At 63.0% G+C, this 57,671-nt stretch carries 47 protein-coding genes (2 of these 47 only partly in view); 16 read left to right on the plus strand and 31 right to left on the minus strand.

Features of this window, described 5'->3' with window-relative positions; all coding sequences use genetic code 11:
- On the plus strand, nt 1–1,499 hold the end of the coding sequence (locus OUZ49_RS05675) for an eCIS core domain-containing protein (protein WP_266149030.1). Its footprint begins 3,421 nt before the window's first position; 1,499 of the gene's 4,920 nt are visible here — the last part of the coding sequence; its start codon lies beyond the left edge, outside the window; its stop codon occupies nt 1,497–1,499.
- A gap of 152 nt (nt 1,500–1,651) precedes the next feature.
- Nucleotides 1,652–2,104, plus strand: a complete 453-nt coding sequence (locus OUZ49_RS05680) for an immunity protein Imm33 domain-containing protein (RefSeq protein WP_266149031.1) — start codon at nt 1,652–1,654, stop codon at nt 2,102–2,104.
- Here the strand turns inward: OUZ49_RS05680 and OUZ49_RS05685 are convergent.
- Entirely contained in the window at nt 2,101–3,486 is a 1,386-nt protein-coding gene (locus tag OUZ49_RS05685; RefSeq protein ID WP_266149032.1) for a sigma-54 interaction domain-containing protein, read from the minus strand. The genes OUZ49_RS05680 and OUZ49_RS05685 overlap by 4 nt on opposite strands.
- Before the next feature lie 417 nt (nt 3,487–3,903).
- A complete protein-coding gene (locus OUZ49_RS05690; protein ID WP_266149033.1) occupies nt 3,904–4,794 on the minus strand; it encodes a LysR family transcriptional regulator in 891 nt (296 codons plus the stop codon).
- Between the two features lie 87 nt (nt 4,795–4,881).
- Between OUZ49_RS05690 and OUZ49_RS05695 the strand changes: the two genes are divergently transcribed.
- A complete protein-coding gene (locus OUZ49_RS05695) occupies nt 4,882–5,877 on the plus strand; it encodes an aldo/keto reductase (RefSeq protein ID WP_266149034.1) in 996 nt (331 codons plus the stop codon).
- On the opposite strand, the gene OUZ49_RS05700 is transcribed toward OUZ49_RS05695, so the two are convergent.
- Nucleotides 5,854–6,171 carry a hypothetical protein gene (locus tag OUZ49_RS05700; RefSeq protein WP_266149035.1) on the minus strand — a complete coding sequence of 106 codons (318 nt, stop codon included), beginning with the start codon at nt 6,169–6,171 and terminating at the stop codon, nt 5,854–5,856. The two genes, OUZ49_RS05695 and OUZ49_RS05700, sit on opposite strands and share 24 nt — an antisense overlap.
- Nucleotides 6,172–6,385: 214 nt before the next feature.
- Here OUZ49_RS05700 and OUZ49_RS05705 point away from each other — a divergent pair, with 214 nt between their 5' ends.
- The 3 genes from OUZ49_RS05705 (at nt 6,386) to OUZ49_RS05715 (ending at nt 7,837) form a co-directional block, all read left to right on the plus strand.
- On the plus strand, nt 6,386–7,009 hold the full coding sequence (locus OUZ49_RS05705) for a cysteine hydrolase family protein (protein WP_266149036.1): 624 nt from the start codon (nt 6,386–6,388) through the stop codon (nt 7,007–7,009).
- A 114-nt stretch (nt 7,010–7,123) separates the two neighbouring features.
- On the plus strand, nt 7,124–7,408 hold the full coding sequence (locus OUZ49_RS05710; RefSeq protein WP_266149037.1) for a hypothetical protein: 285 nt from the start codon (nt 7,124–7,126) through the stop codon (nt 7,406–7,408).
- Nucleotides 7,409–7,435: 27 nt separating this feature from the next.
- Nucleotides 7,436–7,837, plus strand: a complete 402-nt coding sequence (locus tag OUZ49_RS05715) for a hypothetical protein (protein ID WP_266149038.1) — start codon at nt 7,436–7,438, stop codon at nt 7,835–7,837.
- A gap of 323 nt (nt 7,838–8,160) precedes the next feature.
- On the opposite strand, the gene OUZ49_RS05720 is transcribed toward OUZ49_RS05715, so the two are convergent.
- The 3 genes from OUZ49_RS05720 to OUZ49_RS05730 all read right to left on the minus strand — a co-directional run bounded on the left by OUZ49_RS05720 (nt 8,161) and on the right by OUZ49_RS05730 (nt 11,076).
- The gene (locus OUZ49_RS05720; protein ID WP_266149039.1) at nt 8,161–9,231 is read right to left on the minus strand and encodes a HoxN/HupN/NixA family nickel/cobalt transporter; all 1,071 of its coding nucleotides are present in this window, start codon (nt 9,229–9,231) and stop codon (nt 8,161–8,163) included.
- 65 nt (nt 9,232–9,296) lie between these two features.
- Entirely contained in the window at nt 9,297–10,403 is a 1,107-nt protein-coding gene (locus tag OUZ49_RS05725; RefSeq protein ID WP_266149040.1) for a mandelate racemase/muconate lactonizing enzyme family protein, read from the minus strand.
- A 205-nt stretch (nt 10,404–10,608) separates the two neighbouring features.
- Complete coding sequence (locus OUZ49_RS05730; RefSeq protein WP_266149041.1) at nt 10,609–11,076, minus strand: cupin domain-containing protein; 468 nt, start codon at nt 11,074–11,076, stop codon at nt 10,609–10,611.
- A 354-nt stretch (nt 11,077–11,430) separates the two neighbouring features.
- Here OUZ49_RS05730 and OUZ49_RS05735 point away from each other — a divergent pair, with 354 nt between their 5' ends.
- The 4 genes from OUZ49_RS05735 to OUZ49_RS05750 all read left to right on the plus strand — a co-directional run bounded on the left by OUZ49_RS05735 (nt 11,431) and on the right by OUZ49_RS05750 (nt 15,214).
- Nucleotides 11,431–12,909: an MmgE/PrpD family protein gene (locus OUZ49_RS05735; protein ID WP_266149042.1), complete on the plus strand. Its 1,479-nt coding sequence runs from the start codon at nt 11,431–11,433 to the stop codon at nt 12,907–12,909.
- 87 nt (nt 12,910–12,996) lie between these two features.
- A complete protein-coding gene (locus OUZ49_RS05740; protein ID WP_266149043.1) occupies nt 12,997–13,971 on the plus strand; it encodes a DUF4331 family protein in 975 nt (324 codons plus the stop codon).
- A 391-nt stretch (nt 13,972–14,362) separates the two neighbouring features.
- Entirely contained in the window at nt 14,363–14,581 is a 219-nt protein-coding gene (locus OUZ49_RS05745; RefSeq protein ID WP_266149044.1) for a hypothetical protein, read from the plus strand.
- Nucleotides 14,582–14,866: 285 nt separating this feature from the next.
- The gene (locus OUZ49_RS05750) at nt 14,867–15,214 is read left to right on the plus strand and encodes a hypothetical protein (protein WP_266149045.1); all 348 of its coding nucleotides are present in this window, start codon (nt 14,867–14,869) and stop codon (nt 15,212–15,214) included.
- Nucleotides 15,215–15,268: 54 nt separating this feature from the next.
- Here OUZ49_RS05750 and OUZ49_RS05755 read toward each other — a convergent pair whose 3' ends face one another.
- From OUZ49_RS05755 to OUZ49_RS05800, 10 genes are all read right to left on the minus strand, one after another.
- Nucleotides 15,269–16,609, minus strand: a complete 1,341-nt coding sequence (locus OUZ49_RS05755) for a dipeptidase (protein ID WP_266149047.1) — start codon at nt 16,607–16,609, stop codon at nt 15,269–15,271.
- 44 nt (nt 16,610–16,653) lie between these two features.
- Complete coding sequence (locus tag OUZ49_RS05760) at nt 16,654–17,709, minus strand: N-acetyltransferase DgcN family protein (protein WP_266149049.1); 1,056 nt, start codon at nt 17,707–17,709, stop codon at nt 16,654–16,656.
- A 74-nt stretch (nt 17,710–17,783) separates the two neighbouring features.
- Nucleotides 17,784–19,412, minus strand: a complete 1,629-nt coding sequence (locus tag OUZ49_RS05765; RefSeq protein ID WP_266149050.1) for a serine hydrolase — start codon at nt 19,410–19,412, stop codon at nt 17,784–17,786.
- 63 nt (nt 19,413–19,475) lie between these two features.
- Nucleotides 19,476–20,396 carry a MurR/RpiR family transcriptional regulator gene (locus OUZ49_RS05770; RefSeq protein WP_266149052.1) on the minus strand — a complete coding sequence of 307 codons (921 nt, stop codon included), beginning with the start codon at nt 20,394–20,396 and terminating at the stop codon, nt 19,476–19,478.
- Between the two features lie 10 nt (nt 20,397–20,406).
- Complete coding sequence (locus OUZ49_RS05775) at nt 20,407–21,732, minus strand: peptide MFS transporter (RefSeq protein ID WP_266149053.1); 1,326 nt, start codon at nt 21,730–21,732, stop codon at nt 20,407–20,409.
- A gap of 31 nt (nt 21,733–21,763) precedes the next feature.
- Nucleotides 21,764–22,792: a dipeptide epimerase gene (locus OUZ49_RS05780; RefSeq protein WP_266149054.1), complete on the minus strand. Its 1,029-nt coding sequence runs from the start codon at nt 22,790–22,792 to the stop codon at nt 21,764–21,766.
- Nucleotides 22,793–22,850: 58 nt separating this feature from the next.
- On the minus strand, nt 22,851–24,878 hold the full coding sequence (locus OUZ49_RS05785) for a serine hydrolase domain-containing protein (protein ID WP_266149055.1): 2,028 nt from the start codon (nt 24,876–24,878) through the stop codon (nt 22,851–22,853).
- Nucleotides 24,879–24,913: 35 nt separating this feature from the next.
- The gene (locus tag OUZ49_RS05790; protein ID WP_266149056.1) at nt 24,914–27,259 is read right to left on the minus strand and encodes a TonB-dependent receptor; all 2,346 of its coding nucleotides are present in this window, start codon (nt 27,257–27,259) and stop codon (nt 24,914–24,916) included.
- Nucleotides 27,260–27,473: 214 nt separating this feature from the next.
- Entirely contained in the window at nt 27,474–31,628 is a 4,155-nt protein-coding gene (locus OUZ49_RS05795; protein ID WP_266149057.1) for a response regulator, read from the minus strand.
- Between the two features lie 36 nt (nt 31,629–31,664).
- Nucleotides 31,665–32,810 carry a response regulator gene (locus OUZ49_RS05800; RefSeq protein ID WP_266149059.1) on the minus strand — a complete coding sequence of 382 codons (1,146 nt, stop codon included), beginning with the start codon at nt 32,808–32,810 and terminating at the stop codon, nt 31,665–31,667.
- Nucleotides 32,811–33,118: 308 nt separating this feature from the next.
- Between OUZ49_RS05800 and OUZ49_RS05805 the strand changes: the two genes are divergently transcribed.
- Nucleotides 33,119–33,934 carry a bestrophin-like domain gene (locus tag OUZ49_RS05805; RefSeq protein ID WP_266149060.1) on the plus strand — a complete coding sequence of 272 codons (816 nt, stop codon included), beginning with the start codon at nt 33,119–33,121 and terminating at the stop codon, nt 33,932–33,934.
- An 88-nt stretch (nt 33,935–34,022) separates the two neighbouring features.
- Here OUZ49_RS05805 and OUZ49_RS05810 read toward each other — a convergent pair whose 3' ends face one another.
- The 9 genes from OUZ49_RS05810 to OUZ49_RS05850 form a co-directional block, all read right to left on the minus strand.
- Nucleotides 34,023–35,279, minus strand: a complete 1,257-nt coding sequence (locus OUZ49_RS05810) for an MFS transporter (protein WP_266149061.1) — start codon at nt 35,277–35,279, stop codon at nt 34,023–34,025.
- Between the two features lie 60 nt (nt 35,280–35,339).
- Nucleotides 35,340–37,061, minus strand: coding sequence for a ubiquinone-dependent pyruvate dehydrogenase (gene poxB / locus OUZ49_RS05815; RefSeq protein WP_266149063.1), 1,722 nt, complete (start codon nt 37,059–37,061; stop codon nt 35,340–35,342).
- A 493-nt stretch (nt 37,062–37,554) separates the two neighbouring features.
- Nucleotides 37,555–38,205: a hypothetical protein gene (locus OUZ49_RS05820; protein ID WP_266149065.1), complete on the minus strand. Its 651-nt coding sequence runs from the start codon at nt 38,203–38,205 to the stop codon at nt 37,555–37,557.
- A gap of 10 nt (nt 38,206–38,215) precedes the next feature.
- Complete coding sequence (locus tag OUZ49_RS05825) at nt 38,216–38,722, minus strand: nitrous oxide reductase accessory protein NosL (RefSeq protein ID WP_266149067.1); 507 nt, start codon at nt 38,720–38,722, stop codon at nt 38,216–38,218.
- Nucleotides 38,719–39,555, minus strand: a complete 837-nt coding sequence (locus OUZ49_RS05830; RefSeq protein WP_266149069.1) for an ABC transporter permease — start codon at nt 39,553–39,555, stop codon at nt 38,719–38,721. The genes OUZ49_RS05825 and OUZ49_RS05830 overlap by 4 nt, the downstream gene beginning before the upstream one ends.
- Nucleotides 39,552–40,490, minus strand: coding sequence for an ABC transporter ATP-binding protein (locus OUZ49_RS05835; protein ID WP_266149071.1), 939 nt, complete (start codon nt 40,488–40,490; stop codon nt 39,552–39,554). Before OUZ49_RS05835 ends, OUZ49_RS05830 begins: the two co-directional genes overlap by 4 nt.
- Nucleotides 40,471–41,727 carry a nitrous oxide reductase family maturation protein NosD gene (locus tag OUZ49_RS05840; protein WP_266149072.1) on the minus strand — a complete coding sequence of 419 codons (1,257 nt, stop codon included), beginning with the start codon at nt 41,725–41,727 and terminating at the stop codon, nt 40,471–40,473. Before OUZ49_RS05840 ends, OUZ49_RS05835 begins: the two co-directional genes overlap by 20 nt.
- Nucleotides 41,724–43,850, minus strand: a complete 2,127-nt coding sequence (locus tag OUZ49_RS05845) for a 4Fe-4S binding protein (protein ID WP_266149073.1) — start codon at nt 43,848–43,850, stop codon at nt 41,724–41,726. Before OUZ49_RS05845 ends, OUZ49_RS05840 begins: the two co-directional genes overlap by 4 nt.
- A 78-nt stretch (nt 43,851–43,928) precedes the next feature.
- Nucleotides 43,929–44,348, minus strand: coding sequence for a c-type cytochrome (locus OUZ49_RS05850; protein ID WP_266149074.1), 420 nt, complete (start codon nt 44,346–44,348; stop codon nt 43,929–43,931).
- 243 nt (nt 44,349–44,591) lie between these two features.
- On the opposite strand from OUZ49_RS05850, the gene nosZ reads away from it, so the two are divergent.
- On the plus strand, nt 44,592–46,529 hold the full coding sequence (gene nosZ, locus OUZ49_RS05855; protein ID WP_266149075.1) for a TAT-dependent nitrous-oxide reductase: 1,938 nt from the start codon (nt 44,592–44,594) through the stop codon (nt 46,527–46,529).
- A gap of 90 nt (nt 46,530–46,619) precedes the next feature.
- Complete coding sequence (locus OUZ49_RS05860; protein ID WP_266149076.1) at nt 46,620–47,747, plus strand: FAD:protein FMN transferase; 1,128 nt, start codon at nt 46,620–46,622, stop codon at nt 47,745–47,747.
- Between the two features lie 52 nt (nt 47,748–47,799).
- Here the strand turns inward: OUZ49_RS05860 and OUZ49_RS05865 are convergent, their stop codons facing one another.
- Complete coding sequence (locus tag OUZ49_RS05865) at nt 47,800–48,561, minus strand: helix-turn-helix domain-containing protein (protein ID WP_266149388.1); 762 nt, start codon at nt 48,559–48,561, stop codon at nt 47,800–47,802.
- Between the two features lie 307 nt (nt 48,562–48,868).
- On the opposite strand from OUZ49_RS05865, the gene OUZ49_RS05870 reads away from it, so the two are divergent.
- The 3 genes from OUZ49_RS05870 (at nt 48,869) to OUZ49_RS05880 (ending at nt 53,073) form a co-directional block, all read left to right on the plus strand.
- Entirely contained in the window at nt 48,869–50,869 is a 2,001-nt protein-coding gene (locus OUZ49_RS05870) for a pyridoxal phosphate-dependent decarboxylase family protein (protein WP_266149077.1), read from the plus strand.
- Between the two features lie 308 nt (nt 50,870–51,177).
- A complete protein-coding gene (ubiU, locus tag OUZ49_RS05875; protein WP_266149078.1) occupies nt 51,178–52,176 on the plus strand; it encodes a ubiquinone anaerobic biosynthesis protein UbiU in 999 nt (332 codons plus the stop codon).
- Between the two features lie 3 nt (nt 52,177–52,179).
- The gene (locus tag OUZ49_RS05880; RefSeq protein ID WP_266149079.1) at nt 52,180–53,073 is read left to right on the plus strand and encodes a U32 family peptidase; all 894 of its coding nucleotides are present in this window, start codon (nt 52,180–52,182) and stop codon (nt 53,071–53,073) included.
- A gap of 74 nt (nt 53,074–53,147) precedes the next feature.
- Here OUZ49_RS05880 and nadB read toward each other — a convergent pair whose 3' ends face one another.
- From nadB to OUZ49_RS05905, 5 genes are all read right to left on the minus strand, one after another.
- Nucleotides 53,148–54,587, minus strand: coding sequence for an L-aspartate oxidase (nadB, locus tag OUZ49_RS05885; RefSeq protein ID WP_266149080.1), 1,440 nt, complete (start codon nt 54,585–54,587; stop codon nt 53,148–53,150).
- The gene (gene nadA, locus OUZ49_RS05890) at nt 54,587–55,612 is read right to left on the minus strand and encodes a quinolinate synthase NadA (protein WP_266149081.1); all 1,026 of its coding nucleotides are present in this window, start codon (nt 55,610–55,612) and stop codon (nt 54,587–54,589) included. The genes nadB and nadA overlap by 1 nt, the downstream gene beginning before the upstream one ends.
- 50 nt (nt 55,613–55,662) lie before the next feature.
- A complete protein-coding gene (ubiT, locus tag OUZ49_RS05895; RefSeq protein ID WP_266149083.1) occupies nt 55,663–56,541 on the minus strand; it encodes a ubiquinone anaerobic biosynthesis accessory factor UbiT in 879 nt (292 codons plus the stop codon).
- A complete protein-coding gene (locus OUZ49_RS05900; RefSeq protein ID WP_323134913.1) occupies nt 56,531–56,971 on the minus strand; it encodes a putative zinc-binding protein in 441 nt (146 codons plus the stop codon). The genes ubiT and OUZ49_RS05900 overlap by 11 nt, the downstream gene beginning before the upstream one ends.
- Nucleotides 56,972–57,294: 323 nt before the next feature.
- Nucleotides 57,295–57,671, minus strand: partial view of a helix-turn-helix domain-containing protein gene (locus OUZ49_RS05905; RefSeq protein WP_266149085.1) — the 3' end only. It continues 388 nt past the right edge of the window; only the last 377 of its 765 coding nucleotides appear in the window; its start codon lies beyond the right edge, outside the window; it ends in the stop codon at nt 57,295–57,297.

Here is a 57,671-nt window from a genome sequence, read left to right on the forward strand (position 1 = left end):
TGTTCGGCAAATTCGGTAGCAAGGCAGCGAAAGCCGAAACCAAAGCGGCTGGCTTGCTGGGTAAGGAAGGCCTTGGACTGGGCGAGCGGGAAGCAACCAAGCTGGCCGAAAAAGACACAGCCAAGGCGCTGGAAGAGAAAGCCGTGGCCGGCGAATCAAAGGTGACCGGCGAAGCATCTGCCGTAGAAGCAAAGACACCCTCGGAAACCGGTCACATCGAGAGCGACAAGCTTTCGCCCAGCCAATTGCACAACGAAACTCAGATGCTTTCCGAGCACCCGGAGATGATGGAAGGTGCCCCGCCACATCGACGTGCCCAGGTGGGTGAACACGAATGGACCGAAAATACGCTCCCCAATGGTGAATGCGAATTCTGCCGTCACTCCGCAGCACGCGTCTGCATTCAGACCCCGGAACTGCGCGCGCAAGAACTGGGCAAGGCTGACAAACGCCTGGAAGACGCCCAGAAGCTTGCGCAGGAACAGACCGAAAAGGCGAAGGCGTTGCGCGCGGAAGCAGAAGCGCACCCCAACCTGAGCGATGCGGAGAAGAAAAGTCTCGAAGATCAGGCCTCTGCCGCGCGGCAGCGCGCCGCAGCCGCGCAGGATGACGCCAGCAAAGCGAGCAGCGACCTAAAGAAAGCGAGCAAGAAGGGACGCGCTGATCAAATTGACGACGCACAGCGCCGGCTGGACAAGGCTAACAGCGAACTTAAGGCGGCCCAGAATGAAGAAGGTAAAGCCGCGGACGCGCTCAGTGCGAGAGAAAGGAAAGTTCAGGAGGCCGCCGGTGCAGAATCACGTGTTACCGGCACGCAGGAAAGAGTGAAAACCCTGGAAAAGAACGCCGAACGGCAACGCGAACTCAATCAAACGATCGCGGACATGGAGAAGAAGCGGGCCGACATCTTGGCTAAGAACAAACATATGCCGCCACCGACGGGTACCAAGGAGGGACGTGAATTTGCCGAGGCCGAAAGCAAACTGGCTAAAGCCAAGCAGGATCTCCAAGCCGTAGCCGAAGCAGGTACGGGGCTTACCGCCGAGAGGCGCGAATTGCTGCGCGCCAAGACGCCGTTCAAGGGCGAAGGAAGCGCCGAGCGAAAACGGGAGTGGCTGAAGAAGTTGCAGGATGAAGGGCACGCCAAAGGCAATTTGTACAAGGACTATGCAACGGGCGAGTACAAGTCGCTGGACAAGCTGTCTCCGGACCACCTCAATCCCGTGGAAGAGATCTTCAATTACGAAGGATTCGGCGAACTGGGTATTCAGGATCAACTGGAAATTCTCGATCTTCCACAAAATCTCAAGCCATTGGACCGTAGCCTCAATATGTCCAAGCAAGACGAAGTTCTCGAGAACTGGATAGGCAGCAAAAAACCCAAGGCTCCGAAGATGGGGCAAACCGAATTCGACAAACTCAAGGCCGAGCGCGACAATGCCAGACAGGCAATCCAGGATGAAATTCAAAAGCGTTTGCAAAGGATGAGGGGCCAGTGACGCAAAGCATCGAAATTGACGGCAAAACGCTTGTGGCCAATTGCGACGCGCGCTGGGACGTCGCGGCCAGATCCATGCTTGACTCCCTGGCCTCCATGCATCGAAGCGGACCTCGACTAAGGCCCGGGTCGCATATCGACTTTGGATGGGCGATGCTGCAGATCGAAGCGCACGCGGATCATTGGGTCGTTTGCGAACCCGACTACAGTCAGGCTCCACTCCAATGGAAGCCACAAGTGGACGAAACGATCTGGACGTTGAACCATCAAGCCGCACTACACGCAAAACTGCCTGAAGTAGCCGTTGAGCGCACAAGGGGCGATCAACAGTTTCACCTTGCGCCCGATGCGCTATTTGCAGACATCGCCTACCTGCGCCGGCTTCCTCCTTCTTCCGCACGGGACAGCGGCTGGTATGCCACGACCAGTAGGGACTCCACGAATGCGGTGCTTCAACAGACGCAACCTGCGTTGGCTGGAAGCCTTCTTGAGGTGGAACCGGAATGGACGGCTGTACTTAATCTACCCGTAGGCTTCGTCGCCCAATTCGATCACGATCGACTCGTCGCGGTGTTCGATGCCCGACGCAACCTGGTTTATCCCTAAGGAAGTATTTCGCTCCTGCCTCGAAACCGTTCGGGAGCGATATCGTGCTTTCGCATCAATGCGAAAAACGCCCGTCGGTTCTTCTTGGCATCGAGCGCGGCATGGGTAATGTTTCCGGCGTTCAAGATGAGCAAGCGTTCGATGTAGGTTTTTTCGAATGCCTCAACCATCCGCGCCTTCGCGACACGGAAGGACTCGACGTTATCGTCGTCAGGCCTGTCGCAAGGAAGCTGCAAATCATCGGCGCCGATGAATGCACCTTGGCAAAACAACACGGCTCGCTCGATCACGTTGTGCAGTTCGCGCACATTGCCCGGCCAATCGTAGCTGGCGAGCTTGCGCAGCGCTCGGACGGTGAGGCTGGGCATGGCGCGGTGGCGTTGATGGCAATCATTCTCGATGAAGTGGCGCGCGAGTTCCGGAATGTCGTCGCGCCGTTCGCGCAATGCTGGCAAGGTCAAGTTAAGTACGTTGAGGCGAAAGTAGAGATCGCTGCGGAAGACGCCCCGCTCGACCATGGTCGCGATCTGATGGTTACTGGCGGCGATTACCCGCACATCAGCACGGCAGGTGGTGCAGCTTCCGACGGGGCGGTATTCCTTTTCCTGTAGGAAACGCAGCAGCTTGGTTTGCGCGCCGAGCGGCAGCGAATCGATTTCATCGAGGAGCAGCGTGCCGCCTTCGGCTTCGCGCACCAGTCCGCTGCGTGCCGCGTGCGCGGAGGTGTAGGCGCCGCGCGTGCAGCCGAACAATTCGCTTTCCATCAGCTCGGTGGGAATGGCGCCGCAGTTAACCGCTACCAGCGGGCGCGAAGCACGCGGCGAGAGGTAATGCACCGCCCGTGCGAACACTTCCTTGCCGGTTCCAGTTTCGCCCAGGATCAATACGCTGGCGTCACAGTTGGCGACGATCGGCAATGCCGACAGTTGTTTCACGAAGCTGGCACTGGAGCCGATCAACTGATGCGCGCGAGCGACGTTGATCACGGCCGATTCGTCCAGACTTGGATGCGCCAGCAAGAAGCCGGCCGCGCGCTGCACGCGCGTGCACAACTCGGTATCCGGATAGGGCGACGACACGAAGTCGAAAACGCCCACGCCGAGCAATGCAGCGATCTGTTCCGAACCAAGGTCTGCACAGACCGCGACGATGTTGCAAGCCGGCATGGCTGAACGCAGCTGCGCGATAGTCATCATCGCCAGCGCTAGCGCTTCGGATTCGACCGTAAGCACCACAAGATCGCATAGCATCGGCCCCGCCAGCTGCGGTTGCCAGAAGACATTTATTCCAAGAGTCGCTTGCGCGCACAGCACATCGTAGGCATGGCGGGCCAACGCCTCGTGCTCTCCTACCTCCACAACCCCGCAAGTCAGCGTTTCCATGGATATGGCCCCGCGGCGCACGCGCCGGCTAGACAGATCCTGCTGCAAGGACACTTCAGTGATACCGGCGTTGCCGCGATGCTCACCTGGAACGCTGTTCGCTCGCCCTGTTGTCCCCTGCGACCCACCTCGCGCGGCAACCAAATTTAATCAAGGTCCCGTGACGATCGAGTAAACGTGCCTTGGTTGGTGATGAGAGCTACGAATACCCTCAGCGACGCAATGCTTTCTGGCGTGGCACCAGCTTTGCTTCTTTTTGTAGTGCGCGTGATCGCACCATGCCCCGGTGCGTGCACCAGCTTTATTCGGATGAGGTCTTCTGATACGTGGCCTATCTGCACCAGCGCGCACCAATCGCCGCACCAAGACGCTCGGCGTGAGCTCGGGACTACCCTCCCCGGCATTCGTTCGGGCCGGCTATGGATAGCGCAAGGCCTCTCGCAGCAAGGTGAAAGCAGGTGAGCTCTGGCGCCTACTGGGATAGTAAAGGTGGTATCCGGGAAACGGCGGGCACCAGTCAGGGAGCACGCGTATCAAGCGCCCCTTCGTGATGTGCGCCTGCACCAGGTCTTCGGGCATGTAGGCCAGCCCCAACCCTTTGAGCGCGGCGTCCAGTCGCATGGCGATGTTGTTGAACACCAGTTGTCCCTCGACGCGTACTTTCAGCTCTTCCCCTTTCTTCTCGAACTCCCAGGCGAAGATGCCGCCGTACGTTGGCAGACGAATGGTGATGCAGTTGTGCCTAATCAGGTCACGCGGGGTCTTAGGCCGCGGATGTTGAGCGAAGTAGGCGGGCGACCCGACCACAGCCATGCGTACGTCGGGACCGATGCGCAGCGCAATCATGTCCTTGGCTACCTGCCCACCCAGGCGTACACCGGCGTCGTAGCCCTCGGCCACGATGTCGGTCAGGCCGTAGTCGACGATCACCTCGATCTGGATGTCCGGGTGGCTGGGCAGGATCTTCGCCAGCACGGGTTGTAGAACCGAGATGGCCGCATGCTCGTCTGCGGTGATGCGCAATTTGCCTGCCGGCTTGTCCCGGAATTCGTTGAGCGAGGCCAGCTCGGTGTTGATCTCGTCGAAGCGAGGAGCGACTACCCGAAGCAGGTGTTCACCAGCCTCTGTTGGCGAAACGCTGCGAGTCGTGCGCGCCAGGAGGCGCACGCCCAGCCGCTCTTCCAATTGACGCATGGAGCGGCTCAGTGCGGGCTGTGACATGCCGAGCTTGGCCGCCGCGCGAGTAAAGCTGCGCTCTTGCGCCACGACCGCGAAGATCGCCAGCTGGTCGTAGCTTTCGGTGGGCATTTATCCACTCCTGTTATAAACCCTTTCCGATTATGCCATCTAGTGTGATGAATCCTTCGGTCCTAAATTGTTCGTATGGAGGACACCATGAAAACCCGCAAACTTGGCAACAGCCACCTTGAAGTCTCCGCCCTGGGCCTCGGCTGCATGGGCATGAGCTCTGCCTACGGTCCGGCCGCGGACAGACTGGACATGATTGCCCTGATTCGTGCTGCTCATGGACGCGGCATCACATTCTTTGATACGGCCGAGGCGTACGGACCGTTCGTCAATGAGGAACTGGTCGGCGAGGCGCTTGCACCGATTCGCGACCAGGTGGTCATCGCCACCAAGTTCGGCTTCGATATCAATCCGAGGACCGGGGAACGCGGCAGTGGTACCAACAGCCGACCCGAACATATCAGGATCGCGGTAGAGGGTAGCCTCAAGCGTTTGCGGACCGATCGCATTGACCTGCTGTTCCAGCATCGCGTCGATCCCCAAGTGCCGATCGAAGATGTGGCCGGCGTGGTCAAGGAACTGATTGCAGAGGGCAAGGTAAAGCACTTCGGCCTGTCGGAAGCAGGGACTCGGACGATTCGCCGCGCACATGCCGTGCAGCCGGTGGCAGCCGTCCAGAGCGAGTACTCGCTATTCTGGCGCGGGCCAGAGGCAGAGCTGCTGCCGCTTCTGGAAGAGCTTGGTATTGGCTTCGTCCCGTTCAGTCCGCTGGGTGCCGGCTTCCTTACCGGCAAGATCGACGAAAACACCAAGTTCGACCCGACTGATTTTCGTAACGTCGTGCCCCGCTTCTCCCCCGAGGCGCGTCGAGCCAATATGGCGTTGGTCGACGTGGTCAAGACCGTGGCTGGGCGCAAGGGAGCTACGCCAGCCCAAGTCGCATTGGCGTGGTTGCTGGCACAAAAGCCGTGGATTGTGCCGATCCCCGGCACCACCAAGCTCCACCGTCTGGACGAGAATCTTGGCGCCGTCAGCGTCGGATTGAGCACCGGAGATCTCGCCGAGATCAACAAGGAGATATCCGCCATCAAGGTGGAAGGCGAACGCCTGCCAGAGGCTTTACTGAAAATGACCGGTCACTGAGACGCAGCAGGCCTGTCGTCGGTCGATCGGACCTTCGGCTTCGATCATTGCAAGCAAGTGAACCTGCGCCAGTGCGACAGCTGCAATGGCTCCGCCGAGGGATGTCCTGGGCGGCGTTGCTTCCAACCATTCGGACGGCGGTGACAGGTCGGCAACGGTCCACTGGCTCCAGGACACGCGCGCGAGGCGACCTTGCGACGCGACAAACTGCCGATTCGAGAGGCGAAGCATCCTGACCTGCAGGCGGCCAAGGCTGGAGGCTACTGCGAGAAGGATGAGGCGGGCTTCGTCCATGGCGGCGAGCCTAAGACCATTCGACGACATAGAGTTCGACGTTGAATTTCACGAGACATGGATCCGATCCTCTCACCAGTGAAAGGCTGCCTCTCGGTTTTCCCATCTAGTGGACGAATCTGAAAGAGCCTAGCTTTTCACGCATCCGGCCAGCCCGCGAAAGCGTAAAGCCACCAGCTTGGTGACCGGCATTTGCTTCCTTTCGGAGACCCCCATGTCCGTCACCACGTATCCCGCCCACCGCACCGCCTACCTCCTGGTGGATCCGTACAACGACTTTCTTTCCGAAGGCGGCAAGGTCTATTCGCACATTGAGCCGGTGGCCAAGGAAGTTGGTTTGCTCGACAACCTGCGCAAGCTGGACCGTGAGGTCCGCAAGCAGGATATTCCGATCTTTTTCGTGCCGCATCGCCGTTGGGAGCCAGGCGACTACGAGGGCTGGGACCATCCAACCCCAAACCAGATGAAAGTGCTGAAGGTTCATCTCTTTGAGCGCGGTCAATGGGGTGGCGAGTGGCATTCGGAATTCGCACCCAAGCCGGGGGACACCATCGTGCAGGAGCACTGGGGATCCAGCGGTTTTGCCAATACCGATCTCGATCTCCGCCTCAAGCAAAAAGGCATCACGCATGTGATCGTCGCGGGCCTTCTGGCGAATACCTGCATCGAGTGCACCGCCCGCTATGCGAGCGAAATGGGCTACCACGTCACACTGGTCCGCGATGCGACGGCGGCATTCAATTCAGAAATGATGCACGCCGCGCATGAGCTCAACGGTCCGACCTTCGCCCACGCCATCGTGACAACGAACGAATTGGTCGCGAACCTCGGCGCATAAGCGATCCTCGGTGATCAAAAAGCGCCCCCTGCTTTCTCGAGCTCCAAGCCCGGAAAACTCGCCAGCGGAGGCGCACTTCGCGCAATGGCGACGACTACGAAACGGTGATTAGCCATGCGCTTGACCGGAAGCCTCTTTGTCGGTGACAGCGAAATCGCGGCCGCCAAGGGCACCTTGAAGGCCCTCAGTCCCGCAATGAACCCATCCGTTGAAGTGGATTTTGCGCTTGGCGGCCCCTCCATGCTCGTTGGCATGGATGGCGAATGTCGGGTCGGAATGACGTCCATTGAACGCCCCCATCGACCGATGAATGATCAGCATTTTCCCGAAGAGTTAATACCCGAGCCGCTCCAAGAAGCCAATCCGCTGGGTATGCCCCGGCGGGGGGATGGCCAGTAACCATGGGCGCATCGAGGAAGTAAGCACATGGCTAGCAAACGTCCGGCCTGGATGCCAAGCACGCCGGTGCTCCTGGTCTCAATCCTGCTTCTTTCGACGTTCGACTACGTGACGTGGACCATCTGCGTCGGTGATGTAAATTTGGTCAACGATGTCACGGGATGGGAAGCACCCGACGATGATCGCCTTCCCACCCAAATCGACGCGTTGGTCTCCACCACGCTTGGGACGCCTCTGGGCTCCCCGACGAAACCCATGTCGGTCCCAAACGGCTCCGCTTTCCCTGCCGGAAATTCGCACCCTCCGGACAGCTTCGATAGCCGATCACGTAACCCTGACGGCCGTTTCGACGTCAAGCCAATCCAGCCCGGTACCTGCACGGCGGTCAAGACGCGCAAGGGCCACGATTTACTCACGGCAAGGTCGTGACTGCGCTATCCAAGGCGCTCCCGAAAAGGTCCGATCGCTGCTCCGGAACAGCCCCAGTCAAGTGCAGTGCGCTCAGCCTCATTCGGCCAGAATGGCGACTGTACCGCCCAGGATGACTTGCCCTAATCATTCATCCCAACCCGGTGAAACCGATCCATCCCTGATGCATCTGATCGACCCATGGCTGAGAGGTCTTGGGCGCGCATTCAGGGCTGAAAGAGAGCGCTCGATACGTCCCGTTCGCGCAGCCCCATGATTGAGCCCGCCTGGGTGGTGAGGTTGCCTGTGCGCGTGCGCATGACCTTGCTGGGCGCCGCGGTAAGCTACTCCAGTCGGGAAAGCCTCCATAGGACCACTGAAGCCAGCCACGTCAACAGAAGAATGCCGACTACCGCGAAGCCGAGCCAACTTATGTCCATCTTCTCGATGAAGCCAGCCGCTGACCCCGATGCTTCTGAGATATTGACAACGGCCTGAAGCAATTCAATGGTGCCGATAATCAAAGCAACGATGACCGAAATGCCGGTAATGGTGATGTTGTAGAAGGTTCTCCGCAGCGGGTTCACGAACGCCCAACGATAAGCCTTGAACATCAGCACACCATCCGTCGTGTCCATGAAAGACATGCCGGCCGCAAACAAAATAGGCAGCGAAACCAGGGCAGCAAAGGGAGCGCCGGATGCGGATGCCCCAGCCGTTGTCGCTAGCAGGCCAACCTCGGAAGCCGTGTCAAATCCCAGGCCGAACAGCAGCCCAATCGGATACATTTGCCAACTTCTGACGACGAATTTGTCGAAACGACGGCGTAGCAATCGAGCCATGAAGCCACGCCGCGACACCAGCTCGTCGATATGCATGTGCCCTTGATGTCCGGCACCGCCTTGTTTTGTGGCGCTGATTGTCTGTACCAGACTCCTCAAATTCAGCACGCCCACTGCCAGGAGAAACACGGCTGAGACACCGACCCCGGCGATTCCTCCGAAGTGGCGTAACGCCGGCATCGCGTGGCGCGTAGCACCACCAGCGACGATTAAAACAAACGAAAGGAGAAGAACTACAGTCGAATGTCCCAGCGAAAAGTAGAAGCCGACGCCAAGCGGCGGTTTTTGGCGCTGGACCAGTAGCCGCACCGTATCGTCGATGGCGGCAATATGGTCAGCGTCAAATGCGTGTCGCATACCCAAGAGATACGCGGCAAGCCCGAGTCCGATGAGTGCGGGATGCGTGCGGGAGAAATGAAGATAGAATCCCCACCCAAGAAGATGCAGCGCGCCGATAAACCCATAAAACGCAATCAGATGCCACCAGTCGGAGCGGGTGAGCGCATGGTCATGCTTGGGAGAGTCGCCATCGTCTTCAACAAGCCGGGCGAGAGGGTGGAATGTAGTCGACATTATGCGAGTTATGCCGGATCCTGCCGCCGAACGCCGACGTGTGATGTGACCGCCGCGCCGAATTGTTAGCCATCGGGTAGTCGGTAATCGCGAATAACGTTCATATCAGGCTCCAAGCCCAACCCTGGGCCTTGCGGCACCGGGATTCTCCCGGCTTGGGGGCCAAACGTGTCGCCATACCAATGCGCCTCGAGATTGAAGGCGCGCCACTCGATCATGGAATCCTTCGTGCCCAACGCGGCTGTCGCATGTATGGCGGCCAACAAACCGGGGCCGTCATAAAACGAATGTGGCATGACGGGCACATTGCGCACCGCTGCAATCGGAAACACCTCTCGCAATACGCTAATGCCGCCCATCTTCGCGGGGCTTGGCTGGACATAGTCGACGGCCTCCATCGCCAGCATTCGATCGAAGTCGATCAGCGTCGAGACGTTTTCGCCCGCCGCGACTGGAATATGGCAGTGTGCTCGCAATTGTGCGAGGCCACCCCAGTTCTCTGGTGGCCAAAGGGGCTCCTCCAACCATTTCAGCTTTAGCTCCTCCAGCGGTGCCGCAATGTCCAACGCTTCATTCAGGGTCCAGGCGCAGTTCACATCAACCATCAGCTCGACCTCTGATCCGCACGCTTCGCGGGCGGCACGGATCGCATGAAGATCCATCTCGTGGATCTTTAGGGCACGAAAGCCGGCGCCAATGGCCTCCATGACACCTGCTCGCACCAGGGATGGCTCGGAATATCGGACCAGGCTTGCGTAGCACGGAACGTCGATACCGGCTCCGCCCAGCAGCCGGTATAGCGGCAAATTGGCGACCTTACCTGCGATATCCCAAAGCGCGATGTCCACGGCGGAGATGCCGTAGCTCAATGGTCCACTGCGTCCAAAGACTTGCAGCTTCCTATATACGTCGTGCATGACCGGGCCGATTTGCCCTGCGTCCTTTCCGACGCATAAGGGGGCAATCAGTTCGTCGACCGCCAACTTCACCGACCTCACGGCGCGAAATCCGAACGCCTCCCCCCAACCTTCAATCCCCTGATCAGTCGTGACTCTTACCAGCAACGAATCGGCCGCCGCCAGATTTTTATCTCCCCACGCCGAGTCATCGGATCGGGTTCCCGATCTGAAGGGAATGCGTATCGGCAGCGCCTCGATCTTGGAAATGATCATGGAGAATTACCGTCGATGCCTCGCATCCGTCGTTCCGTGTGGCAATCACCAGCGGGGCAAAATCTCGGGCAGCCCTTTCTTCTCTCGTCAATATCGTTCCGCTCTGTGCCGGCGCCCTACCCTCACGATACGTGGCTGCCATTACAGTGCAGCCAAATCATTCGCACAGATCCATTCCTAGCTAAAAACTCGGAGGTCCATTCAACTAGTGACGCTTGGAAATACGCGGATCATTATCCGGATCTACATAATCCAGGCCGAGTGGTCCTATCGCGGTGATCTGAGTGATGTATTCACCTGATTTGGCCCAGTGGAAGTGCGGTTGGTTGCCCGGTAGCACCACGATGCTGCCAGGGCCGTAGGCAACCAGCTTGCTTTCATCGAACTCCTCTCCCAGCCCTATATAAAACACCCCCGACAGTACCGTGTAGACGCGGTCTTCCGGATGCTTGTGCGGCATGAATTTGTTGTCGGCCGGCACCTTTACTCGAATCGTATAGGGCCCCGGCTTGCTTGGCTCCCCCACCATGATCGCCAAACGGACCGTCGGCGGGTACGCCGGAAACGAGATCCATTGGGCATCTTCGGGCCGTATCGCATGGAACCGGTCCTGGTCTGGCTGGTGGACGTGCGGTACCACTTTGGTATCAGTGCTTTTTGACTCGCGCATCATAGCGATCCTCCTGAGCGGCAGGACACAGCCGCCAAGTTCGCCTCCATGACAGAGGCATCGATTATCGCGTGGTGCCGAACCGCGTGTCGCTGGCACCGACAGAACAGAGAAATCAAAGCAGAACCACTGAGGTGATGCCATCAGACGATGGTATCAATCACGACTGGGTGTTCGTTCCGACTTCGGCTGGGGCGAAGTCATTCGAAAGCGTGAGATTGGCCGAGTGCCGACACCATCGTCCAATGGAGTTATTCGCTCAAGACTGGTCTTATTGATCCGATGATCGGATATGTCTGGAGCGTATCTGCCAGCCATTGAGATTCCTGCTATTTACTCGTCTTGAGGGGAATTGAGATGCCCATTCCCGACGATCACGCTAAAGGGCCGCAGGCCAATCCCATTCATCAAATTCATCAGGCAGGAGCGCCGGCGCCCCGTCCGGCGGTCGAGCAAATCGCAGCCTTTGCAGATAGCGCCCGCTTCGAGCACTTGTCGAGCGAGAATCGCCAACTGATGAAGCGCAACATCCTGGATAGCCTCGGCTGCGCGCTGGCCGCGCTGCGAGGCAGGCCCTTTGCGCAACTACGGCAGCAGTTTGGCGAATTTCGAGGCGCAGGCTCATGCACCCTCATCGGTGGTGGCGCTACTTCCGTTGACCAGGCGGCCCTCTACAATTCCTGCCTTGTTCGCTACGTCGATCTTATGGACAGCTATATGAGTCCAGGTGGGCTTAGTCATCCTTCGGATAATTTTGGTGGCGTCCTCGCCGTGGCCGAGTCAGTAGGCGCGACCGGCAAAGACTTTCTGTTGGCCCTTGCCGTCGCCTACGAAGTAGCGTCCCGTTTTACCGCGACGGTTCCTGTCATGGCTAAAGGTTTCAACCATGCCTTGCAACTGTCCATGTCCATGGCAGCGGCAAGCGGCAAGTTGATGAAGCTGACTCCGCAAGAGATCGCCCACGCCATCGCCATGGCAGCTGTTGATAACGTCTCGCTTGCAGCGGTGCACTCCGAACCGGTTTCACAATGGAAAGGGATATCCCCTGGAATAACCGCCATGCGGACCGTCTACACGACGGCTATGGCCAAGAGAGGATTCACCGGTCCGCTTCGACTCTTCGAGGGGCCAAATGGCTTGAACCGAATGTTCGACCAGGACATACGCATCGACTGGGCCAATCCGTCCTTGGAGATCGTTCGCCATACGGTGATGAAGAAATATTGCTCATTGATTCACGGTCAACCCGTCATAGAAGCCGCGCTGGATCTGAAACGCGAGCACGACCTCTCGGCCGATGAGGTCGCAGAGGTCATCTGCGAGACCATACAGGGAGGCTTCGACATTGCCGGTGGCGGTAGCTTCGGGTCCAAAGACCATCCGACCACCAAGGAGCAGGCCGACTACAACCTGAAGTATTTGATTGCCGTGGCTCTACTGGACAACGCGGTTGGTCCCGCTCAACTCGATGAAGAGCGCGTCAACGCTCCGGATACCCAGGCGCTTCTAACCAAGGTCAAGGTCGAACCGAGTCAGCGGTTTACGCAGGCATATCCGGACCATATCGGCTGCAGGCTCACGATCAGGACGCAAAGTGGCCAGACGCACGTCAAAGAACAGGCCAGCTACGAAGGCGGCCTGGATCAGCCTCTGACCTGGAGTCGAGTTGTCGAGAAGTTCAATTGGCTAGCCGAGCCTTACGCCGATACTCCCTTGCGCGAAGCTCTGATCGCCGAGGTCGAAGCACTTGATACTCGGCCCGTTTCAACGTTGATGAGCCTTTTGGCCGACGTCAGGCCCCACGCGACTTTCAAGGCCACGCTCAGAGGCCTGTAATGACCGGACACCGCGTTGCGCGCACCCGGAAGTACCGCCATCAACTTCTGGAAAATCACGTTCTTTGACGAGAGGAGCGGAGCCACCATGTCACACCACTATTCCGGCCCAAACTTTGGTTTTCCGCATAGTGACGCACGCCTCGACCTGACAGACATCTACGCGTTTCCGAAACCGGGCGACACGAGCAAATCCATCCTCGTCATGAACGTGCATCCGTCAAGTTCCGTCGTGCCGGTGGCACCAACGACACGCGAACCCTTTTCGCCAGTGGGGCTGTACGAGCTCAAAATCGATACAAACGGCGATGCGGTGGCCGACATTGCATTTCGCATGCGCGTTTCCTCTACCGTTGGCGCAACTCAACGCGTGACGCTGACCCGCACGGCCGGTCCGCCCGCGGCGGGAGCGGACGACGATGGTGAGGTCATCCTTAAAGACGCAATTGTGTCGATGGGACGCGAGGCGCTCGTGTCGACTGAAGGCGACTATCGGTTCTTTGCGGGCTGGCGGAGTGACCCCTTTTTCTTCGATACGCTGGGCGCGCTCGACGGGCTGCGTTTTACCGGGCACGATTTCTTCCACGACAAAGACGTTTGCAGCTTCGTCATCGAACTATCCAACATTGCACTGGGTGCGGGACCTGTGCGCTTGTGGGGTCGCACGATGGATGGTGGAGTCGGCCGCTACGTACAGGTGGAGCGTGGTGGGCGTCCGCAGCAGGCCGTGTTTCTACCCGGCGATCAGCAAGGCGACTACATGGCGTCCCAACCCGCTGACGACGCGCGTTTCGTCGCCACGTTCGCGCACTCGCTCGAACATGCTGGAGGCTACGAAGCTGAAGAAGCCCTTCGGGTGGCCAAGACGCTGCTGCCGGATGTCCTGCTCTACGACCCGACGCAACCAGCCTCGTTCCCGCGCAACGGACGAAGTCTCACCGACGATGCTGCCGACCAGTTCATAGCGATTCTCACAAATGGCCGAATCACGAGTGACAGCGTCGGTCCGCACGCCGATCTACTTGGCGAGTTTCCCTATCTTGGGCCGCCGCACGGCGAGTGATGCTCTCGGATGCGCAAGCGGAAGGAGTGTTGCATGGCACTCAGACCACTGGCGGCTTCAGTCGCTGAGGAATGGCCGCCTGATACAGGCTTGCCCCATGGGTCTCCTCAAGCGGCGAGCCGGCCAATGAGACACCAAGATGCGCGGCCAAGCGTAGCAAGATGGGGCTCCACCCTCCCCCACAGCTGATGTGCCACACCACGCGGCAGGCCTGTCGTCGGTCGATCGGACCCTCGGCTTCGATCATTGCAAGCAAGTGAACCTGCGCAAGTGCGACAGCTGCGATGGCTCCGCCGAGGGATGTCCTGGGCGGCGTCGCTTCCAACCATTCCGACGGCGGTGACAGGTCAGCAACGGTCCACTGGCTCCGGGACACGCGCGCGAGGCGACCTTGCGACGCGACAAACTGCCGATTCGAGAGGCGAAGCATCCTGACCTGCAGGCGGCCAAGGCTGGAGGCTACTGCGAGAAGAATGAGGCGGGCATCGTCCATGGCAGCGAGCCTAAGGCCATCAAGTCTCAGATCGTGAAACTGATCGATGTCCCCGCCGGGGGGCACGAGCGGCACCTAGTGAAGCGGCCAGCACCTGGCCGCGATAAGCATCCGTGATCCCATCGCGGTTCCTGCGCATGGCGGCGCATACGCACAGAGTCTTCCGCTCAATCTCACTAATTTTCGGTCTGACGCCGGCTCATCAAACCGCTCAGACCTAGGTCACTTCCCACTATTTGCCTGACGGACACGGCCAGCGTCGTGTGCGATGGTCGCTCGGTCGCGGTGGTTTCGGTTCGACGCCCCGTCACCAGCGACAGCATGGCAATGAAGAGGCGCGGACCGTGTGAGCTAGGAACTCACACGACCCGCTAACCACAACCAACTACGAAGGAGTTGATCATGGCTACGCCAGATCATACGGAACAAGCCCAAGCTTGCCAGCCCTCGGACGCACGTCCCAGCAACCCGCTTGGCCGTCCTTACTGGACGCTGACCCTCGCCGAGAATGCGAAGCAACGGCGGGCGGCACGTCTCGGCGGCTTGTGCCTCGGCATCCACGCCGTCTCGCGGATACTCGCCAACAGCGATGCGTTTCGCGAGTTGCAGACCACCTGCCAATCCACCGAGCCGGGGCATTGGCCACTGAAGGGGGATATCACCGAAGGTCTGTTTGCCGCGTTGTATTTCCTGGGCGAAGAGGCCGAAGCGCTGACTCAGCCTTTGCCGGATCATCCCGCATTTGAGTAATGCGCTGCAGAGAGGGGCGGCGAGCAGGCCGCCCCTTGCCTTGCCACACTAACCCTACTTGCCGGCGACTGCAGCATCCGCTTGCGCGATGGTCGCAGTGGAAGGCGCTTCCGTCGCCTGCAAGCGTTTGGCCACGGCAGCGGCTTCGCGCATGACGCGCAGCATGTTGCCGCCGGCCAGCTTGCCGAGGTCTTCGTCGCTCCAGCCGCGTCGCGCCAGCTCCTGCAGCAGCGCCGGATACTTGTCGACGCCTTCCAGTCCTTGCGGCGTGTTGGGAATGCCGTCGAAATCCGAACCGATGCCGACACAGTCGATGCCCGCCACCTGGCGGATATGCTCGATGTGATCGGCCACCATGGCCAGCGTGACCATGGGCCTCGGGTGCTGACGATCCCATTCGGCCATGGCCGCCTTGGCCCGCTCGGGCTGGCCGATGTACAGGCCGGCATAGGGCGGTGCATTGAAGCGCGTCTGCTCGGCGGCGCGATCGGCTTCCCAGCGGGCGCGCTCGGCCGAGACATAAGTGCCCGCAAACGTCGCCATCACGATGCCGCGATTGCGTGCCACCATCTTCAGCACATCGTCCGGCACGTCGCGCGGATGGTCATCCAAGGCGCGAGCGCCGGAGTGCGAGAACATTACCGGGGCTACCGACGTGTTCAAGGCATCGCGCATCGTGTCCGCCGACACGTGGCTCAGGTCGACCAGCATGCCCAGGCGGTTCATCTCATGCACCACCGCGCGGCCGAACGGCGTCAGGCCATGGTGCTTCGGTGCATCGGTGGCCGAGTCGGCCCAATCGTTGTTCAAGGTGTGGGTGAGCGTCATATAGCGCGCACCGAGCACATACATGCTGCGCAGTACTGGCAGCGAATTGTCGATCTGGTGGCCACCCTCGATCCCGATCAGCGAGGCAATGCGGCCGGCCTTGTGCGCGCTGACGATATCCTCAGCCGAATAAGCCATCTGCAGGTCGTGCGGATAACGCACGACCATGGTGCGGACGATATCGATCTGCTCGAGCGTCATCTTCACTGCCGCCGGCCCGGTAACCGTGGGCGGAATCCATACGGACCAGAACTGGCCGCCGACGTGGCCCGCACGCAGGCGCGGAATGTCCGTCATCAACGGGGTCGGCGTTTCACCGGCCTCGGCTTTCATCGGCAGGCTCGCCGTGTTGGCGCTGAGATCCACGCCAGCAATGTTGCCGAAACCGGTCCGGATCGCCCAGGGCAGGTCATTGTGCCCGTCGATCAACGGCGTCGCGGCCAGCACCCGATCCACTCGCGCGGCCAGCGCGGCGTCGCTCGGTGTGGCGGCGTGGGACGACCCGCACAGCATCAGCGCAACGGCCATGGCCGTCATGACAGGGAGGGAGCGCGCGGTGAGTTTCATGGCAGGTGTCTCGCAAGAAAATAGGTAGGCGATGCGGATGACGCTTAGGTGTCCGAGGATAGCTGCAGCGCCGCGTCGACCAGTTGCTTGAATGCGGCGCCGCCGCGCATGGGGTCGGCCACCGGCAGGCCTAGCCGCCGGCTCTCGGCCTGCAACAGCGCCTGCGCCGCATCGGCCTCCAGCTTGCCGGTATTGAGACTTACCCCGGCACAGCGGATCAAGGGATTGGTACGGCGGCCAAGCCGGATCGTGAGGTCGATCACCTCCTCGATCGACGGCATCGGAAAGTCCGGATAGCCGAGCATGTGCCGGCGCCCAGGTTCGTGGCAGACGACGAAGACATCGGGCTGGCTGCCATGCAGCAGGCCGAGCGACACGCCCGCATAGGCCGGATGGAACAGCGAGCCCTGCCCTTCGATCACGTCCCAATGCTGCGGCGATGCGGCGGGGCTGAGCAGTTCGGCGGCGCCTGCCTCGAAGTCAGCCACCACCGCGTCCATCGGGATGCCGCCACCGGCGATCAGGATGCCGGTCTGGCCGCTGGCGCGAAAATCCGCGGCGACACCACGCGCCACGAAGGCCCGCGCCAGCGCCAATGCGGTGTATTTCTTGCCGAGTGCGCAGTCGGTGCCGACCGTGAGCAAGCGCTTGCCGGAACGCTGGCGTCCGGACGCCACGGGGATACCGTGTGGCGGCGTGCGGATGTCGATCAGGCGACGACCGAGGCGCGTGGCGGTCGCCGCGAGTTGCGGGATATCGGCCAGTCGCATATGCATGCCACTGACCAGGTCGAGCCCGGCTTCGAGCGCCTCGATCAGGGCCGCGATCCAGCGCTCGGGAATGAAGCCGCCGGCATTCGCCACGCCAATCACCAACCCGCGCGCACCGCGTGCCACTGCTTCGCCCGGCGTGAGCAGCGGTAGTCCTGTGCTGACCGTCGCGCCACACGACCATTCGCCAACGCAACGATCACCCGCCCAATCGCTCAACCCGAATGCCGTCTTGGCAAAGGCGGGCTCGCTGGTATCACCAAGAAAAAGCAGGTAGGGCTGCGGCAAGGAGCCTACTTGCGCATCCGTGGAAGAAATGGGCGTATCCAAGCGAGCGGGTTCCTGATGATGTCTAGACCGAACTCGCGTCGACATCAACGTGAGTGGCGGCCAAGGGGAAATGTCTACTTCGACACGTGGACCGGCGTGAAGCGCAGATCCTGGTAGTCCCAGCTGAAATCGGCGATCGGCGAGATCGCCTTCATGGTCATCTGGTCGATGCTGCCGTCAGGCTTCAACGCAAAGGTGACATAGGCGTCCTCGACGTCCGGCATCGCCCAGTGCGTGCGGAAGGTGTCGTATTGCACATGTTCCAGCGTGCCGTGCATGCCGGGCGAGTGATCGAAACTGAGGGTCAGCGCGCCCTTGCCGTCACGACCAAGCGTCGCGGTGCCGTACCAGGGATCACGGTAAACGCCGACATAGTCGGACAACGGCAGCGATGGCCCGCGTGCGGCATGCGTGGCTTTGGCGGGCGACTTGAGCGCGGCCACGGCCTCGGCGTTGATCCCGTCGAACACCTGCTTGTAGCCGGCAATCCAGTCTGGCGAAGGCAGGCCGAGCAAGCTGTCGAGCAGATGCTCGCGCACGGCGAACAGCGTGCCGACATCTTCGGAGTTGAGCATGATGGCGAAGGCCGCGTGCTTTTCCGGAATGATCACCACGGCCGAGACGCCACCCAGCACGCCGCCGAGGTGGGTGATGATCTTGTGCGCGCGATAATCCTGCACTTCGAAGCCCAAGGCATAGGCCTCGAACTGCGGTTGGGCCAGCGCCACGGGTTCCGGCAACGCGGAAATCGGAATGAGGGTCTGCGGCGTCCACAGCGCCTTGGCCGCCGCCTCGCTGAAGATCCGCTTGCTCTTGTCCAGCTGCCCGCTGTCGAGTTGAAGGCGCAGCCAGGGCCCCATGTCCGTCGCGCTCACCTGCAGCGCACCGGCGGGTGCGAACACCTGGCCGGTCATCACCGTCTTGAGCACCGACTGTTGGCCCACGCCGCGCACCGCCGTGGTGTTCTTGGCATGCAGCGACGCCTGGTCGCCGGTGCGCGTATCGATGCTGACCTGGGTGTCGTGCATCTGCAGCGGATCGAGGATCTGCTGCTGCACGAAATCCTCCCAGCGCTGGCCGGATACGGCCTCGACCAGGGCCCCGGCTACGATGTACAGCACGTTGTCGTAGTCATAGCCGCCGCGAAACGAACGCGCCGGCTTCAGATAGCGGATGTCGTGCACCAGCTGCGCACGCGTGCGATCGGAGGTCGGGAACATCATCAGATCGCCCTCCCCCAGCCCCAGGCCGCTGCGATGGACGAGCAGATCGGTCACGGTCATCTCGCTGGACGCGTAGGCGTCGTACATGCGGAAGCCCGGCAGCTTGTCGACCACGCGGTCGTCCCAACGCAGCTTGCCCTGGTCGACCAGGATCGCCAGCGCGGCCGAGGTGAAAGCCTTGGTGTTGGAGCCGATCGGGAAAATGGTGTGCGCATCCACCGGCGACGCATCGCCGAGCTTGCGCACGCCATAGGCGTGCGTGGTGACCGTGTCGCCATCGACGATGGTCACCGCCATGCCGGGCGTGTCGAACGTCTGCATGGCCTTGTGTGCGAAAGCGTCGAGTTCCGGTGTCGACACGGACGACGGCGACGCGGATGCCACGGCGCACCACGACACCAGCAGGGCCGCGCAGGCAGCAGGACGCCAGCGCCCTGGCAAGGTGCGCGAGGCGGCATTTTCACCGGGACGGCGGATCATCAGGAACACTCCCCTTGTATGGATGCTGCCGGGTCAGGCGCATCGTTCGACATGACGCAGGTGTCAGGCTTTGGGCTTGCCGCGAGGCTTGCCGGCGACCGCCTTGGGTGGCTTCGGAGCCTTGCCCGGTTCGCGCTTCTCCGGCGCCGGTGCTTCGACGTAGCCGACCAGTTTTTGCCGCAGCTGGGTGATGTCGCCGATGCGGTCGAACATGTCGCCCTGTTCGCGCGTGACCGCGCCGATCAGCAGGCTCAGCAGGCTGGTCGCCGCGGTGAAGTTGTGCCACGGCCGCGTCAGGTCGGCCGGCAGCATCAGGACATGGTTCGTAAGCTGGCGTGCCCAATAACACTGGCTGTCGGTGATGATGACCAACGGAATCCCGCGTGCGGCGCATTCTTCGGCCAGGATGCGGAAATGCCGCGAATAGCGCCGGAAGTCGATCAGCAGCACGCAGCTCTTCTTGGTCGAGTCCAGCAGCAGGTCGGTATAGGCGCCGTCCAGGCCTTCGTGGAAGATCGTGCGCGGCTTGACGTGCTGCATCAGGCTGGCGAAGCCGAGGCCGAGGAAGCGGCCCTGGTGGAAGCTGGCGACCGACACCCGGTCGGCATCCACCAGCAGCTTGACGATGGCCTTCCATTCCGGCGCGCGGGTCAGCCCATGGGCAATCGTGATGCCCTGGATCTCGGCCTTGAGGCTCTCGGACATGGCGGCGGAATCGCCGGCCTGGTCCGGGCTCTTGTACAGCTGCAACCAGGGCGCGTCGCTACGCAGTTCTTCCTTGAGATCGTTGAGGCCCGCATAACCCAGGTTGTGCAGGAAGCGACCGACGGTCATGGGGCTTACGCCGACCCGCTGTCCCAGCGACGCGGCGGTCTCGAACGGGATGCCATTGAGGTTGTGCAGCAGGTAGGTGGCGATCTTCTGCTCGGACGTGGTGAACGTGTTCCAGCCGTCTTTAAGCTTTTTCTGCAGATCCTTGATCATCGGCACTCGCTCATCGGGCCAGCACCGTGGTGCCGCCGGCTTGTCCATGTTGCCCCACGCCGCTGTGGCGGCGATTGAGCATATACAAAAGCACGGCGGATAGTCCCGAGACCGCACCGATCAACACGAAGAACGTGCCATGGCCCATGTGGCTCCACAGGGTGCCCAGCGCGCCGGCCAGCAGGTTGCCGAAGAAGCCGGCGAAGAACCAGGTGGCGATGCTGGTGGCGCGGAAACCGTCCGGCGCCATGCGCCCGAACAAGGCCAGGCCGGTCGGCAGGATGTACAACTCGCCGATGGTGAACACCACGAACCACACGAACAGCCAGATCCAGCTGGCGCGCGTGCCATGTGCATCGCTCCATGCCGCGATCAGGCCCAGCGCCACATAGGACGCCCCCACGATCGCCGCACCAAAAGCCATCCGGCCCAGCAACGGCGTCACGATGCCGCGCTTGGCCAGTCGCGCCCAGCGCGCCACCAGCACCGGCGTCAGGGCGAACACCGCCAGCGAGTTGACCGACTGGAACCAGGTCATCGGTATGGTCCAGCCCGGCGCCAGCATGCGGTCGATGCCGGTGTCGGCCCATAGCGCGATGGTATTGCCGTTCTGCTCGTAGGCACCGCGGAAAATCACCACGATGGCGGCAATGCCGATCAGCAGGCCAAAACGTTCGCGTGCCGCCCGGTCCATCGGCGGGCGCACCTCACGGGTCGCCGCACCAAGCGCCGGTTCCGTTGGCAGGTAACGACGGCCGCCCAGATAGATCACCAGCGACAGCAACATGCCGATGCCCGCCGCCGCAAAGCCCCAGTGCCAGCCAAACGCCTCGCCGAGGGTGCCGCATACCAGCGGCGCCAGGAAGCCGCCGAGGTTAATGCCGACGTAGTAGATGTTGTACGCGCTCTTGCTGCGCTCATCGCCTTCGCGATAAAGCCCTTCGATCTGGCTGGCGAGGCTGGGCAGGAACAGGCCGTTGCCCAGCGCAATCATGCACAACGCCGGATAGAACAAGGCTTCGGACGACATCATGAAATGCCCGAGCGCCATCATCGAGCCGCCGATCACCACGGCCCGCCCCTTGCCCAGCCAGCGGTCGGCAAGCATGCCGCCAAACACCGGGGTGAAGTAGACGAAGGCCGCGTACACGCCGTACACCACCGACGCGTACTCCTGGTCCATGTCCAGGTGCTTGGTCATGTAATAGACCAGGATGGCGCGCATGCCGAAGAAGGAGAACATCTCCCACATTTCGGTCAGGAACAGGATGGTCAGGCCACGTGGGTGGCCGAACCAGCTTTTCTCCGTTGCCGGGCTCGTGTCGAAGGCAGTCATGCGGACGGGCATCCTCGCTGATGGCGCATGTTCACTTGCTCGCGGCTGACGCCGGGCCACCCCAGAGCGTGTCGGGACACCAGATAGTGCCATCCTGGTAAATCACCGACGGCTGATAATCGGCCACCAGGCTGATCGGGCCGTCGAGGTCCACCACATCGCACAACTGGCCCACCACGAACGAAGGCGCCATGGCCAGCGACGAGCCGCCCATATTGCCGACCATCAGGCCGAAGCCAAGCTTGCGCGCCTCGTCGGCAATAGCAAGGGCCTCGGTGAGTCCGCCGCACTTGTCCAGCTTGATATTGATGACGTCGACGCGGCCCACCATCTTGGCCAGGTCGCTGCGATCCTGCACGCTTTCGTCCGCCGCGATGCGGATCGGCCGCTGCAGGCCATCCAGCCAGGCCTCGCTGCCGACCGGGAACGGCTGTTCCACCACGTCCACGCGGGCTTCGACCAGGGTCGGCAACAGCTGCGCGAACGACTCCTGGGTGAAACCCTGGTTGGCGTCGACCATCAGCCATACGTCCGGGCGCGCCTGGCGCACGGCCAGCACGCGCTCGGCATTGCGCCCGTCGTCGGTGAGCTTGAGCTTGATCGCGCGAGCCAACGCGTAGCCAGCGGCCTTCCCGGCCATCACTTCCGGCTCGTCCGCACCCACCGTATAGGTGGTCAGCAACGGCTTCGGCGCGCTCAACCCGGCCAGCTCCCAGACGGGCTTGCCGGCGCGCTTGGCTTCCAGGTCCCACAAGGCGCAGTCGAGCACGTTGCGGGCGCCGCCGGCCGGCAGCAGCTGCTGCAAGGCTTCGCGGGTGATGCCTGCCTCGATATGCGCGCGCAGCGCCTCGATCTGGGCCAGCATCGATTCGGGGGTGTCCTGGTGGTAATAGACGCCTTGCGCTTCGCCACGCCCGGTCAGGCCCTGGGCATCGGTCAGCTCGACGATCAGTGCGTCGAAGGCGGTGAAGGTGTAACCGGTGATGTGGAACGGCGTGTGGATCGCCCAGCTCTTGCGCGTTGCGTGCAGGCGCAGGCGCCCGTCAACATGGATATTCATGTTTCTACTTCCTCGGATGGAGCGCGCGGCGACGGTGCTACGTCGCCGCGCAATGAACTCAGTAATGGGCGCTGAAACTGACCAGACCAAAGGTAAGGATCAGCCACACCAGGTAGATCGCCGCCAGCGCCAGCAGGGTTTCGCCAGCCAGTACCCAGCGACCGCGACGCGGTGCCATCCAGCTCCGCACGCTATGCGCCACCACGGCCAGCGCACCGAGCAGGCCCAGCACGCCGAGCACGTAAAGCACGTACAGCCACGGCGTCATCGTGCCCTGCAACAACATGTCGTCACTGATCGACGAGACCACCAGCAAGCCCATCCAGCCCACCAGGACCACGAACAGGGCGAGCACGCCAAGGCGCGACAGCAGGCGCGAACGGCGCTGCGAGGCATCCAGTGCGAGCGGACGGCGATAGTGGCGACGTACCCAGGCACCCACGCCCCAGCTCAGCAGTGCGACCACCAACAGGAAGCACGACAGCCCGGCCCACAGGCTCACCGAGCCCATCGAGCGCGCGCCCGAGACACGCTGGAACACGAACACCGGCACTTCGACGTCGGTCGCCCAGTAGGCGATGTTGCCATCGGCATCATTGACGAACTTCAGGTGCGCGTCGCCGTTGACCTGACGCCAGGTCGACGGACCCACCTCACGCCAGTACAGCGGCTTGCCGGCGTAGTTGTTCCAGACCGACACCACGATGGTGCCGTCCGGCTGCGCCGTCACGCTGGACTGGCCGAACAGGTACAGCGGCTTCAACGCACTGTCGTTGCGGCGGCTCGATTCGTAATAGCCGGACACGCGCTCAGCATCGGCCTTGGCCGTGGCCAGGGTCTCTTCCTTCGGCGCGCTGTACGGGAAGTAGCGATCCAGGAAGGACTGGAACACCGCCTTGCGGATCACATGTGCGCCACCCTCGTTGCCGGCGCTGTTGAACGACATGAAGACGCCAACGTTCGCATCCAGCATCAGGTGCAGGTCGCTATGGAACACCTCGGTATCGCCGGCATGGCCGATGATGCGCTGGCCGTGGCTGTCCTCGTGGTAGAAACCGAGGGCGAAACCACCGAGACCTTCCGCTGCCGTGTGCTGCGGGCTGTGCATCAGCTCGGCGGTTTTCTGCTGCAGGATGCGCGTGTCGCCAAAGCGGCCCTGCTGCAGGTGGGCGATCATGAAGTTCGCCATGTCCGTCGCCGAGCTGCTCAGCGCACCGGCCGGTGCCGGGTCGACCGGCTCGAACGGATGCGGCTTGCCGTCGGACGCGCTCTTGTAGCCATTCGACAACAGCGACGCCAGGTGCGGCGGCAGCGGCTGCTCGAAGCTCGAGTGCGCCATCTGCAAGGGATCGAAGATGTGCTTCTGCACGTAATCCTCGAAGCGCTCGCCGGATATGCGCTGCACGATATAGCCGGCCAGGCCGCAGCCATAGTTGGAGTACGCCACGATCGTGCCCGGCGCAAAGATACGCTCCGGCAGGTGCGACTTCAGGTACTTCTCCAGGTTCACGCTGTCGGTGGAGGCCGGTAGCAGATCGCGCGCGGTGTCCTCGAAACCCGGTGTGTGGGTCATGATGTTGCGCAGGGTGATCGGCTTGCCGTCACGCGGCGGGATCTTGAAATCCAGGTACTGGTTGATGTCGGCATCGAGATCCAGCTTGCCCTGCTCGACCAGCTGCATCACCGCGGTCCAGGTGAACAGCTTGGAGGTGGAGCCGGGACGGAACAGCGTGGTTTCCGGCGACGGTGCCTGGCGCGTCTTGAGATTCGCGTAGCCGTAGCCGCGCGCGAAAATCACCTTGCCGTCCTTGACCACCGAGATCACGCCGCCGGCCACGTCGCCGCGCTCCAGCGCAAACGGCACCAGACCGTCGAAGAAGCTCGACAGGTCTTCGCTGGTAATCGCATGCGCCTGGTCGCCCGGGTTCGTCTTGGCATCGGCCACGGCGGTCGTTGCGCTGCTCGGTGCCGGCAGGGCCACCGAGGTTGCGGGCGCCGGGTTCACCGGCGCGGGTACCTGGGCCAGCGTCACGCCGGTGGCGAAGGTCACCACCAGGGACGCCAGAATTTTTCTGAAATGGTTCATTAAACGGTTGCTCCAGTAATGCCAGCGTGCCGTGCTCAGAAATCGAGGCCGAGGGTGACGCCTATCGTGCGCGGTGGCACGTAGGACGCAGCAAACGGGCTGCCCTGCGGATCGGTCGTTTCAGAGGCCAGTGAGGTGATGCCGCGCTGGTTGGTCAGGTTCTTGACGTAGCCCTTGATCGTCCAGTTGCCGTAATAGGTGCCCGCGTGCAGATCGATGCCGTGGTAGCCGGGCACCGAGATGCGCGGACCCGGCACGGAGAGGAAATCGGACTCGCGCCGACCAACGTAGTTGTAGCTGCCGCCGACGAAACCGGACCAGCCGCCGCCCAGCGGGAAGTTGTATTCCGCACCCACGCTGGCATTCCACTTCGGCACCCACGGCAGGCGGTCACCGTTGTAGCCGTACAGCCCTGGCGGGGTATTCTCGGTCAACGCCGCATCGGTCCAGCTGGCGTTGGTCGACAGCACCAGGCCTTGCACGGGCGCGTACTTCCAGCTGGCTTCCAGGCCCTGGCTCTTGGCCTTGCCGCCGTTGCTGAGGTAAACGAAGTTGGCGTTGACCGTGGTGAGCTGGATCTGGCTCCAGTCGATGTAAAACGCGTCGGCCTCGAAGGTCATGCGCTGATCGAGCAAGGTGGATTTGAAGCCCAGCTCGTAGCTGGTCAGCTTGTCCGGCGCGAAGGTCAGCGGCGCACCCAGGCCTGGCGGCACGCCCACGTTGGCGCCGCCGGGACGGAAGCCCGTCGCCACGCGCAGGTAGGCCATCAGGTTGTCGGTGAACTGGTAGCTGGGATTGAACAAATAGGTGGTCGGCGTATCCGAGCTGCGCGTGGTGAAATCCGCGGCGCCCGTCAGCAGACCGCTACTCACTTGCGTGTACGACGTGCTGTCGTGGGTCTGGCGGGCGCCTACCAGCACGCTGAGCTGTGAGGTGGCATGCCAAGTCACGTCGGCGTAGCCGGCCCATTCCTTGAAGATGGCTGGGCCAAGGTGGATGTCACCCAGGGTGGGCAGATCAATCGGTACCCCGGTGGATGCATCGAAGACGTTGACCGACTCATGGTTGGTGGTGCTTTCACGGGTGTAGAACACGCCCGCGCGCCACGCCAGCATCTGGTCCGCCGGTGACTCCAGCCGCAGCTCCTGGGTGAACTTCCCGAGCGTAATCGGCTGCGTGACCGAATAGCCGCCATTGTCCAGGCCGAAGACGGGGTTGAGCAGCGGACCATAGGCAGCGGTGACGTCGCCGGTCTGGTCGACTTTCTGCGAGCCGTAGCTGCTCGAAGAAACCAGCTTGGCCCAACCGAAATCGGCGTCGACGGAAAGGTCGTAGAGACGATATTGCACCGCGAGCAGGCCGGTCCCGGCAGCACGGCTCTGCTTCTGGTAGCCGTAGATGGGCTGCAGCGTGGCCGGATCCACTTCCACGCCGGTGTTGGCGAGGCCGTCACCGCGCAGGTTCTGGGCCAGCGCCGACAAGCGCACCTCCACCTTGTCGGTGGGCGTCCACATCAATTGCGCCCGGCCGCCGCTGACGTTGGATTCGTTGACTTGCTTCTGGCCGGTAAACACGTTGTCGATGTAACCCGGATTATCGCGGTCGTAGGCATTGACGCGCAGCGCCAGCTTGCCCTCCACCAGCGGCAGGTTGAGCATGGCGCGCTCGGCGAAGCCGCTGCCACCACCATCCACGCTGGTGTAGTCGACCGACGCGCGACCGAACATGTGCGTGGAGTCCGGCGGCGCGGTGACGAATTTCAACAATCCACCCAGCGAGTTCGATCCGTACAGCGTGCCTTGCGGACCGCGCAGCACCTCGACGCGCTCGATGTCGGCCGGATCGATATCCGGCGTCAGCAGGCTGCCGGCGGCATACACGGTGCTGGAACCGTAAGGTGCATCGTCGATATAGGTGCTGACGCTCGAGTTGGACTGCGAGCTGCCCGAAGTAATGCCGCGCAAGACCAGCTGCGTCTGTCCCACCGAGGTGGAGATCAGGTTGAGCCCGGGTACCTGGCTGGCATAGTCGGCGAATCCGTTGGCGCCCTGGCGCCGGAGGTCGTCGCCGGAAAGCGCGGAGACCGCCATCGGCACCACCTGCAGGCGCTCCTCGCGCTTGTTCGCGGTCACCATCACGGTGCCCAGATTGACGGGCTTCGTGTTGCCGGATGTGGACTGCGGATTCTGTGCCGCGGGTGCCCCAGCATCCGTCGCCGCCACCTGACCCTGTGCCGAATCACCGTTCACGACCGCCGGCGCTGCGATATCGCCGCCAACGGACGCCAATGGCTGTGCCGTTGCAGCGAAAGATCCAGACAAGGCGATGGCGACGGCCACACTGATACAGCGGCGCCTTTGCCGCAGTTGCCAAAATTGCATGAGGTTCTCCCCCCGGAGAATCACGTGGACAGTCCACGCAATGACTGATATCGCATTACCAAACACGTGTCAATGATATTTCGATATCAGAGGCGGCGCATCGGCCTCTCCCACCTTCCCTTTCGTCCCGAGCGGCCCGTTGGGGCATCCCATGCCTCGCTTGGCCCGGGGACGCCGCCCCTGGATGGCGGAGCGCCAATTCGACCCAACGGGGTCAGGCGGTCTCGAGTCTTGCCAGGCCATCCAGAACCGGGCCCAGCGCGTCCGTGGCGAGCGAAAGCAGGCGCTCCATCTCTTCCGACGGCGTTTCCACCTTGCACGCTTGTTCGAGGGTAGCGGCGGCTTCGGCCACGGCCTGAGCCCCGATATTGGCAGCTGAACCTCGCAGCGTGTGGGCCAGCCGGCAAGCCGCGCTTGCGTCGGCATCCCGTCTTGCCGCCTGGAACGACTGGCGGAAATCCGCATAGTCATTGCGAAACATGCCAAGCAGGCGGCGATACAGCGCCATGTTGTGGCCACAGCGCGCCAGCGCGCCCGCGGCGTCGATCCCCGGCAGCTCGCGCATCGGATCATCAGCCGACGGGCCAGGCCGTCCCGTCTCGCTGGCAGCGGCCCGTCGTGGCGTGAACCACTGCGCCATCTTGGAAAACATCACATCGACATCCAGCGGCTTGCTGATATGGCCATTCATGCCGGCGGCAAGCGCCTTTTCGCGATCACCGGTCATGGCATCCGCAGTCATGGCGATGATGGGAAGGTCCGGCAGGCGCAGTTGTTCGCGAATGGCCCGTGCCGCCGCATAGCCGTCCATGACGGGCATTTGGCAGTCCATGAGCACGCCATCGAAACGCTGCCCGCTCGCCAACTGGTCCAGGGCCTCCTGGCCATTGCACGCCAACGAAACCTCGATGCCCGCCTGGCGCAGCAACTCCAGCGCCAACTCCTGATTCAGCTCGTTGTCTTCGACCAACAGTACACGGCAACCTGCCAGGGCCGCCTTCGCCCGGCCCTGCCGGTCGCGCCGCAGCTCGCCGTGTGCGGATGGCTCGACGCGACTGCCCAGCGCCTCCGCCATGGCTCGCAGCAACACCGAGGGCATCACCGGCTTCGAGAGCACGCTGCCCAACGCGACGCCGCGCTGCTGCGCCTCCTGCATGGCTTCGTCGCGGCCAAAGGCGGTGACCATCACCACGGCCGGCACCCGCGCGCCGCCGGCGGACTGCAGCCGGCGTATGGTCTCGATCCCGTCCATGCCAGGCATCTTCCAGTCCAGCAACATGAGCTGGTATGGATGTGTCGCTAAACCGGCATCGGTCATGAGTCGCAAGGCCTGTTCGCCACTGTCGGCCACATCGACGTCAAGTCCGAAACCGTGCGCCATGCCGGCAAGGATGTCGCGCGCGGCAGCATTGTCGTCGACGACCAGGACGCGTTTGCCGACCAGCGCATCGACGTCCCGCTTGCGAGGCACTGGCGCGTCTTGCTGAAGGCCGAAGCAGACGTTGAAGTGAAACGTGGAGCCGTTGCCCGCTTCGCTCTCGACCCAGATCCGGCCGTGCATCAGCTCGACCAGCATCTTGCTGATGGTCAGGCCTAGCCCGGTCCCGCCGTATTTGCGGGTGGTCGAGGAATCCCCCTGGACGAACGAATGGAAAATGCTTCGGCATTGTTCCGCCGTCATGCCAATGCCGGTGTCGTGGACCCAGAAATGCAGGTTGGCGCCGTCGTCGCTGCGGGATTCCTGCTCGACTCCGATCACCACGGTGCCGTGTGCGGTGAACTTGATCGCGTTGTTAGCCAAATTGAGCAGGATCTGGCCCAGGCGCAACGGATCGCCGGTGAACGCCGTCGACAAGTCATTCGGCACCTGGAACAACAGTTCCAGCCCTTTCTCCTCGGCCTTGAGGCCGATAATGCTGGCGATGTGCTCCATCACGTCGTCCAACAGGAAATCCACGTTCTCCATGCGCATCTGTCCGGCTTCGATCTTGGAGAAGTCGAGGATGTCGTTGATGATGCCCAGCAGGTGATCCGCGGACCGCTGGATTTTCTCGACATAGCCGCGTTGCCTGCTGTCGGTCTCCGTCTGCAGCGCGAGATGGCTCATGCCGATGATGGCGTTCATCGGCGTGCGAATCTCGTGGCTCATGTTGGCGAGGAAGTCGCTCTTGGAGCGGGTGGCTTCTTCCGCCATGTCCCGGGCTCGCTCCATGGCTAGCTCGGCCGCCTTGCGATCGGTCATATCCATGAACCAACCCAACAGACCGCGCTCGCCGTCATAGTCGATCGGCAGATAGCTGGCCAGCATGTCGCGCACCCGCCCTTCCCTGTCGAACAGCCGAAGCTCCCGGTCGGCGACCGCGCCGGACGCATCCAGGCTCTGCCAGATTTGCGCGCTATCCGCGGGATCGACAAACATCCGCGCGGTGGTGTCGTCAACCTGGATGCCGAACGTGTCGACGAACTTCGGATTGGCGAAGCGCAAACGCCCGTAGGTGGAGACGCCGATGCAGACGGGGCCACTATCGAGGATGTACTGAAGGCGCTCTTCGCTCTTCTGGACGGCAAGCTCCATGGCGCGCCGCTCGCTCACGTCGCGTACCGAGGCGCATACGCATGCGCCGCGACGATCCAGTTCCGGCAGGAAGGAGAGTCCGATTTCCGCCGAGAATTCCGTGCCGTCCTTGCGCATGCCGTGCAGGTCGACATTGCCGCGCCCCATCTGGCGACTGACGCCTTCGGCAAAGAAATGATCACGCAAGCTGGCATGCCGAACCCCGGCGATGGAGGGAACCAGCTGCTCGACACGAGCTCCGTTGAGCTCACCGCTCGCATAGCCGAAGATCGCTTCCAACTTGGGATTGGCCAGCACGATGAGCCCTTGCTGATCGACAATCATCATGCCGTCGGGCGCCGCTTCGATGACGCCCCGGTACCAGGCCTTGGCTGCCTTGATCGTCTCTTGTTGCGCTTCCAGCTCCACCGTTTGCGCTTTCAGGCTCTCAGCCTGGCATGCCGTCACCTCGCCTTGGCGACGCGTCTCTTCGAGCAATTGCTGCGTCCATGTCGTGCGGTCGACGATTTCCATGTTCGTCGCAAGGATCGGCAGCAGCTCATCCAGGAGCTCGCGTTGGCTGCCGCTGAATGGCGACAGGCTCGCCAGCTCGAGCACGCCAAGGAGGCGCTCGCCCCGCAGGATGGGCAGGATGGCGATCTCGGCCGGACCGGCCTGTCCAAGGCTCGAGGCGATGCGGACATAGTCGGCCGGCGGCGGGGCGAGGTGGATGGCTTTTCGCTCGATGGCGCACTGGCCCACAAGACCCTCGCCCAGGCGAAAGGCCTGGCTCGACTGGCCGGCGGCGTAGCTTCCCGACAAGCGCACGCATCCAGCCTGCTCATCGTGGAGGTAGATCGCGCCATGGCCGATGCCAAGCAGGGGCGCGACAGCGGACAGGAAGCGATTCGCCAGTGCCTCCGCACGGTCCATCGACTGCAGTTCGCCGGATATCGCCGCCACGTGCGTCTTGACCCAACGCTGTGCCGCCATCTGTTGGGCTTCGCCCTGCAAGGCGACGATGGACCGTGCCAGCTCGCCCACTTCGTTCGGATAACTCGTATAGGGCACGACCACGTCGAGCTCGCCGGCACTGAGTGCCTCGAGCGACCGCCGCAGGCCGTCGGCCGGACGCCGTATCGACACGCTGATCATCCTGCCAAACAACACGCCGACGCCTATCACCAGGGCCAGCAGCCACAGCGTCCATTGCACGTAGTCATGGAAACGCTGGGTTGCGACGGCTACTTCCTGATCGGCACCGGACCGCTTCATCTGCTCGACCCGCGCGAGGGCCTCCTTGACGGTGGCATCGCTGTGTCGAAAGGCGGGTGACGTCAGCAGGGCGGCGGCCTGGAGGTTGTCGGCGGCAGCGGTGCCGGCCGGCGAACGCAGCAGGGTCACGACTTGCTGCACCTGGTTGTTGTAGTTGCTGAACGCACCCTCGAAATCCGCCAGGTTGCGCTGGTTCGCCTCGCGATAGATGAGGGGCCGGGCCAGTTCGATTTCCTGCCGCGTCAAAGTTTCTGCGTCGGCAAGCGTTTGCAGCGCCACGGCCTGCTCCTTGCCCCGACCGAGCAACACGGCTTGCCGAAGGTATTCCCCCATGTCCGCCAGGGACGACTTGGCCGTCTCGATGTGCACCAGGCCCAGCATGTCTTTCTGGTACAGGCGGCTGATTTGATCCCGTTGCAGGTGCTGCACGTTCAGACTGTAAACGCCCAGCAGCACGGCCAGCAGCAAGATGCCGCCGAAGCCAAACTGCAAGCGCCCCCGCAGGGGCAACCGCTCCAGACGTTCGAGAAATGCCTTCATGTTCGTGAGGACCCTTCATTGGGCACGAACCAAGGATCAACCCCCACCACCCTCTCTCAACCATTTGTCGGCGCGATCCTGATCGTCTTCCTGGAAGCGCCCCGCTATCGTCCGGAATTCGCCTTGCAAGGCCAGAAACGCGTCGACGACATCCGGATCGAAATCGATGCCGCGCTTCTCGACAATCTTGGCCACTGCGTCTTCGTGCGACATGGCTTTCTTGTAGACCCGTGGACTGATCAAGGCGTCGTAGACATCGGCAACGGCCATGATGCGGGCCGACACGGGAATATCGTCGCCCTTCTTGCCCTGGGGGTAGCCGCTGCCGTTCCACCTTTCCTGATGGCTGTAGGCGATTTCCTTGGCAAGCCGCAGGAACGGCACATTCATGCCAAGTTGATCCTCGGCGTGCTGGATGGCGTCACGCCCCAGCGTGGTATGCGTCTTCATGACCTCGAATTCTTCCGGCGTCAATCGACCCGGCTTCAGCAGAATGACGTCGGGAATGCCGATCTTGCCAATGTCATGCAACGGCGCCGACTGGAACAACAACTTTCGCGACAACTCATCGAGCTCCGCGGAAAAGCGCGGATGATCCTTGAGGTGATCCGCCAGCGCCTTGACGAAATGCTGCGTGCGCCTGACATGGCTGCCGGTTTCGTTGTCCCTGGTTTCAGCCAGCGAGGTCAGGGCCAGGATGGCGACTTCCTGCACGGCGGTGATTTCGGCGATCCGCCGCGCCACTTCCTGCTCCAGAAACTCGTTCTGGTTTCGCAGGAAGTCCGCGGCAGCCTTCAGGCGCAGGTGGTTGGCCACGCGCGTCGTCACCACGGGGGGGTTGACCGGCTTGCTGATGTAATCGACCGCGCCTAACACCAGCCCCCGCGTTTCGTCTTCCGTGGCATTGAGCGAGGTAAGAAAGATCACCGGGATGTCCCGGGTATCGGCTCTTGCCTTGAGCCGCCGGCAAACCTCAAAGCCGTTCATGCCCGGCATCATGACGTCGAGCAGGATGATGTCTGGCTTGTCGGCACCTTCCACGATGACAAGGGCCTCTTCGCCGTTGGCGGCCTCCATGACACGGTAAAGAGGCTTCAACAGCTCAGTCAGGATCATCCGATTGTCGGATGCGTCGTCGACCACCAGTACGGCGGGAACCTTGGTGGAATCGGTTGCACTCATTTCGACGCTCCTTCGCATGTCATGTGTGCGAGTCGCGATAGGCGCAGCTCCAGCCGATGAGCCGTCGCATAGAGTATAGGACGACGCTCCCACGGACGTGCTCGGCCATGGCTACGGGTTCAACGTCAAAGCCGCGACTTGCCATCGGTTACAGGATCGGAACGCCCACCGACACGCGAGCGGTCACCGGAATGGAGTTTGCGCGCACAGTACGCGTGCCGTGTTCATGACGCTTTGGCGGAAATTTCACGAGGCGATCACAACGACTTGGCGCTGAGTGCAGGCACTGCACCGACAAGAGGCGCGCAATGCTAGCTCCGCTGCCAGCCGCCATAGAGACATTTGCGGCACTGATCATTGCCGCCCTGATTGGCTTGGGCCTCAGGCGCGTCATCCCCGAGGAGCACAAGGCGCCAGAAACGATCCAGATCGTTCAGCTGGTCAACGCCATGTTGATCACGTTCGCCGCGTTGATACTCAGCTTGCTGACGGCATCGTCAAAGGCCAGCTTCGACATCGTCTCCGATGACTTTCACGCCTTTGGCGCCGACGCGATCCAGTTGGATGGAACGCTTCGCCAGTATGGCAGCGAAGGAGACCAGGCGCGCGCCCTGCTACGAAGCTATACCGCGGCGGCCATAGCGAGCACCTGGCCGCATGAGAAGCCTCCTCCCGGCGACTACTATCCAAAGAACCTTGCTCCCAAGGACACCTTGGACAATCTCGACGACGTCAGGCTGGACGAAATCCTGGACGGTGTCGGCAAGGAGGTGCACAAGCTTGGCGCCCACGACCGCATCAGCCAGCAACTAAGCGATGACGCGCGCGAGCAGGTCGCGCGTTTATTGAACGCCCATTGGAAATTGATCGAGGAGGCTCACAGCTCGATCTCGGTGCCGTTCTTCCTGACCATGGAATTCTGGTTGTTCGTGATCTTTCTGAGCTTCGGCCTGATCGCGCCACACAACGCACTGTCCCTCGTCACGATCGGCCTGGGAGCCGTCTTGTTTGCTTCCGTCGTCTACGTGATCGTCGATTTCGACACCCTCTTTCGCGGCTTCATCGTCGTTCCCAGCCAACCGATGCGCGACGCGCTTACCCATTTGCTCAACGGGGTCGGCTGACTCAGAGTTGGCTATCGAGTCGGGGTGGGAAGTCCATAGCGGCGAGACAGCAAACGTCGTTGCCGCCACCAAGCAAGCTTCGACGGTGTCATTGCTTCCTATTTCCCTGCCCCGTTTCCTTGAGCACAAGGGAAGCCAGTAGAGCCAACGCAATGATCGCCAGCCAGAATACCCCCGCATGACGAAAGTGTTCGGCCGGATCGGCGTTGACGGCGCCCAGGGTCTTGCCGAAATGACTGGCGAATATCGGGCCGATCACGGCCGTGACACCGAAAGTGAGAAAATTGATGCCGCCTGTGGCACTGCCCTTTACTCGATCCGGATTGACTTCCTTGATGATGGAGTAAGGGATCATGGCCGCACCCGAAGCCACGCCGAGAATGAGCAATGTCAGCCATGCAGGCAGAAGCCCAGGCAGGAAGGTCAGCTGGGCCACGCAGAGCAACATCACCACGATGCCGCCCGCCAGCGCCGGCTTGCGTCGATGCAGCTTATCGGCGAGCCAACCCAGTAGCGGGCAGCCAATGACCCAGCCCAAGGGCACCATGGACGCCGCGAAGACAGCGCTCTGGTAGGTGAACAACTTGTCTTCCTGGAAGAAGCGCACGCCCCACACCATGTCGCCAATGGTGGTCGGCACGAACAGCAGGCCCGCAACCAGGCCGCATAAGTACGACTGCGGGTTCGAGAACACGATCTTGTACGTGTCGAGCAAGCCCGACACTCCACTCCCAGTGACGACCACGCGAGGTTCCCGCGGTGTAAGCACCATCAGGATCGCACCCGTAACGAGCACGAGCACGCCGAGCAAGACCCAGAAGCCGGCCACCGACATGACGCCATGAATCAGCGGTCCGACGACGATTTGCCCAGCGGAACCGCCAAGCATCCCCAGGCACTGCGTGAGACCGATGGCCGTTGCCAGTCGCTGTGCGGAAAAGCCGTGGCTGGCAAGATAGACCGCGCCGGTGAAGGCAAAGGCGGATCCGGCACCTTGCAGCAGGCGACCGCCATTGCCAGCCGCCACTTGGGGGAGCGCAAACAGCAGACAGCCCAGGCCGAGAATGGCCATGCCCGCCGGCACCACGTACTTGGCGCCCAGCCGATCGAGCAGTACGCCAGCGATCAGGCTGGTGGTGGAGTAGGTGTAGTAATAGGTGCCGAGGATTGAGCTGACGCCAAGAGCGCTGACACCGAATGCCTGCGAAAGCTCCGGAATCATCACCGCAGGCGCCGAGCGGCCGGCATACTCAAAGAAATAGAACAGCAGCGCACAACCCCAGGCGATGGCGAACGCCCGGGTCTGTGGCTGCGGAATCGCCGAGGCTGTGGATACGCTGCTCACGGGAATGCTCCTGTGGTGACGAGGCGAATCGCGCTTGACACCCCCGCCCTTGCCGCTGGCTTAGCGTCCGAAAGCGGTACGTGCCAATTCGACGATCTCATTGGCTTCACCGTTAAGCACCGCCTTCATCATCCAGATGCTGAATCCCTTCGCTTGCTCCAGCGTGATCTTCGGAGGCATGACCAGCTCCAGCGGATCGGTGACCACCTCGACGACCGCGGGTCCGGCATGGGCGAAGGCCTGCTTGACGGCGTCGGCAAGCTGCGCGGAGTCCTCCACCCGTACGCCGTAGATACCCGCCCCTTCAGCGATCTTGGCGAAGCTCGGATTGTCCAGACGCGTGCCCACCGGAAGAAAGCCGCCCGCCTTCATTTCGATATCCACGAAACCCAGCAGGCTGTTGTTGAAGATCACGATCTTCACCGGCAATTTGGACTGCCTGAGGGTGAGCAGGTCGCCCATGAGCATGCTGAAGCCGCCATCACCCGACAGGGAAACGACTTGTCGACCCGGGAACGCGACCTGGGCGCCAATCGCCTGAGGCATGGCATTGGCCATCGAACCATGCAGAAAGGACCCGAGCAACCTGCGCTTGCCATTGACGCGCAGATAGCGGGCCGCCCATACCGTCGGCTCGCCAACGTCGCAGGTGAAGATCGCATCCTCGCTGGCCAGGTCGCTGACAACCTTGGCTACCAGCTGCGGGTGGATGCCTCGCTTCGACGCGTGGCCGACGGCCAAGGCATCCAGCTCGGCCCGGGCTTTCTTGTAGTGATCGACGGCTATGGTGAGATGTGATTCATCTGGCTTTTCCGACACGCGATCCAACAGGCGCCCCAGCGCCTCCGGCACGTCACCGATCACGCCCAGATCGAGGCGACATCGTTTGCCGAGATTCTCGCCGCGGATATCTATCTGCGCGATATGCGCTTTCTCAGGATAGAACTGGCGATAGGGAAAATCCGTGCCCAGCATGAGCAAGGTATCGCAGGCCAACATGGCGTAATAGCCCGATGAAAATCCGATCAAACCCGTCATGCCGACGTCGAACGGATTGTCCCACTCCACGTGTTCCTTGCCGCGCATGGCGTGGACGACGGGCGCCTTCAGCTTGGACGCCAAGGCGACGACCTCATCGTGTGCACCTGCGCAGCCCGCGCCGCACAACAGGGTTATTCGCTTGCCGGCATTGAGTAGCTCGGCCAGCGCATCGATGTCCGCGTCCTGCGCCAGGACCTTGGGCAGACGGGGAATCAACCGTGGCGATGGCTTGCGAGCGACCGCTTCGCGCAGCGCCACATCGCCAGGGATCACGATGACCGCTACACCCTGCTTGCTGATGGCCTCGCGGATCGCCGTCTCGACGATGCGCGGAACGTGATCCGCGTCGCTGATCAGCTCGGCGTAGTGGCTGCATTCCTTGAACAAAGTTTGCGGATGCGTTTCCTGGAAATAGCCGGAACCGATTTCCGTGCTGGGAATGTGGGCGGCGATGGCTAGCACCGGCACGCGATTGCGATGGCAGTCGAACAGACCATTGATGAGATGAAGATTGCCAGGACCGCAACTGCCGGCGCATACGGCCAGCTTGCCGGTCAACTGCGCGTCAGCACCGGCAGCGAACGCCGCAACCTCTTCATGCCGAACCGCGATCCATTGCGTACGTTTATGCGCCCGCAACGAGTCCGTGATGCCATTCAACGAGTCGCCCACCAGGCCATAGATGCGCTCGACACCAGCGGCTTCCAGGGTCTCAACCAGTCTCTCGGCTACAGTCGTCATGATTGCCTCCATGGGAAAGGGAGGAGATTGGCATCCCCTCGGCGGGTTCGTTCACCACACATAGGCAAGCTCAGCCCAGCCGGCCCCTTCCACGGTTGTTCGTACTTACCTCCGGGCAACCGCCCCAGAAAGTGCGGGTCGTGGATGGTCTCACCACGATCGTGATGGCCTCGAGAACGCGCCCCCACTCGCGCATGCCTGACGCGATCTCCCGCTACGCGTACCTGCGCTAGGTCGACCTCTGCCTACGTCACGGCGAGCTGAGCGTGTCCGTCGGAAAGCAGCGTGCGCCAGACGTGCTCCGCCGCGCCTTGGTCCGTGACCGCCTCGCGCCGGCGACTGCTACCCAAAAAACCTTGCGCCCATGGACACCATGGACCAAGTCGCCTCATGACCAACGGCTTCGTCGAATCGGAAGGAGATGGCCGATGCCGCGTGACCCACGCAGGCCACCCAGCTACGGCGCGACATCCGTCCTGATCCACTCGCGAGCTCAAGCGCATCCCAGGACGGGCGACTGCGCCAACGCATGCAGAAAGTGGCGCGCAATCGCCACGGCGTCCTCGTTGTGGGGACGCGGCGCCGGATCGTCTACTACCGAGCCGTCAGGCCGGTGTAGATGTGCTTGCGTGGTGATGCCGGGATGCGCGACCGGCGCGGTATCCAGCCGCCACAGGGCATCCCTCCAGCGCCATTCGAACGACCACGCCACGGGTGTGACGATTCGCAGCATGACATCGATGCCGTCATCACTCTGGAACGCGAGGCCATCGTGATGCGTGCGCATGCTGCCGGCGAACGTGGATGGAAGCTCGCGCTCCAGCGCGGCAGCGAGCGCAGCCAGGCCGGTGAGCGCTGGCGCCGCGAGCGCGGGTTCGCCGTTCGCCTCCCGGCAGCGCCAGAGCAGCGCCGCCTCCAAGGCCTGCTCGTGCTCCCGCATCAGCTGCGCCGCCAGCCAGCCTTCGTAGCCGGGATGCTCGGGCAGGCGACCGTCTCGCACCGCGGCGAGCATGGCGTCGGCGTCGAGGCAGGCAGCTTCGATGAACAGGCGCTTGCGCGCCTCGCGCACTTCGTACATTCGCCGCGAAAGATCCGCGATGTCGCTAGCAGCCTGCGGTTCCACATAGTCAAAAAACGATCCCATACATCCTCCATCACATGCTGTGGTCACCGCCGACCGCGCCGTCGAGGCGCACCATCGCCGGCGTGATTTGGGCGAATGCGAACACCTGGCCGCCCTGCTGCTGCGCGAATGCCTCGGCATCGGCGCGCTGGGCAAAACTGGCGAGGGTGGGTCCCATGCTGCCGTTGCGCCGGGAACCGCGCACGTAGAACGCCTTGGTCGCCTCGATCCAGTGCCCCTGCGGGTGGTCCCAGTCGGCCTTGGCCATGTCCTGCGTATAGGCGCCCGCCATGGCCCTCACCTGCTCCGGCGAGATCACCATGGACAGCAACTCCAGCGTGTCGCAGAAATACGCGGTGTCGCCATCGGCGTAGCGGATCTGCCCCTTAGGCCCGGGATAGTCCGCCAAGGCCATGCCGTCGAGCTGGCAATGGGTGTCGGCTGCGGGGTCAAGCGGCCCCAGCGAGCCCGCCGGCTGCGCGCACGCGCTCAGCAGGATGGCGAAAGCCAGTGAAGCAAGGTGTCGTGAGCGGTTCATCGGAATCTCCATAGCGCCAAACCCAGCGGCGCCACGATCCATGCGGCCATGGCGCCATATAGCGTGGCCGGGGCGTTCCAGCCCTGCGGCAGCAGCGTGCCCAGGCCGAATGCGCTGCGCAGCGCATCCGCACCGAACACGTTGATCACTCGAAACACATCGGCCGGGTTGCACAACAGGGCGTACGGCGCCCAGGACGAGGCATACCGCCCTGCCGAGGCCACCAGGATGCCGAGCAGGGAAAGATCAAACACCAGCACGAAACCGAACCACAGCGCGATGGCCGCCCCGGTGGCGCGGGCGCGGTCGTGCGCCAGGGTTGACACCAACACGGCCATGCTGAGAAAGGCCAGGCCGAGCAGCAGCGCGCTGCCCACGAAACGCAGGTAGAGCACCATCGCGGCCCCGTCCATCGCGTGGGCAAGCGGCACCAGGGCGGTGCCGAAGCCGACCAGGGTGGCGAGCGCCAAGGCGGCGGCAAGTCCCAGGTACTTGCCGACCAGCAGCTCCGCGCGACGGATCGGCAGCGAAATCAACAGGTCGAGCACGCCGCGCTCGCGTTCGCCGACCACCGCGTCGAAACCGAGCAGCAGCGCGATCAGCGGCACCAGGTAGATCGCCAGACTGGTCAGGCTTGCCACCGTCGCGGCGGTACTGCGCAGGCCAATCGTGCCGCTCTGTGCACCGCCGAAGTAGGCGATCAGCAGCGCGAATGCCGCAAACACCAAAGCTACTGCCAGCACCCAGCGATTGCGCAGGCGATCGCGCCATTCCTTCGCCGCGATGGCCGCGACCAGGCGCCATTGCCAGTCGTATCCCCTGCCAGCGCTCATGCCCGCTGCTCCGGCAACGCGCCGGCACGCTGGTGACGAAGGAACACGTCTTCCAGGGTGGGCTCGGTGAGGGTGTAGTCGATCAGGGCGTCGGCCAGCCACGCCAGCGTCCGCAGCAAGGCGATCCGGCGTGCCGGGGCGACGGCAAACCGCAAGCTGCCATCGTCCTCGCGTAACGGCACGAAACCAGCCGCGGAGAGCGCCTCGAACACGCGTGCCTGCGCATCGTCGCGCGGCAACAGCCAGGCAAGCGCTGGCAGGTCCGCGGTGGCGGTAAGCGACGTCACCGCGCCCCTGGCCACCAGTCTCCCCGAAGCCATGATGGCGAGCCAATCCACCCGGCTCTGAATCTCGGCCAACAAATGCGAGCTGAGGATGACGGTCGTGCCGCCGCGCTTGAGTTCGTCCAGCACGTCATAGAAGGCGTGGATCGCCTGCGGATCAAGGCCATTGGTCGGCTCGTCGAGCAGTAGCAGGCGCGGCGCCCCGAGCAGGGCCTGGGCAAAGCCCAGGCGCTGGCGCATGCCCTTGGAATACTCGCGCACGGCGCGCCGCATGGCATGGCCCAGGCCGACCCGGTCAAGCAACGCGGCGCAGCCGGCGGGATCGGCGAACTTCAGGCGTGCGAAGAACTGCAGCGTCTCCAGGCCGCTGAGGTTGTCGTACAAGGCGATGCTTTCGGGGAGATAGCCGATGGCGCGGCGTACATCGCGAAATCCCCTGCCCCGGACCGGCTCGCCGAACAGGCGGAGCTCGCCTTCGTCCGCTGCGACAATGCCCAGCATCATCTTGAACAAGGTGCTCTTGCCCGCGCCATTGTGCCCGACCAGCCCCACCACCTCGCCCTTGCCGCAGCACAGGTCGACGTTGCGGACTACCGCCGTGGCGCCATAACGCTTGCCGACACCGGCGAGTTCAACGACTGCTGCGTTCAAGCCACATTCTCCAGTCTGCATGATGCGGGCGCATCGCCGGATGCGCATCGATGATGGTGGCCACGCGCAGAATTGGGAACTGGCGCGCCGCCAGCCCCAGCGCCTGCAAGGCGGGACTGCTGTCGAGCAGTTTCACGAAGGGATAGCGCGATACCAGGCGGTCAGTGAGCTCGTTCGCCTCGAACGGAATGTCGCCGTAGCCGTCCGCATTGCCGTCCCAGCCGAGGTAGTTGCTCCAGTAGTTGCCTTCGCGCATGCCCCAGTGCACGTCGCGCGTGGCGCCATAGCTGACCTGTTCGGCATTGCCGATGAAGTCGTTGGCGTCCACTTCGTTGTTATAGGAACCGGCCCACAGGTGCACGCCCACTTCGTTGCCGATCACCAGGTTGCCTCGCAGCACGACGTATTCGGCGTCGTAGACGAACAAGCCGACGCCGTTGCCGGCCGAGACGTTGCCGGCGATGGTCGAGTCCTGGATGGTGCGCAACATGATGCCGTGCCCGGCATTGCCCCAGGCGACGTTGTTGCGCACGACCAGGTCGCGCACCTCCATCAACGCCAGCCCACCGAGATTGTGGAAACTCTCGTTGCCCTCCCAGAGGTTGTGATAGGAGTTCATGTAGTGCGTGCCGTAACGCACGTCGTGAATGCGATTGCCGACGAAGCGCGCGTGATGGGACACGTCCACGTAGATGCCATCGCGCGCGAAGCTGATGTGGTTGCGCTCGATCGAGGCGCCCTCAGTGTTATACAACTCGATGCCGTTTCCACGCTGCGAGGACAGCTTCTCGCGCATGCCGGTGATCAGGTTGTCCTCGATCGTCACCTGGTCGCTTTTTTCGATCCACAGCCCGAACAGCACATGGGCGAAGTCGCAATGGCGCACCACCGCCCGATGCGAGCCGGGCTGGATATAGATGCCGGCCTGCTGCGCCGCGAGATCGTCCCCGCTATCGCGCACGATCAGGCCCTCGATGCGCACATCGGGCGCGGCGACGCGAATGACGTCGCCTTGCCCACCGCCGCTCAGGGTGGGCCGGCCGAGGCCGAGCAGGGTCAGCGGCTTGTCGATACGCAGGTTCTCGACATACTGGCCCCGTTCGATCTCGACGGTATCGCCGGGCGATGCCTGCGCGACTGCCGCACCGATGCGCTCCCCCGCATGCACGCGCAGCGTCGCCGCCTGCGCGGGATGCAGGGCAAGGCCAAGCACGGCCAGCATGAAGATCCGCTTCATTCGATCAGCTTGATCGGAATGAAATGGCCGTCACGGCCCACCGGCGTGAGCGGCAGACCCGCCTTCGCGCGTCGTTTGCGTTCCGCGCTGAGTGGCGGACAGGCATGGTCGTCGTGATAAAGCACCATGCAATCGAGGCACTGCATGCACTCGGTAGGATCGATGCGCCCGCGTGCGTCGATCGCCTGTGCACCGCAGCCTACCGCGCAGGCCTTGCAGCTCGTGCATTCGGCCTTGCGCCGCAAGCCGAACAGGCGGAAGCGCGAGGGCAGCGCCAGCGCCGCCCCCAGCGGGCAAAGGTATTTGCAGAACGGCCGCTCCACGAACAGCGACGCCGCCACCAGCGCCGACCAGAACAGCACGAAGGGCCAGCTGCGGTTCCACACATGCACCATGAAGGTGGTCTTGAATGGCTCGACCTCGGCCAGGCGCTCCGCCAGCGCCATGGAATGGAACGAGGCGGCTACCAGCACCAGCAGCACCACATATTTGAGCCAGCGCAGGCGGTGGTGCCAGCGCGCGGGAAGCGCGAACTGCCAGCGACCGAGGCCAGCGCGACGTGCGCCGCGAAACAGCAGTTCGCTCAACGAACCGTAGGGGCACAGCCAGCCGCAGAACACGCCGCGCCCCCACAGCGCGATCGTGATGGCAATGAAGACCCAGAACAGGAAGATCAGCGGGTCGCTCAGGAACAGGTCCCAGCGCCAACCGTCGAATGGCGCGTGGATCAAGGTCAGCACCTGCACCACCGAGGGTTGGGCCAGCTGCGCCGCGCCGACGAAGACGACGGCCACCACCCATGCCATCATGTGCGGCCACAGGATGCGGCGCTTGTCGTGGCGACGCGAGCGCGCGGCCCAGCGTAGGTGCAGCGCATAGAACACGGCGACGAACACGAGCAGTGCGACGAAGGCAGCGATCACGCCGGCCTTGGCCTTCCACAGCTTCACCCAGCCGGGAACAGGCGTCTCGATGGTCGGTCGCCCGCCGAGCAGGTAGCGCGCGGGCAGCCAGTACGGTGCATTGAAGTTGGCAAAGTCGGCGCTGCCGTGGTCGCCACTGTGCTTGGAGAGAAAAGCCAGCCGCCACGGATAGGCCGCGGAAAACGATGCGCTGCGCAGGATGAAGATGCCCGATTCGGCATAGTCGGGCGCACCGGCAATGTCGATGCGGTAGAGGTTGCGGTAATCGGCATCGCTGAACTGGTAGGTGTCCTCGTCCTGGGTGACCTGGATGCGGTCATAGACGCCACCGCGTACAAAGGCCGAGCCCTTGAACGAGCTGCTGCCGCTGCCGATGATGAAGATGGCGTGCTCGCCGGGCTTCAGGTCGGCCATCAGGCGCCGGTAACCGTCCTCGCCCAGGACGCTCTTGCCCACGGCGGGCGCATTGAGATAGCCAAACCACAGCTCGATGAACGGCTGGTCGGAGCGCGCCTCGCCCACCTGTTCCGGCGTCACCTTCAGGTGCCCGACGTTGCCCTCGGCAACCAAGCCGCTCCAGTCGCGCGGCGCGGAGGCATCGGTGAAACGTGCCTGTGGACGCTGGACCGCGTGCACGAGCCCCACCTGGCGCGCGACCGCGTAGCTGCCGCGGCCCACCATCTGGTTCTCGGCCAGCACCGTCACGGTGGCGCCGCTGATTGCGACCATCGGCACGTTGCTGCCATCCGCGCGGCCCAGTTCGAAATGCGCGCCCGCCGGCTTGCCGACGTACTGCGCGACGTAGTCGGCGAGTTTCGTCTCGGGAATGCCGGCCAGCAGGATCGGCTCGCTGTGGCGCAGGATGCGTACGCCGGCGATGCGTCCCTGCGCATCCATGCCCACCAGGGTGACGATGGGTTTGCCCGAATAGCCGACCACATCGGGCGTGGTGTCGGTGGAAAGGAACACGTAGCCGACCACTTCGTCGCGGCCGTCGTGCCGCCGCAGTCCTTCGACATAGGGCGGCTGGCCCTTGCGCAAGGAGAACCGCTCGGCCTGCGGCAACACACTGCCGCAGGGCGCGTACTGGCAGAGATCGGGACTGGCGAACAGCGCAGCGGGCAACTCTGCTTCGTACGAGCCAGCCCATACTTCGCCAGTGCCGAGCCATAACCACAGCCCGACCAAGAGCAGGGACAACAGTCCCGCCCAACGTCCACGCACGGGCATCCCGCCATGCCTGCGGCAGCATCCTTTCCGGTCCATGGTGCGATAGGCCTATTGTGCTCGGCTGACCATGAAGTCGACGGCGGCCCGGATCGCCGCATCGTCGAGGCTGGGATTGCCGCCGTGCGCCGGCATCGCCCCTTTCTCGCCGCTGAAACCCTGCAGGGCGTGCGTATACAACACGTCCTTGCCCTGGGCGATGCGTGGCGCCCAATCCGCCTTGTTGCCGAGTACGGGCGCGCCCACCGCCGGGCTGCCGTGACACATCACGCAGGTGCCCTGGTAGACCTTCTCGCCGGGTGACACAACCGCCGGCGCGGCAGGTGGAACTGGCGCTGCCGCTGCGCTTGCCTCGGCGTTCGGCGGCGAAGACGGCGGCGTGATGCTGGACGTTCCCTTGTCGCCACTGCAGGCAGCAAGAAGCAGGGCCACCGCAAAACAGAGCGGGCCACCGAGGTGTCGGTCATTCATCGATTGATTTCCCTGGATACGGACGCTGGTTGTCAGGCGCAGACACGGTGCGGTCGCGACATGGCGAGCATGAAAACAGTGCGCCGCACATTTCTCTCTGATTTGCGTCAGGCCTGCGGCAATCGATACCGATGCCCGCGATCGACAACCTGGACGCTGCGTGACTTGCGTCAAGGGAGCTTGCACGTGCGCGCCCTAGAGTCCGCCCCGTCCAGAACCTGACGCGACAAAGAGGGATGTGCAATGAGTGGGAAGCAAACACAAGACGAACTATCGGCAGTCGACCCCAGTCGGAGAAAGTTCCTGGGCACGACCGCCATGGCGGGACTGGCCGGCACCGGCGCCGTGCTCGGGCTGACCGCCTGCGGCGCGCCGGCACCAGCGCAAGGCGACAAATCAGCGCCAGCCGCTGCAGCATCCGCGGAGAACGGCAAGTACGAGGTGGCGCCAGGCAAGCTCGATGCCTACTACCTCATTTCGTCCGGCGGCCATTCCGGCGAAGCACGCGTGCTCGGCTGCCCCTCGGGACGCACGATCAAGCGGATTCCCGTATTCAATATCGACCCCATGGTGGGCTGGGGCATCACCAACGAATCGAGGGCGATCATCGGCACGCGTCCGGACGGCCAGTTGAATTACTGGACGGGCGATACGCACCACGTGCATGGCTCGTACAACAATGGCACTTACGACGGCAAGTATTTCTGGGTCAACGACAAGTTGAACGCCCGTGTCGCACGTATCCGCGGCGATACCTTTGAAACCGACAAGATCGTCGAGCTGCCGAATGTCCAGGGCCAGCACGGCCTGTTCCCCGACAAGCGCGATCCCGTCGACGCGTCAATCAACCACACCACGCGCGTCTTCGCTGGCGCCGAATTCCACACGCCGCTGCCCAACGACGGCCGCGACAAGGAGTCGCCGGAAAAGTACGGCTGCCTGTTCACCTGTGTCGATGCCCTCAGCATGGAGGTCCGCTGGCAATGCCGCATCGACGGCAATATGGATCTGATCGCCACCAGCTATGACGGCAAGTACGCGGCCTCCGACCAGTACAACACCGAAGGTGGCGTGCATTACGAAGACATGATGTCCGCCGAACAGGATGCCTGCGTATTCTTCAACATCGCCCGCATCGAGCAAGCCATCGCCGCTGGCAAGTCGACCACGATCGGCAACTCGAAGGTGCCTGTGGTGGATGGTCGCAAGGAGGCCAACCCGGATCCGAAGACCTCGCTCACCTGCTATGTGCCGGTACCGAAGAACCCGCACGGCGTGAACGCGAGCCCCGACGGCAAGTACTTCATCTGCTCCGGCAAGCTGTCGCCCACCTGCACCGTGATCGACCTGGCGCTGATCGACCAGTGGTTCAATGGCGAGCTGGCCAAGCCGCGTGATGCGGTGGTCGCCGAGCCCAACGTCGGACTTGGCCCCTTGCACACGGCGTTCGACGGCCGCGGCAATGCCTACACGACGCTGTTCCTGGACAGCAAGATCGCCAAATGGAGCGTCGACGGCGCGATCAAGCAGTTCAAGGGCGACGCCAGCGCCAAGGTGATCCTCGACACGATCGACGTCCAATACCAGCCCGGCCACGGCTTCACCTCGATGGGCGAGACCAACCAGCCTGATGGCCAGTTCTTCAATTCCGGCAACAAGTTCTCCAAGGACCGCTTCCTGCCGGTGGGGCCGTTGCACGTCGAGACCGAGCAGCTGATCGACATCTCCGGCGAGAAGATGAAGTTGATCCATGACCACTCGGCCTACTCGGAGCCGCACGACGGCATCATCGTGCGCGCCGACATCATCAAGACGCGCCAGATCTATGACCTCGACGAGTTCCCCAACGCGGTCAAGACCAAGGAAGACAGCACCATCGAGCGCAACGGCAACAAGGTTCACATCAAGCTGATCTCGCAGGCGCCGGCGTTCTCGATGCGGGAGTTCACCGTCAAGAAGGGCGATATCGTCACCATCACGCTCACCAACCACGACAAGGTGGAGGACCTCACCCACGGTTTCGGCATACCCAAATACAACATCAGCTTCATCGTCAACCCACTGGAAACGAAATCGGTCACCTTCGTTGCCGACAAGCCCGGCGTGTTCTGGTGTTACTGCCTGCACTTCTGCCACGCCCTGCATCTGGAGATGCGTTCGCGGCTGATCGTGGAGGGCTAAGCCTGGCGAGGCGCCGCCGTACTGGCGGCGCCTCCCTCGCAACAGCCTTCCCATGCGCCCTGCACCACCCACCCCAGCTGAGCCCGATCGATGACCTTCCGTCCGCGTGAGATTGCCACCCGCCTGCTACTGGTGCTGGCGGCAGCGCTGCTGCTGGCGGGCCTGCTGCTGTGGCTGCGGCGGCCACAGCTGATCCAGTCCGAGTTCCTGGTGTTTGGCACGCGCGCGCGCCTCGAACTGCTCGCACGCAATCGCGACGATGCCGAAGCCGCCCTGCAGGAGATTGGCCGGCTCTTTGTCTACGACCACCACACCTGGCACCCCTGGGAACCCAGCGAGCTGACCCGGCTCAACGAGGCCCTCGCCAGGGGTGAGTCCTACCGGGTGCCGGCGGTCGTGGCGGACCTGATTCGCCGGGCCCAGCAGGGCTACACGCAGAGCGACGGCTTGTTCAATGCCGCCGCGGGCCGCTTGATCAGCGCCTGGGGTTTCCACACCAGCAACTACCCCGTGCAGACGCCTGCGCCCGCGGCGGCGCAGGTACGCACCCTGCTCGCGTCCCATCCAGGCATGGACGACGTGCGCATCACCAGGGACGGCAGCATCAGCGCAACCAATCCCGACGTATCGCTCGATCTCAACGGACTCTCCGAAGGCTACGCGGCAGCGCAAGTCCGCCAGTTGCTCGCGCGGCACGGCATCCACGATGCACTGGTGTATATCGGTGGCTTCGTACTGGCGCTGGGACACAACGACAGCCAGTCGTGGCGTGTGGGCGTCAGCGCTCCGTCAGGCGTACTTGGCAGCATCGACCTGGACGACAACGAAGCGCTCGCCTCCTCCGGCGACTACCAGCGCCACCGCGCGGGGGCGGTCGACCTGGGCCATATCGTCGATACGCGGACCGGCTGGCCGCAGCGGGCCAGCGCGGCCACGAGCGTGCTCAGCGACGACCCAGTGTTCGCGGACATCGCCGCCACGGCGCTGATGGTGGCCGGCCCGGCCGGCTTCCAGCAGCTGGCCGACCATATGCATCTGAGCTGCGCGCTGCTGCTGGGCCACGACGGCGTGCTCTACATCACCCCTGGCATGCTCGCGCGACTGCACGGCAGCCCTCCCGCGGCCGGCCTGCTCATCATTCCCCAGCCATCGTCCGATTGCCGGCGCGGTGCGCGCGGAGATCGCGACGAGGGCGTGGTCGTACCGGAGGGGATCTAGCCTCCGCGTGCCTTCAGGGACTCTAGGCCAGCCCCGGGGGCACGTGGCAGCGTCACCGACCTATCAGTGACTTTGCCAATTGACGCAGCTGATCCGGTTTCACCAGCACCAACTCCCGCCCGTCCACCGCGATCAGGCCTTGCTGGCGGAATCGGGTCAGCACCCGACTGACGGTCTCGGAGGCGAGTCGCAGGTAATTGGCGATGTCGCCGCGCGACATGCTCAGGCGAAAGCGCTCGCCGGAAAATCCACGTTCCGCAAAGCGATCGCCCAGATCGATCAGAAAGGCCGCCACCCGCTCATCTGCACTGTGGTCACCCGCCAGTCTGCTGGCCGAGCCCAGTTCCTTGCTGAGCATCCGGAACAGCTCCTGTTGCACCGCCGGCATGCGCGATGCCAGCTGACTCATGGCGGGAAATGAGAACCGGCAGAAATGCGCCGTATCGAGCGCAATCGCATCGCAAGGGAATCGCTCGGGATAGATGGCGTTGAGGCCGATCACTTCGCCGGGCAAGTAGAAACCGAGCACATGTTCGCGCCCATCACCGTCCAGAACCCGTGTCTTCACCATGCCGGCGCGCACGGCGTAGATGGCACGGAAGGGCGCGTCGGTACGGAACACATATTCATCGGCATGGTACGGCCCGATGTGCTCCACCAGGCAGTGCAGTTCGGCCAGCTGCGGCTTGGCGTAGCCCACGCTCAGGCATGCGCTGGAAAAGGCACAGGTGCGGCAGAAGTGGGTCTCGTCGCCATCATCCGCGATCGGGCTGGGTTCTTCTGGCAACCGACCGGATGGGATGTGGGTGCGCATGGAAAAGGGGCTCATCGGATGGCGAATATCGCAAGAGTAACCTGTCGGCGCCTTGCCGACACCCGCGCCGTCGCCCCGGATGGGCGGGCCCCAGCATGCATGCCCATGGCGACCCGGCGTCCTGGCGTTTGCCTGACCTTCGTCAAGGCCATGAGCGTTCCCGGCATGGACCATGGGCGCCTGCCTTGTGGAGATACGCCATGGACCCCGTTCGAAAGCACACCCGGGAATGTACCCGTCGGGTACGGTCAATGTCCCAGCCGCAGGCTTGCTGGCGAGGTGGGGTGATATGAGCGCGGCGCAGCCCATGTCAGCCACGGCCGGGCACGACCATGCCCTGGATGCCTGCTTTCTTGGCCCGTATGGCGAAAACGACACGCTGCTGGAGAAGCTCCTGGTGGAGTTTCTGCGTGACCATGTGTATTGGCGGCGGAACTTTCACCCCGAGGATCCGCCGGCCATCGCCACGACGGCCGCGCAACACCCCGATTACCTGGCTTATGAGGCGCGCATGCGCCGGGAACTGCATAGGCTATCGGCCGCCCTGAAAAAGTCGGTGCCATTCCATAGCCCGCGCTATATCGGCCACATGGCCTCGGATCTGCTGCTGCCGGGCCTGGCGGCGCAGATGCTCACCCTGCCCTACAACCCGAACAATGTCAGCGAAGATGCGGCGCCAGTAACAGTGGAGCTGGAGGTCAAGGTCGGGCTGCAGCTCGCGCGCATGCTCGGCTACCCCAATGACCCGAATCAGGACCTGTGCGCCCTGGGTCATCTCACCTCGGGCGGGACGGTCGCCAACTATCAGGCCCTGCGCCTCGCGTTGGCGCTCAAGGCGTTTCCGGTGGCCTTGCGTGCGGCGCAAGTTCCGGAAATCGAGCTACCTGCGGATGATTGGAGCGCCTTCAACCTCGCTTCCGCGGATGGCATTGCCCTCTTGACCCAATGGCAACGCTGGCTGTCTACGCTGCCGCCGGCCGAGCGACACCACTGGCAAGCTCGCGTGGAGGCCGAGCGCATCGAGCAACGCGGCCTGGTGGACTTCTTCACCGCCCATTCGCAACTGTCGGTACCACTCGTCCTCGCGCCCGCGACGGCTCACTACTCATGGAGCAAGGGCCTGAAGCTTCTCGGCCTGGGCCGAAACCAACTGGAATTGCTGCCGACACGAAGCATGCGGCTGGATCCGGAAGCACTTCGCGCGACGCTGAGGCAATGTGCGCGTGAGCGGCGATCCGTCCTGATGTGCGTAGCGGTGCTGGGCGGCACCGAATACGGCACCATCGACCCTGTAGATGGCGTGCTCGCCGCGCGCGCTGAAGCGCGCACTCTTGGCCTGGATTTCGCCGTGCACGTGGACGCCGCATGGGGCGGTTACCTGGCCACCCTATTCCGCCACGCAGACGGCAGCCTTCGCTCGCGCGACGAAGTCGGGGCGGAATACATCCAGTTTCCGACCCCCGCGGTTCACGCGGCTTTCGCGGCGCTAGGCGATACCGATTCCGCAACGGTGGATCCGCACAAGCTCGGTTATCTGCCCTACGGCGCAGGCGCCTTTATTTGCCGCGATCACCGCGCCATGGCCTTGCTCGCCGAGCGCGCCGACTACGTCTTTCAAGCCGGCACGCCGGCCGACTACATGACCCGCTACCGCAATATCGGCCAGTTCACTCCGGAAGGCTCCAAAGCGGGCGCCGTCGCTGCAGCCGCCTACGTGACCCATCAGGTGCTGCCCTTGCACCATGCGCAATTCGGCCGACTGCCACGCGCCACCATACGCGCAGCAGAGGAATTCTATGCGCGGGCACGCCGCTTTGCGATCGACGTCGCTGACGTCGTAGCCGTGCTGGTGCCCTTCGTACCAGACAGCAACCTGGTTTGCCTGGCGCTCAATCCCGTGGGCAACCGTGATGTACGCGCCGCCAACGTCTTCATGAGCACCCTGCAGGGCATGCTCAAGTGCGAACCCGAGCAGCCGCTGCAGTCCAAGGAGTTCTTCGGCTCGGGCACCAGCCTGCGACCGGAGATGCTGGGGCCTGCCGAGACCGATCGCATCTTCACGGGACTGGGACTCGACGCCATTGATCCCAACCAGAATCCTGAGCACGACCACCTGAGGATTCTTCGACACACCTTGATGAACCCGTATCTCGTGAATCGGGAAAACGGCATGAACTATATCGACGGCTATTTCGACTTCCTCGAGCGAAGCATACGCGCGCTGCTTGCGCGCTCACCCTGGCATCGCGAATCAGGCATCGTCGCCGAGGCCGGTCCAAGGCCGGCATCGGAAGGTCGCGCTGCATGAGTTATCCAAATCGATTTTCGCGTATAGACAGGTAAACGCGCGCAAAGCCTGCGGTTCGCGTGTTCGACGGGCATGGCGTCAGCTGTCAGGTCCGGGACGGCAAAGTACCGTGGTTAGTCGGCGACCACCTGACGCACCATTTTCAACTCGCGCACGTCGTGCGGATGACGCCATGCGCTTGTTCGAGCGCAAGGTCGGCACAGAAATCATGCCAGTTGGCCATGCCGAGTCCTCACCTGACTTGCGTCAGCGACGCTGCAAGGACGGATGGCCATGATGCGCATCCAATCATAGGCAAGGGGCCTCGCATGCATTTGGTCTGTCCCGCCGGCAACCTGCCGGCTTTGCAAGCGGCGATCGACGCCGGCGCCGATGCGGTCTACGCGGGCTTTCGCGATCAGACCAACGCACGCGCTTTTCCAGGACTCAATTTCAGTGACGAAGAGCTGCGCCAGGGCATTGCCTACGCACATGCTCGAGGTCGCAAGGTCTACCTGGCTCTCAATACCTATCCGGACAGTGCCCGACTCGCACTGTGGCAAGCAACGGTGGACAAGGCGGCCAGCTTTGGCTGCGATGCGATCATCGCCGCGGAAATGGCCGTGCTCGATTATGCCTCGCGCAGTTATCCCCAACTGGCGCGACATCTCTCGGTGCAAGGTTCGGCCACCACGGCACCCGCCTTGCGCTATATGCACGAGCGCTTCGGCATCGAGCGAGCGGTGTTGCCTCGCGTGCTGTCGATCCAGCAAGTGGAGCGGCTGTGCGAGCAGTCGCCCGTGCCACTGGAAGTGTTCGCGTTCGGCAGCCTGTGCATCATGGTCGAAGGTCGCTGCCAGCTTTCCAGCTACGTCACGGGAGCATCACCGAATCGCCACGGCGTGTGTTCGCCAGCGCACTTCGTACGCTGGGACGAACACCCCGACGGTGGGCGCAGCGTGCGCCTGAACCAGGTGCTGATCGATCGCTTTGGGCAATCCGAACCCGCCGGCTATCCCACCGTCTGCAAAGGTCGCTTTGTCGTCGGCGACGAAACATTCCACGCCCTGGAAGAGCCTACCAGCCTCAATACCCTGGAGCTGCTGCCACGCCTGGCGCAGGCCGGTGTGGCGGCACTGAAGATTGAAGGCCGGCAGCGCGGCGTGGCCTACGTGGCGTCGGTCACCCGAACCTGGCGGGACGCCCTGGATCGCTACCGCGCCTCGCCGCAGCACTGGTCGGCGAAGCCGACGTGGCAACAAGCCCTGTCACAGCATGCCGAGGGTCACCAGACCACGCTTGGCCCGTATCACCGCAACTGGCACTGAACCATGCACACAATGAAGCTCAGCCTTGGGCCATTACAGTATTTCTGGCCGCGAGAACGCACCCTATCGTTCTATCGCGAGGCGGTGCAGTGGCCGCTTGACATCATTTACCTCGGCGAGACCGTGTGCAGCAAGCGTCGCCAGCTTGGCACGCGCGACTGGATCGCCCTGGCCGCGGAACTCGCCGAGAGCGGCAAGCAGATCGTCCTGTCTTCGCTGGCGCTGATCGAGGCCGAGTCCGAACTTGGCATGCTTCAGCGCCTGATCGAGGATGGGCGTTTCCTGATCGAGGCCAATGATCTTTCGGCGGTGCAGTTATGCAAGGCCCGCGGCGCGTCCTTCGTCGCGGGCCCCTCGCTCAATGTCTACAATCACCGCGCACTGGCGCTGCTCATGAGCGACGGCCTGCAACGCTGGGTCCCCGGCGTCGAGCAGGGAGAAACGCTGCTTCGCGAACTGCGCACCGCTGTCCTGGCCGATGGCCTTGGCATGCCCGAGCTGGAAGTCATCGCCTTCGGCCGCCTGCCGCTGGCCTACTCGGCGCGTTGCTTTACTGCCAGGGCATTGGACGTAGCTAAAGACCAATGCGGTTTCCGCTGCATCGAACATCCTGACGGCCTGCCGCTCGCCACACGCGAAGGCCAAGCCTTCCTTCGCATCAACGGCATCCAGGTCCAAGGGGAGCAGATTACGGATCTAGGCCCTGAGTTGCCGGTGCTGCGCGAGCTCGGCATCGATATCTTGCGGCTGTACCCGCAGGCGGAGGGCATGCAGGATGTGGTCGCGCATTACGACCTTGCCCTCCGCTCGCCGACGCCACCACCGCGCATTGCCAGCCGCAACGGCTATTGGCATGGTGAGCCTGGCATGCAGCCGGTGGCCACCGCGCAGGCCTGACATGGCTTGACGATGTCGGGTCATCGCATCGCCGAAGCTTGCTATGACCCGGACACACGCTGACCGTGCGCTGCCTAGGCGGCACTGTCCACGCGATGGTGCGAACCCAGGCTGCCGCTTCGCTCCAATGCCGAAGCCAGTATTCGCTGGGCCAGCCGTGCTTGCCACGCCCTGGAACTCCAATCCGCGTTCTGCCGCATGGCGCGCTGCAGCGTTTCCTTTTCGCGCACCGGTCCCGCAGCTTCCCATAACCGCTGGCGAAGTTCCGCCAGCGGTTGCTCCCATAGAGGTTCGCCACGCTCGACCCAGCGAGAACCACCTGTGCAAGGACCCACGAAGGATTGGGACAAATGCTGGCCAAGCCGCCTTCCACAGAGCAGGCCTTCCAGCAGCGAATTGCTGGCCAGGCGGTTGGCACCATGCACCCCATTGCATGCCACTTCCCCGACGGCGTACAGACCGGGAACCGTGGTACGTCCATCCCCGTCCGTCGCCAGGCCGCCCATGTGGAAATGCGCCGCGGGCGCCACCGGTATCCAGTCACGACGCGGATCCACGCCATGCGACAGGCATGTCGCCAGCACGGTGGGAAAATGCCGGGCCCATTCGCCTGCTACCGCGCTGGCATCGAGCCAGGCACGGCCATCTGCGTTTTGCGACTGCCACACGCGGCGTGCCACGACGTCGCGCGGCGCCAGATCACCTAGCGGATGCACACCGTCCATCAGGAGTCTGCCGTCGGCATGACGGAGACGAGCTCCCGCACCGCGCAGTGCTTCGGTGATCAAAGGCAGGCAGTGGCCGCCGCTTACATCCAGCGCCGTAGGGTGAAACTGGACAAATTCGAGATCGCGCGCAGCCGCGCCAGCAGCCAGGCCCAGGGCCATGCCGCTTCCGTCGGCACCCGGGGGATTGCTCGTACGCGCGAAGAGTGCGCCGACGCCACCGGTGGCAAGCACGACCGCCGCGGCCTGGATCTCCTCGCAGCGACCACGGGCATCACGCGTACGCACGGCGCAGACGCGGCCATCACGCAGCAGCAGCGCCTCCACATCCACGCCGCCGCGCCATTGGATGTGGGAGGAGCGTTCGGCCTGCTCGCGCATGGCGCGGATTACCTCCGCACCGCTGGCATCGCCGCCGGCGTGCACCACCCGCGCAGCACCATGACCACCCTCTCGGCCCAACAGCAGGCGGCCGTTCGCATCACGGTCAAAAGCCACCCCGATTTGCGCAAGCCACTCGATGGCAGCGGGCGCGTTCATGCATAGCCAACGCACCATCGCCACATCGTTGTGGCCAGCCCCGGCGACCAAGGTGTCGGAAACGTGGGCTTCGACGCCATCCGTGGCATCGAGCGCAGCGGCAATGCCGCCTTGAGCCAGCGCACTGGCGCTACCGCCGCCGTCGTGGACGCGGCAAAGCACTCGCACCGGCATGGGTGCAGCCGCCAGTGCGGTAGCCAGGCCCGCCACGCCGCTACCAACGACAACGATGGGTCCCCGCGGCCGCATCAAACCGTCTCGCGCCGGCCTATGGCAAGCATGCGTTGCAACGCTGCACCTGCGCGATGGCCGATATCCGCTGGAACCTCGACGGGATGCTTCAAGTCGCGCAAGGCCGCATAGATGTTGGGCAAGGTGATCTGTTGCATGTGAGGGCACAGCTGGCAGGGCTTGACGAATTCTGTGGCAGGGAACTGGGCACGGAGGTTGTCGGCCATCGAGCATTCGGTGATCAGCGCCACCCGCGCCGGCTTCTCCCGCTCCAGCCACCGCCCCATGGCCGTGGTCGAGCCGACGAAATCCACTTCCGCGAGCACCTCCGGCGAGCATTCCGGGTGCGCCACCAGCCGGGCATCGAAGCGCTCACGCGCGTGTCGCGCCTGCTGGGCGGTGAACTTCTCGTGCACCTCGCAGCGCCCGTCCCAGAGCACCAGTTCCACATCCGTCTGCGAGGCAACGTAGCGACCGAGAAATTGGTCCGGCAGGAAAATCACTTTCGACGACTGCATCGACTCGACGATCTGTACCGCATTGGCGGACGTGCAAATGGCGTCAGACTCGGCCTTCACCGCGGCCGAGGTGTTGGCGTAGCTGACCACGGGAACGCCCGGATGGCGCGCGCGCAACGCGCGCACATCCTCAGCCGTGATCGAGGAGGCCAGCGAGCAACCGGCCTCCATGCTCGGGATCAGGATCGTCTTGTGAGGCGCGAGGATCTTCGCGCTCTCGGCCATGAAATGAACGCCGCACACGACGATGAGGTCGGCGTCACAATCCGCCGCCGCCTGCGCCAATCCAAGCGAATCGCCCGTGACATCGGCCACGCCGTGGAATATCTCCGGCGATTGGTAGCTATGCGCCATGATCACCGCGCCTCGCTGCTTTTTCAGCCGGTTGATGGCATCGATCCACGGCAGGTGCATGGCCGCCTCAATGCACGGAATCATGGTTTCCAGTAACGCCTTCAGTCCGGCGTACTCCTGCTCGAGTTCGTCGCGCCAAGCCGGCACGGGCAAACCTTCGGACACGGTCATATGTCTTGCCTATCTGATCGAACTGCGAACGTCGACAAGGCCCTTGCGGCTCAAGCCAACTCACCCCGATGCGCTGCTCTCGCAGCCCGCGCCAGACGCGCACCCCGGTTGAGCACAATGCGTATTCCCAGCGGCACTCGGTCCCATGGCAGCCTTTCGAGCAAATTGCGCGCCGTGAGGCCAAGCTCCGTATCTCCCGTCAGCACGAGCGCACGCTGGAAGAACAAGGTATCGGCGTCTTCCAGGCGTCCCGCGAGCAGCAGTAAATTTGTAGCGCTGCCACTTACCAGGGCGTCGGGCTCTTCATTGGTGACGCACAGCTTCCCGTTCCTGAGCACGAAAACCCACCGCAGGCGCAGGTCGCGTACATCGATGCCCAGCCGACGGTCGCGCATGAAGTCGAGGGATCCATCCTCGAGTGGCGCCGCCAGCACGCTGGACACCGCAGTCTCAAGCAAGCGTCGCTGCCAGTCCCGGGGCAGTACGCGCAGCATGGGAGCAACGCGTCCAGGTGGCGGAAGTATCCGCAGCAGGCGTGGCACAAGATTTGAAGTCAGTGTGTCGAGGGTCATGGTGCCGTGTATGGTCGCCGATGAAATCGACTCGCCACCCTGATGCAAATCAAGCTGGCCAGCATCGACGCCACCATCGATGACGACGCCCTGCTGACGGCAACCCTCACGAATGACCAAATCCAGAAGTTGTGCGGCCGTATCGAGCGGTACGTCGATCCTGGCGGCGAGCCTGGACGCCCGCAGGTGCATCTGCCGTTCGCGACCATGATCGCGCGTTGGCGCACCAGCGCGCTGCTTGAGCGTAGCCACGGCGCGCACTATCCGTCGCCGCACCGACAGCAATACGAGGAGGCTGTCGTCGACTCGGTCAATAGCGCCGCGGGCGCGCGCCAGGGCGATCCGCTCAAGCGACATCGGCTGTATCCCCTGTGTCCGCGGATAGCGCCTTCGCAGCCGGCAATACCTCCTGTGCATACACTCGCTGCGCCTCGACGACGTCGAAATCGGCATGCTGCCGCTTCTTGACCCCATAGTCGGAGAGTACGAGATGGGTATCGGCAACCACGCCTGCATTCGAAAGGCATGCCGAAACGCATTTCAGGACGCACCCGTCCAACGCCAGAATGCGTCGCCCACTCTGGGCAGTGCGCACCAATCCGGTGACGCCTCCGCCCACGCCTGCAATGCATGACATTTCAGCGGCGTGATCACGATCCAGCTTCAAGGCAAGGTGATTTGCCATCTGCGCGGCACTGGAACAACCGGAGCAGGAGTAGACGAGCGGAAGCTTGGCCTTCATCGGCAATTCCCGACTTTCGATGGATGGTGAATCGTCCAGCGCCACGCACCGCTCAGAACCAGGCAGAAGGCGAAACCACCATGACGTGGCGGCTGCCCGGCTGTGCGCACGTGACGAGACCTGCCGAACACGACGACGTCCGCCGCGAACGGGACCGACGGGGCTACCTGCGCGGGCGGCGCGAAGCCATGCTTCGGTCCAGCGAAAATCGCTGCATGGCGGACAGGTGCGAACGACCTCGTTTTCATGTCGCGCATCAAACCGCGAATGCGGCTGCCTACGCCCTGACGTGCGTCAACGCATCACGCAAAGACACGTCGGTTCGCCTTGCCCACGGCCAGGATGCCAAGCCTTCGTTGAATCCGGCGCTATGGGGTAAGTACGCCCTGCCCAAGCGCAAAGAGGCCATCACGATCGAGCACGGTCAGCACCCTTCCATCGATGTCGATCAGGCCTTTGCTGCGAAGGCGTCCTAGAACGCGACTTACCGTTTCCGCGGCAAGCCTGAGGTAATTGGCGATGTCACAGCGCGACATGCGCAAGATGAACCGGGTACCCGAGAATCCGCGCGCAGCATAGCGACGACTCAAGTCGGCCAGGAACGCAGCCATGCGCTCCTCGGCACTGTAATCGGCCGCCAGCTGGCTGGCCATGCCGAGCTCCCTGCTGATGAGGCGAAACAAATGCTGTTGAATCGCCGGCATGCTCGCGGCGAGCGCACTCATGGCCGGGAACGACAATCGGC

Origin of the sequence: Dyella halodurans, from assembly GCF_026283925.1 — a bacterium.
In the GTDB taxonomy this organism is placed as follows: Bacteria; Pseudomonadota; Gammaproteobacteria; order Xanthomonadales; family Rhodanobacteraceae; genus Dyella; species Dyella halodurans.

Excerpts from the sequence above, each read along its gene's own strand:
- OUZ49_RS05680 (WP_266149031.1), top strand. The coding sequence starts at position 1,652 with ATGCTGCAGATCGAAGCGCACGCGGATCATTGGGTCGTTTGCGAACCC.
- OUZ49_RS05685 (WP_266149032.1), bottom strand. The coding sequence starts at position 3,486 with ATGGAAACGCTGACTTGCGGGGTTGTGGAGGTAGGAGAGCACGAGGCG.
- OUZ49_RS05690 (WP_266149033.1), bottom strand. The coding sequence starts at position 4,794 with ATGCCCACCGAAAGCTACGACCAGCTGGCGATCTTCGCGGTCGTGGCG.
- OUZ49_RS05695 (WP_266149034.1), top strand. The coding sequence starts at position 4,882 with ATGAAAACCCGCAAACTTGGCAACAGCCACCTTGAAGTCTCCGCCCTG.
- OUZ49_RS05700 (WP_266149035.1), bottom strand. The coding sequence starts at position 6,171 with ATGGACGAAGCCCGCCTCATCCTTCTCGCAGTAGCCTCCAGCCTTGGC.
- OUZ49_RS05705 (WP_266149036.1), top strand. The coding sequence starts at position 6,386 with ATGTCCGTCACCACGTATCCCGCCCACCGCACCGCCTACCTCCTGGTG.
- OUZ49_RS05710 (WP_266149037.1), top strand. The coding sequence starts at position 7,124 with ATGCGCTTGACCGGAAGCCTCTTTGTCGGTGACAGCGAAATCGCGGCC.
- OUZ49_RS05715 (WP_266149038.1), top strand. The coding sequence starts at position 7,436 with ATGGCTAGCAAACGTCCGGCCTGGATGCCAAGCACGCCGGTGCTCCTG.
- OUZ49_RS05720 (WP_266149039.1), bottom strand. The coding sequence starts at position 9,231 with ATGTCGACTACATTCCACCCTCTCGCCCGGCTTGTTGAAGACGATGGC.
- OUZ49_RS05725 (WP_266149040.1), bottom strand. The coding sequence starts at position 10,403 with ATGATCATTTCCAAGATCGAGGCGCTGCCGATACGCATTCCCTTCAGA.
- OUZ49_RS05730 (WP_266149041.1), bottom strand. The coding sequence starts at position 11,076 with ATGATGCGCGAGTCAAAAAGCACTGATACCAAAGTGGTACCGCACGTC.
- OUZ49_RS05735 (WP_266149042.1), top strand. The coding sequence starts at position 11,431 with ATGCCCATTCCCGACGATCACGCTAAAGGGCCGCAGGCCAATCCCATT.
- OUZ49_RS05740 (WP_266149043.1), top strand. The coding sequence starts at position 12,997 with ATGTCACACCACTATTCCGGCCCAAACTTTGGTTTTCCGCATAGTGAC.
- OUZ49_RS05750 (WP_266149045.1), top strand. The coding sequence starts at position 14,867 with ATGGCTACGCCAGATCATACGGAACAAGCCCAAGCTTGCCAGCCCTCG.
- OUZ49_RS05755 (WP_266149047.1), bottom strand. The coding sequence starts at position 16,609 with ATGAAACTCACCGCGCGCTCCCTCCCTGTCATGACGGCCATGGCCGTT.
- OUZ49_RS05765 (WP_266149050.1), bottom strand. The coding sequence starts at position 19,412 with ATGATCCGCCGTCCCGGTGAAAATGCCGCCTCGCGCACCTTGCCAGGG.
- OUZ49_RS05770 (WP_266149052.1), bottom strand. The coding sequence starts at position 20,396 with ATGATCAAGGATCTGCAGAAAAAGCTTAAAGACGGCTGGAACACGTTC.
- OUZ49_RS05775 (WP_266149053.1), bottom strand. The coding sequence starts at position 21,732 with ATGACTGCCTTCGACACGAGCCCGGCAACGGAGAAAAGCTGGTTCGGC.
- OUZ49_RS05780 (WP_266149054.1), bottom strand. The coding sequence starts at position 22,792 with ATGAATATCCATGTTGACGGGCGCCTGCGCCTGCACGCAACGCGCAAG.
- OUZ49_RS05785 (WP_266149055.1), bottom strand. The coding sequence starts at position 24,878 with ATGAACCATTTCAGAAAAATTCTGGCGTCCCTGGTGGTGACCTTCGCC.
- OUZ49_RS05790 (WP_266149056.1), bottom strand. The coding sequence starts at position 27,259 with ATGCAATTTTGGCAACTGCGGCAAAGGCGCCGCTGTATCAGTGTGGCC.
- OUZ49_RS05795 (WP_266149057.1), bottom strand. The coding sequence starts at position 31,628 with ATGAAGGCATTTCTCGAACGTCTGGAGCGGTTGCCCCTGCGGGGGCGC.
- OUZ49_RS05800 (WP_266149059.1), bottom strand. The coding sequence starts at position 32,810 with ATGAGTGCAACCGATTCCACCAAGGTTCCCGCCGTACTGGTGGTCGAC.
- OUZ49_RS05805 (WP_266149060.1), top strand. The coding sequence starts at position 33,119 with ATGCTAGCTCCGCTGCCAGCCGCCATAGAGACATTTGCGGCACTGATC.
- poxB (WP_266149063.1), bottom strand. The coding sequence starts at position 37,061 with ATGACGACTGTAGCCGAGAGACTGGTTGAGACCCTGGAAGCCGCTGGT.
- OUZ49_RS05820 (WP_266149065.1), bottom strand. The coding sequence starts at position 38,205 with ATGGGATCGTTTTTTGACTATGTGGAACCGCAGGCTGCTAGCGACATC.
- OUZ49_RS05825 (WP_266149067.1), bottom strand. The coding sequence starts at position 38,722 with ATGAACCGCTCACGACACCTTGCTTCACTGGCTTTCGCCATCCTGCTG.
- OUZ49_RS05830 (WP_266149069.1), bottom strand. The coding sequence starts at position 39,555 with ATGAGCGCTGGCAGGGGATACGACTGGCAATGGCGCCTGGTCGCGGCC.
- OUZ49_RS05840 (WP_266149072.1), bottom strand. The coding sequence starts at position 41,727 with ATGAAGCGGATCTTCATGCTGGCCGTGCTTGGCCTTGCCCTGCATCCC.
- OUZ49_RS05850 (WP_266149074.1), bottom strand. The coding sequence starts at position 44,348 with ATGAATGACCGACACCTCGGTGGCCCGCTCTGTTTTGCGGTGGCCCTG.
- nosZ (WP_266149075.1), top strand. The coding sequence starts at position 44,592 with ATGAGTGGGAAGCAAACACAAGACGAACTATCGGCAGTCGACCCCAGT.
- OUZ49_RS05860 (WP_266149076.1), top strand. The coding sequence starts at position 46,620 with ATGACCTTCCGTCCGCGTGAGATTGCCACCCGCCTGCTACTGGTGCTG.
- OUZ49_RS05865 (WP_266149388.1), bottom strand. The coding sequence starts at position 48,561 with ATGCGCACCCACATCCCATCCGGTCGGTTGCCAGAAGAACCCAGCCCG.
- OUZ49_RS05870 (WP_266149077.1), top strand. The coding sequence starts at position 48,869 with ATGTCAGCCACGGCCGGGCACGACCATGCCCTGGATGCCTGCTTTCTT.
- ubiU (WP_266149078.1), top strand. The coding sequence starts at position 51,178 with ATGCATTTGGTCTGTCCCGCCGGCAACCTGCCGGCTTTGCAAGCGGCG.
- OUZ49_RS05880 (WP_266149079.1), top strand. The coding sequence starts at position 52,180 with ATGCACACAATGAAGCTCAGCCTTGGGCCATTACAGTATTTCTGGCCG.
- nadB (WP_266149080.1), bottom strand. The coding sequence starts at position 54,587 with ATGCGGCCGCGGGGACCCATCGTTGTCGTTGGTAGCGGCGTGGCGGGC.
- nadA (WP_266149081.1), bottom strand. The coding sequence starts at position 55,612 with ATGACCGTGTCCGAAGGTTTGCCCGTGCCGGCTTGGCGCGACGAACTC.
- ubiT (WP_266149083.1), bottom strand. The coding sequence starts at position 56,541 with ATGTCGCTTGAGCGGATCGCCCTGGCGCGCGCCCGCGGCGCTATTGAC.